The following is a 56,162-nucleotide window of genomic DNA, read 5'->3' as shown; positions in this document are numbered from 1 at the left end:
CTGGAATCCTGCTACATCCGCCCGCTGGTCTGGATCGGCTCCGAGAAGCTCGGCGTCTCCGCCCGCGGCAACACGATCCACGTGGCCATCGCCGCATGGCCCTGGGGCGCGTACCTCGGCGAAGAAGGCATGGAGCGCGGCATCCGCGTGAAGACCTCGTCGTTCACGCGCCACCACGTCAACGTGTCGCTCGTGCGCGCCAAGGCGAGCGGTTACTACATCAACTCGATCCTGGCCAACCAGGAAGCGACGGGCCTCGGCTACGACGAAGCCCTGCTGCTCGACACCGACGGCTATGTCAGCGAAGGCTCGGGCGAGAACGTGTTCATCGTGCGCAACGGCGTGATTTACACGCCGGACCTGGCCTCGTGCCTGGACGGCATCACGCGCGACGCCACGCTGACGATCGCGCGCGACCTCGGCATCGAGGTGCGCGAAAAGCGCATCACGCGCGACGAGATGTACTGCGCCGACGAAGCGTTCTTCACGGGCACGGCCGCCGAAGTCACGCCGATCCGCGAACTCGATGACCGCGTCATCGGCGAAGGCCGCCGCGGCCCGGTCACGCAGCGCATCCAGGAAGCGTTCTTCGCCGCCGTCGGCGGCACCGATGAAAAGTACAAGAAGTGGCTGACGCTGGTCTGAGACCCGCGCGCCGCCCCGATTGCTAACACCCCTGCAACTGGCAACACCATGACCCAAACCGCCACCGTCGTCGAAATCGGCGCGGAAGACATTCCGCTGCACTGCCCCACCGGCAATACGCCCGCCTGGAACTACCACCCGCGTGTGTTCCTCGATGTGGCCGATACCGGCGAGGTCAAGTGCCCGTATTGCGGTACCGTGTACAAGCTCAAGCCCGGTACCGTGCTGAAGGGTCACCACTGAACCGCGGCCGCCTCGTCGCGCAACCCGCATCCATGGCTGGCAACCGGCACGCCCGGTTAGCCGGCCGTTGCCGCTGGCGCCGCCGTCATTCATGAAGAAAGCTCTCGTCATCGCCCCCAACTGGATCGGCGACGCGTTGATGGCCCAGCCGTTGTTCTCGCTGATCAAGGCCCGTCATCCGCGTCTCGAAATCGACGCGCTCGCGCCCAAGTGGGTGGCGCCGGTCCTGACGCGCATGCCCGAGATCGGCCGCGTGTTCCCGAGCGACCTCGCGCACGGCAAGCTGCAGCTGTCGGCACGCCTGATGTTCGCCCAGCAGCTCAAGAACGAAGGCTACGACATCGCCTACGTGCTGCCGAACTCGCTGAAGTCCGCGCTGATTCCATGGCTCGCCGGCATTCCGCTGCGTATCGGCTACCGCGGGGAGGCGCGCTTCGGCATGCTCAACGTGCGGCATGCCAACCCGCCGCGCGACCACCGCCCGCCGATGGTGGAGCACTACGCCCGCCTGGCGCTCAAGCCCGGCGCGCGCCTGCCCGAAGATCTGCCCGAGCCGCGCCTGCGCACCGACCCCGCGCGAATGGCGGCCACCGCGGCGCGCTTCGACATTGCGCCGCACACCCGCGTCATCGCGTTCTGCCCGGGCGCCGAATTCGGTCCGGCCAAGCGCTGGCCCGCCGCCCACTTCGCGGAGCTCGCGCAGATGCTGCGCCGCTCGTTCCCCTACGCGCAGATCATCGCGCTCGGGTCGGGCAAGGACGCCGAGATCGCCGACGAGATCGTCGCGGGCGCGCCGTTCGTGCGCAACCTCTGCGGCCAGACCTCGCTCGACGACGCGGTGGACCTGCTCGCGCTGTCGGAGGCCGCGGTCTGCAACGATTCGGGCCTGATGCACGTGACCGCGGCACTGAATCGCCCGCAGGTGGCCGTGTACGGCTCCAGCGATCCCCGCCATACGCCCCCGCTGTCACAGGCAGCGAGTATCATGTGGCTTCAGCTCGAGTGTAGTCCCTGCTTCAAGCGCGAGTGCCCGTTAGGACACCTGCGTTGCCTGAAAGATATCGGACCCGAGATGGTGTTCGTCGAGCTTCGCAAGCTGTTGCAACGGTCCCTGCGTCCGTGACAGCGGTCCGTGACGACGCTCCCGAAGCCAGCGCCCTGAATCCCTGACACGCCACCATGCCACGTTTCGCCCGCCTGTTCGATTCCGCCGAAGACATCGTCGAAGCCTTTCGCGAAGCCATGAAGTTGCGCGATGCGGATGGCGCGCTGCGGCTATGGCTCGACGAGGACTCGGTGACCTGCGTGCTCCCGGACGGCCAGCGGCTGATCGGGCACGAGCATCTGCGCCAGGCCTTCACGACGCTGCTCGACTCCCAGCCGGTCCTGATCGACGCGATCGAGACCAGCAGCCATGCATCGCTCGGCGTGTCCATCTTCGACGTGACCGAGGCGCTGCGCTTCGGCGCGGATCGCGTCGAGGCGGACCTCTACGTGCACACCACGTACGTGCTGATGCAGAACCACGAGGGCTGGCGCCTCGCCCATATCCATTGCAGCCCCGCCAACGCGGTGCAGGTCGCCACCGTCGCAGCCGCACCGGGACAGGCGCTGCACTGACGCAGTCTTCCGCCATGTCGGCAATCCCCATGGCCGCCCCCGCGTTCGGCGACGACTTCCATACGCCATGGTGGCTGCGCGGCGGCCATGCACAGACGATTCTGGCGGCACGCTTCACGCGCCACGCGCGCCTGACGTTCCGGCGCGAACGCTGGAACACGCCGGACGGCGACTTCATCGACCTCGACTGGACCACGCACGCCACGCAGCCCGACGCGCCGCTCGTGGTCATGTTCCATGGCCTCGAGGGCGCCTCCGACAGCCACTACGCGCAGACGCTGATGGACGCGTTGCGCGCGCGCGGCTGGGCGGGCGTGATTCCGCATTTCCGCGGCTGCTCGGGCGAAATCAACCTGGCCCCGCGCTTCTATCATTCGGGCGATGCGGCCGAGATTCGCTGGGTCTTGCAGCGGCTGCATGCGATCGATCCCGCGCGGCGGCTGCTCGTGGTCGGTATCTCGCTCGGCGGCAACGCGCTGCTGCGCTATCTGGGCGAAGATGGCAACGCCGCGGGCTTCGTCTCGGCAGCCGCGTCGGTCTCGGCGCCGCTCGACCTCGCGGCCGGCGGCGCGGCGCTCTCGCGCGGGTTCAACCTCGTCTATACGCGGATGTTCCTGCAGACGCTCAAGCGCAAGTCGCTCGCGAAGCTCGGCCAGTACCCGGGTCTGTTCGATCGCGCCACGATGCTCGCGAGCCGCGACCTCTACGCGTTCGACAACGTGGTTACCGCGCCGCTGCACGGCTTTCGCGATACCGACGACTACTGGCACCGCGCCGCGAGCAAGCCGATACTCGGCGAGATTCGCGTGCCGACGCTCGTGCTCAACGCGCGCAACGATCCGTTCCTGCCCGGCCACCATCTGCCGGGCCCGGCGGACGTGAGCGACGACGTGGTGCTCGACCAGCCCGCCTATGGCGGCCACGTCGGCTTCATGACACCGCGCGGCGGACTGCTGGGGCAGCTGCCATTGCTGCCGGTGGCGGGACACCTCGACTATCTGCCCGCACGCATCCTGCGATTCTTCGACGGCGCGGCATAAAAAAGACAGGAGACAGCGGTTATGGATGAGATCGTCAAGGCGGCCATGGCGCGCTGGCCCAATGTGCCGAACTGCTACGGCTGGCTCGCGCTCGACCGGCGCGGCCAATGGCGCATGCGCAACGAGTACGCCCAGCAGCACGGGCTGTCCGGCGATCCGATTCGCCATGCGGCGCTGATCGCCTTTATCGAACGCAACTATCAGCGCGACGAAACGGGTGGCTGGTTCTTCCAGAACGGCCCCCAGCGCGTATTCGTGTCGCTTGGCTATACGCCGTGGATCGTGCGGCTGCACGACGGCGCATTGCGGACGACCAGCGATCTCGCGTTTTCGCCGAGTGCCTGCCTCGCGGACGAGCACGGCAACGTGCTGATGACGGGAACGGTGGACGGGGTCGATGGCGAGCAGGTCGCGCTGCTGCACGACCACGACCTCGACGCGTTTGCCAGCACGAGCACGTGGCATGGCGAGGCCTGTGGCGCGGCGCTCGGCGTGTTCCACTTCGGCGGCAGGGACTTCGAGATCGCGCCGATCGCGGAGGACGAGGTACCCCAGCGATTCGGCTTCCGGAAAACTCCCGCCCCACCGGCCACATAAAGCCGGTCACATAACGCGTGCCGGTCAGTTCGGCATCCCCTTGTTGTCCTGCTTTTCCTCGCGGAACTGGCGTTCGAGCTGGTGCAGGCGCGCATCGACCTCGGACAGCGTGTAGAAGTCGCCGTCGCCGGCCTTGCGCGCGATCTGCAACTGCTCGATGGCCGCCTGGTACGAGCCATCCATCGCATACTTCTCCGCCAGCGCCTGATGCTGCTGCAGCCGCTTGCCCTGCGCGGCGTACGCGCGCGCGAGCAGATCCCACCATTCACTACGTGACGATTCCTCGCGCGTGCGGGAGCGGATAAACGTCACCGCATCGTCGAGCCGCCCCGTGGCCAGCAGCGTGTCGGCGTAATTCAGCGCCACCGCATGCGAGAGCGGATAGGCGCGCAGCGAGGCGGTGGCCTGGTTCATCGCATCCTGGGGCCGCTTTTCCTGGAGCGCGAGCTGGATCGCCATCACGTCGAGCATCGGGCTACCCGATGCCGCACCCGGAATATTGCCGTAGAGGCGGCGCGCTTCCATCAGCGCCTCGTCGGCCTTCTGATAGCGCTGGAGCCGCTGTTCGACGAACGCCACGCCGTAATAGAGCGCGGGCAGCCGCACGGGCGACGCGGTAGCCATCTGGTTCTGGAATGTCGAGCGCGAGGCCACGAGGTCCGCGCGGTCCTTGTCCTGGATCACGCGGGCCCGCACGCGCGCGAACTCGTACTCGGGCGTGTTGCCGACCTTGCGGGCCGTCACGTGGCGCACACGGTCCTGCATGTCGGCAAGGCGCTCGGACGTCAGCGGGTGGGTACGCACGTAGGCGGGCACCGAGCTTTCGGAGATGCCCATCACACGCTGCAGCCGCGCGAAAAAATCGGGCATGCCCTGCGGATCGAAGCCGGCCGCGGTCATGATCTGAAAACCGACCCGATCGGCTTCGCGCTCGGCGCCGCGCGAGAACGACAGCTGGTTCGCGATGGCGGCACCCTGCCCGCCCATCGCGAGCGCCGCGGCCGCGTCGCCGCTCTTGGTCGCGGCCAGGCCCGCCAGCACCATCGCCGCGAGCGCGATCCACATCGACTGGTCCTGGCTCGTGATGCCGCGCGCGATATGGCGCTGAAGCACGTGGCCGATTTCGTGGCCCAGGACCGAGGCGAGTTCCGACTCGGTTTCCGACTGCACGAGCAGGCCCGTATGCACGCCGATATAGCCGCCGGGCAGCGCGAATGCATTGATCGTGCGATCGCGCACGCCAAACAGCTCGAACCCCGTGGTGAACGTACCGCCGCCGGCCGAGCCCGAGATGTTCTGTTTGCGCGCGGCCTGCACGAGGCGGTAGCCGAGCGCGTTCAGGTAGTCGGACATCAGCGGGTCGCTGATGTAGTCGGGGTCGCGGCGGATATCGCGCATGATGCGGTCGCCGAGCCGCTTCTCCATGTCGGGCGACAGGCTCGCGCTGGACGGGTCGCCGAGGTCGGGCAGCTGGATGCCGCCGCTTTCCACGACCGGATTGTTCGTGCGCAGCCCGAACTCGGACTTCTGGCCCGCGCGGACGCTGCGGTTCAGGTTGTCGTAGACCTGATCGCTGGCATCGCCGTCGTTCGGCGAGGCCATGCCGAACGGGGCCTGCGATCCCGCGCCGCTCCCTGTGCCCGCGGGAGCGGCCAGCGACGGCAGCGAGGCCTGCGTCGGCCGCGCCGGCGGCGGTGCGCCCATCGGCGCCTGCGGCCACGCCGGCGCCGACATCGTCAACACGAGCGCCGCCGCCAGCACGCGAACGCGCAGACGCGGCGCCGCGCGCATGGCAGGCGCGGCGGTGGAGGCAGGGCGACCGGGGCGGCGGATGGGGCTCCCGGACCATGGGAAATCGGGCATGTTGCTATGATAGCGGCCTGCGCTGCCCGTTCCCATCGGGCAAGCCCTTCCCGCGCTTTTTCACACCAGACCTTCACACCTTTCCCGTCATGAGCGAGCTCACACACTTCGACAAGGCCGGCCAGGCACATATGGTGGACGTCGGCAACAAGGCCAGCACGCACCGCGTCGCGGTGGCTACCGGCACCATCACGATGGAACCGGAAACCTTCGCGCTGGTGCGCGACGGCAACGCGCGCAAGGGCGACGTGCTAGGCATCGCGCGCGTGGCGGCCATCATGGCGACCAAGCGCACATCGGACCTGATCCCGCTCTGCCACCCGATCGGCCTGACCAAGGTCGCCGTGGACTTCGCCCTGGACCCGCCCAGCTCGACCATCGCCTGCATCGTCCGCACCGAAACCCACGGCCAGACCGGCGTCGAGATGGAAGCGCTCACGGGCGTGCAGGTCGCCCTGCTGACGATCTACGACATGTGCAAGGCCGTGGACCGGGGGATGGTTATCGGCAATGTGCGGTTGCTGGAGAAGCACGGCGGCAAGTCGGGAGACTGGGTGGCGAACCCTTGATCCCGACCGACTTGGTTCGGTGATGACATAAGGGCACCCTGCCCCAAGGTAACCTATCGGGAAAACATACTCGTACACCACTGAGACTCACAGGGGGTCCCATCGCCATCACCGTCCATTTCGGTGTTTGGACAGTTCTTCAGGAAGTACTTGGCCTCTTTGCAAGAAGTCATCTGGGAACAGTATTTCCGTCCATCACACTGAAAGGGGCTAGCCGCCTCCGAGGTTGGCGCTTGGATCGAATCGGAGGCCAGTGTTTCGGACGGGCCGAATTTCGGGGCAACGTACTTGTACCCAACAGCGACGAGGACGGCGGCAGCGATGAATCCAAGCAGACGGTGGCCGATGGACCGTCCTTTGCTGGCTGGCGATTGCGCACGACCTCGAGGTGACCCTGTCGGATTGACGCCGGGCCGTTGAACAAAGATGGCCTTCTTCTTGCCATCCTTGTTGAGCATGACAAGGAACGTTAGTGACTCACCAACCTTCGGCTGACCACCCTGCTTGGGGTAATCCGAGATATGCACGAAGATGTCCTGACCACCTTTCGACGGCGCGATAAACCCGAACCCTTTGTCGTTCCACGCTTTGAGGGTCCCGTCGATTCTTGTATTCATGGGCTCCGTCGATTCAGCCGTCATCACGCGGTATCAGTCAGTAGTTTCCGATGCGATCGGCAAGCTCAGTCGCTTCTTTTCCTGGGGCGTCTTGAACTTGCCGTCCCGCAGACGAAGCGGTACGAAGTCTTCGCCCGACTCTTCACAATTCTCTGGATCCATTTGGCGGCCTCGGGCTTTTCACGTAAGTTCCGAACAAAACTACCAAAAATATCAGCGGGCCGCTGCGAGCGCGAAGAGGGGTGTGGCGCTTGCGAGACGAGTGCATGGCACGCCGTCGCCAGACGCACGGAGGCGCTCAGGGAGGGATTCGGAAAGCTGTACCGTGCGATCAGCGGCTGCGGCATACAAGCCCGTCTGGCAGCCGTGTCGTTTAAGCTGCGTGACGACAGCAGTACAAATCCGTCACGGCCGTTGTCTGCCCCGTAATAAAGGTAACGTCACATTTCCAACGTGCCTTCCGGTCAGCCGCGTGAGGCAAATTGGCGTTAAATAGAAGGAACACCTTTGGGGTATCGATCATGAACGGGCGCAAGATTGGCCTTATCGTATTGGCGGTGGCGGCGGCGGTGGCGACCATCGCCAGCGGCACCGCGGAAGCGCGCACGCGTGTTGGCGTGGGCGTGTATGTCGGGCCGGGCTGGGGCCCGGGATGGGGTCCCGGATGGGGGCCGGGCTGGGGCTATCCGGCCTATGGTCCCTATTACTACCCCGGTTACTATCCGCCGCCGGCCGTCGTCGCCGTGCCGGCGCAGCCGCCGCAGTACATCGAGCAGGGCGCCGACGGGAATCCGGTCGAGGCGCCTGCCGATCCCGGCCAATATGGCGGGCAGAACTATGGCGGACAGTCCTATGGCGGCTCCGGTGGCGGCGCGCCGCAGGCCGGACAGGATTCGAATGCGAACCAGTACTGGTACCACTGCGCGCGGCCGGAAGGCTACTACCCGTATGTCAAGACCTGCCCAGGCGGCTGGGAGCAGGTGCCCGCGCATCCTCCGGCCGGATCCTGAGACATGGGAAACACGATCATGCAAACCCGTTCCATCGTTATCCTGCTGGCCGCGACGCTCGCGCTGGGCGCCTGTGCAGTGCTGCCGTCGGGCCCGAGCGTGATGGCGCTGCCGGGCACCGGCAAGAACTTCGACCAGTTCCGCGCGGACGACTATAGCTGCCGTCAGTACGCATTCGGGCAGGTGGGCGGCACCACGGCCCAGCAGAATGCCAACGCCAGCGCGGTCGGCAGCGCGGCCATCGGCACGGCGCTTGGCGCGGCCGCCGGCGCGGCGTTCGGTGGCGGATCCGGTGCGGCGGTCGGCGCTGGCGTCGGCCTGCTCACGGGTGCCGCGGTCGGGGCGGGCAATTCGTACGAGTCGGGCTACGGCACGCAACAGCGCTACGACTCCGCTTACACACAGTGCATGTACGCGAGCGGCAATCGTGTGCCCGTGTATGGCACGATGGCCACGCAGATGGCACCGCGCCGCGCGGCCGCCGCACCGCCGCCGAATTACCAGCCGTACTATCCGCCGCCTCCGCCGCCCGGATACGTGCGGTGACGTAAAAAAGAGCGCACCCCGGTGCGCTCTTTTTTGTTCCGCCCTCTCCCTTCAGCCGCCCGACCATCGGCGGGACTTCGCGCGAACCCACGCGCAGAATTCGCGGGGCTGCTCCGCGGCCTCCCGCGTGCCCGCTTCCGCCATCTCGTCGCAGGCGCTCGCCAGCGATGCAAACTGCGCGCGTTCGTCGCCCTGATAGTAGTAGCGCAGACGATCCATCCACAGCCTTGCGCGATCCTGCTCGCCTGTCAGCGCGAAGAGCCACGCGGTGCGGGCGATGGTCGCCGGCATCGGCAGCAGATGGAGCGATGCGATATGCGCGGGCAGCAGCGCGCGCGCATTGTCCGCGGTGATGATCGCGTCCTCGGCCGTCTGCGCGCGGGCGTAGGCGTCGAACCAGAACGCGGGCCGCGGCATCGTATCGCGCGATCCCTCGGCGGCGTACTCGCGCGCTTCCACGCGGCGATAGTCGCGCCACGTGGTGGCCAGCACCACCAGCCCCACCGCACCGACGACGATCGCGAGCGGCTTCACCCATCGCGCGTCGCCGGTACCGCCCGTCTCCAGCCAGCCGAGCAGGAAACAGCACGGCAGCAGGAAATAGAGGTAATGCAGCGGGTATTCGAGCATCGAATGCATGCCGAACATCGCGAGCCAGACGAGCAGCATCACGGTCTGCGCGCGTTCCTCGGCGCCCGCGCGCAGCAGGCGGTCACGGACCACGCGCCACACCCAGGCGAGCAGAACCGCCACGACGCCGGCCGTACCGATCAGGCCGGTCTTGGCGAGCATGTCGAGCACCGCGTTGTGCGCGTGCAGCGCCATCTCCGGGCGCGCGCCCACCTCCGCTAGCTGCTGGAACTCGACCCAGCCGAACTCGCCGTAGCCGATACCGAGCCACGGATGCGCATGGAACATCGCGAGCGCGTGCGCCCACAGTGCATTGCGCCCGCTGAGCTGGCCGCCGCCCTTGATCAGCGCGATGGTGTCGAACAGCTGCCAGCCGAACGTCTGCCCCGCCGCGCGGATCAGCGGCTGCAGGATCACGAGCAGCCCGACCATCACGATCGCGGTGACGACGAGCGCGGCCGGGCGCTGCATCACGTTCGCGGGGCCCGTCCCCTGTGTGCGGTGCCGCGCCATGGCCGCCGCGATCAGCGCATAGATCGCCGCGATGCCGACGTGAACCACGCCCGTGCGCGAGCCCGACAGCACGATGCCCGTCTCGAGCAGCAGCACGGCGATCAGCCATGCGGGAAACCGCAATCCGCCGCGCGCGGCGAGCCACACGGATGCCACGAGCGCGAGGCCCTGCACGGTGGCCTGGTGATTGGGCTGATTGAGGTTGCCCCATAAGCGGCGGTTGGCCGGGTGAAAGTATTCCGAAACGAGGCCGAACATCTCGCGCTCGAGGCGGAACACCTGGATCCACTGGGCGAGGGCGCCGAGCAGGCCGGCGACGAGAAACGCGACGGCCAGCGCATCGACGATCGCGGCGCGCTGGTCCACGGTCTGGCGCTGGCTCATCCACGAGGCGGCCATGATCATGGCGGCGGCGAGGGCGAGCATCACCTGCGTCATGGCGCGCGTACCGGTGATATCGGCCATACCGCTCGCGGCCTGCAATAGCGTGGTGGCGATCAACCACAACGGCATGGCCGCAATCCATGGGAAAAATCTGATTCTCTGCGGGAGGCCCGATTTCGTCGCCGAGACGGTCAGAACGAGGATCAGGACGAGACCGAGCACGCCGGCAGCCCATTCGCCATAGAAGGTGGCGAGGGGGAGCGTGTGGCGGGAAACCAGCAGGGGGAAGGCGAAGGCAACGACGATCGCCGCTGCGGGGAGAGAGGCCCGGGATGGCGGCATGAGGCGGCCGGTGGAGGAAAAGGCACCATGATAGCGTGGCACCAAAAGAAATAGCGCCCGGAGGCGCTATTTGTCAGCTTGGGCGAGGGAAAGGCTCGCTGTGGGCTCGTGTAGCTAATTATCAGGGAGCTGCGCAACCCGGGGGGATGTACGATGCGCTCCAACCGTCACCGGCGCCGGTGATTAGGCAAGCCCACGTACCTTGGTTGTTCCGGTTCCAGCTGATCTTAGTACCAGCGATTTTGGTCGAGGCATTGCCACCAAGCGTACCAGTAAGCGTGTCGACTTCTGCATCCAGCGCCGCAGTCGGGTACCCGTCGCCAGTGAGGAGGCTGGACTTCGTCGCGCCCCATGCGCATTGCGCGGCCGTCGGCGCTGCACCGCCTGCCGGGACCTGAATCTTGTTGTCGGTAATGCACAGCTCAGCAGCCGTACGCAGCGCCGACAGTTCACCCACCACACGCGAAACCTGCGACTTCGCGATGTAGTTCTGGTACTGCGGAATCGCGATAGCGGCCAGGATACCGATGATCGCCACGACGATCATCAGTTCGATCAGCGTGAAGCCTTTCTGAGCTTGGCGGCCCAGTTTTTTAAGTTGTACCCGTTGCATAGGAATTGACCCCTCAAAGAGAATTTCGTTACAGGACGATACATCCTGTTTCATGTGATGCATTCCCTATAATGCAGGGAGCGTGCCAGCTCGAAACTCCCCGATTTCACGGGTCAAGGTGACAAACTTTGACAGACCAACGCGCGTATACCGCTGCCGTGAAACAGGATTTGTCACATGACGGTGACGAACCCCGGCAAATTTTCGGCACCCGCACCCTCCGAAGGGTCGATCGAACCCGGAGCGCCTCAATACATTTAAAGCGCTCCGTACATCACTTAACCATAATCGCTCAACGGACATCGCCAGACGCCGTCGTCGTGCATACACGCGGCAGATATTTCGCCGCGACCGACGAGCGGCATTCCCATTTCACCGAGCCCTTGTCCGCGTCGAGCATCGTCAGCGTCACGTCCTTCCCGGCCAGTCCCGAAGACACGCCCGAATCCTTGAACGCCGCGATGATCGTGCAGCCGCCTGACGCCCCGGCCGTGCCGCCGACCTTCACGCTCTTGACGTAGTTGCCCGTGATATCGGTGAACAGCGGAATGCCATCCGCCGCGGCCGTCGAGTTGTCGGGGCAACTGCCGCCCGACGAGTAGGACTCGGTCACGCCCACCTTCTGCCCCGACGCAAGGCTCATGCCCTCCGCGAACTGCGAGCGCGCGATGTAGTTCTGATACTGCGGAATCGCGATGCCCGCCAGAATGGCGATGATCGCGACCACGATCATCAGTTCTATCAGCGTAAAGCCTTGCTGGCGCGTTCGCGCTCCGCGCGCGCGCCGGTGGCGGATTGACTGCCGGATGGTCCCGTCGACATGAAGTGGATATTGCATGGTTGACCCTTTCAGAAATGTTGTTGGAAACACGTCTCACCAGGCACGGTGAAACGTGACACATCATCCCCATCGGATCGGTCCGACCCGTTTGACCCAGCGCAAGGGCCATGAAACGGTCACACTCTGTCGCACTCCGCTGCGTACCCGCATCAATCCACCATCAATCCGGATCCACAAAAGGAAAGAGGCGGTCCCAAGACCGCCCCTTTCGAGCTTTTGGCAATCATGCAATGCGACGAATCTGAATTCGCTTCAGACTCCCGTTGAAGCGCTCAAACCCGCCGCACCGACTGGCGTCGTCAGGCCGCCTGACGCTGGCCGCGTTTCTGCAGCAGCTTGCCCAGCAGCACCACAAAGGCCGCGCCCGCGATACCGAACACCAGATGGGCGTGCGGCACATTGGCTTCGAACCACAGGTGATCCACCGGATCGCTCACGAGCATTTCGCCGGCGAGGTAGCCCAGCAGCGCGGCGCCCAGCACGATGATGATCGGGAAGCGCTCCATCACCTTGAGCAGGATGGTGCTGCCAAACACGATCAGCGGAATCGACAGACCCAGGCCCAGCACCAGCAGCATCAGCTGGCTGCCTTCAGGACCCTTCTGCGCGGCGGCGGCCACGGCCACCACGTTGTCCAGCGACATCACGAGGTCGGCAATCAGAATCGTGCGGATGGCGGCCCAGATGTTCTCCTTGCCTTCGTGGCCTTCCTCGTCGTCGTCACCGGTCAGCAGTTGCACGCCGATGTAGACCAGCAGGATGGCGCCCACGATCTTCAGGTACGGCAAGGTCAGCAGCTTGACGGCTGCCACGGTCAGCACCACGCGCATGATGATGGCGGCGGCACTGCCCCAGAAAATGGCTTTCTTCTGCTGCGCGGGCGGCAGGTTGCGCGAAGCGAGCGCGATCACGACCGCGTTGTCGCCCGACAGGACGATATTGGTCAGGATGATCGAACCCAGCGCGATCCAAAACGCACTGCTGGACAACAATTCCACGGCAAAGCTCCTCGTATTCTCGGTAATGACTCATCGCCCGCTTTACGGCTGACTGCGGGCTTTCGGATGTCTGAAACTACAGACATGCAGGTTTATCGTACGAACCTTTCGATTCGGTTTCAAACCCGCGATGCACGCCTCCGGACATACCCTGAGATGCGGTGCACCAGAATGACATTGCCCCCGCGCGCGGGGGCAATGACGACAACAAATACCACGTCTGCGGCGATCGTGCTGGCATGCGCGGCAGCTCACACTCGAGCATGCCGCCCACGTCACGGCAACGGCATCACCGCATGACGCGCGATCCCGAAGGCAATTACAGGATCGACTTCAGCAGACGGCCCATTTCGGACGGGTTCTTGGTGACCTTGATACCGCAGGCTTCCATGATTTCCAGCTTGGCTTGCGCCGTGTCGGCACCGCCCGAGATCAGCGCGCCAGCGTGGCCCATGCGCTTGCCCGGAGGCGCCGTCACGCCGGCGATAAAGCCAACCACCGGCTTCGTCATGTTGTCCTTGATCCACTGCGCGGCGTTCGCCTCGTCCGGACCACCGATTTCACCGATCATCACCACGGCGTCCGTTTCCGGATCGTCGTTGAACATCTTCATCACGTCGATGTGCTTCAGACCGTTGATCGGATCGCCACCGATACCGACGGCCGACGACTGGCCCAGACCCAGCGCGGTCAGCTGGCCCACGGCTTCGTACGTCAGCGTGCCCGAGCGCGACACCACGCCGATGCGGCCCTTGCGGTGGATGTGACCGGGCATGATGCCGATCTTGATTTCGTCCGGCGTGATCAGGCCCGGGCAGTTCGGTCCCAGCAGCAGGGTCTTCTTGCCTTGCTTGCGCATCTTGTCCTTGACTTCCATCATGTCGCGGACGGGAATGCCTTCGGTGATGCAGACCACGAGGTCCAGATCGGCGTCAACGGCTTCCCAGATCGCGGCAGCGGCGCCTGCGGGCGGCACGTAGATGACGGACACGGTCGCGCCGGTCTGCGCCTTGGCATCCTTCACGCTCGCGTAGATAGGAATGCCTTCGAAGTCTTCGCCTGCCTTCTTCGGGTTCACGCCGGCCACGAATGCGTTCTTGCCGTTCGCGTAGTCGCGGCAGCCACGGGTGTGGAACTGACCGGTCTTGCCGGTGATGCCCTGGGTGATGACCTTGGTATCTTTATTGATCAGAATCGACATGCTGTAATCCTTTGCTAGTTGGGCGGACCGGCTTACTTGCCAGCGGCGGCGGCCACGACCTTCTGCGCGGCATCTTCCATCGCGTCGGCCGAGATGATGGGCAGACCCGAGTCGGCCAGCATCTTCTTGCCGATCTCTTCGTTGGTGCCCTTCATGCGGACCACCAGCGGCACGGACAGCGACACGGCCTTCGAGGCAGCGATCACGCCTTCGGCGATCACGTCGCAACGCATGATGCCGCCGAAGATGTTGACCAGGATGGCCTTCAGGTTCGGGTTCTTCAGCATCAGCTTGAACGCTTCGGTCACCTTCTCGGTGGTGGCACCGCCGCCCACGTCGAGGAAGTTGGCCGGCTCGCCGCCGAACAGCTTGATGGTGTCCATGGTGGCCATGGCCAGGCCGGCGCCGTTCACCAGGCAACCGATGTTGCCGTCCAGCGAGATGTACGCGAGGTCGAACTTCGAGGCCTCGATTTCGGCGGCGTCTTCTTCATCCAGATCGCGGTAGGCCACGATTTCCGGGTGACGGAACAGCGCGTTCGAGTCGAAGTTGAACTTGGCGTCCAGTGCGATCACCTTGCCGTCGCCGGTCAGGATCAGCGGGTTGATTTCGGCCAGCGAAGCGTCGGTTTCCCAGAACGCCTTGTACAGACCTTGCAGGGCCTGGCGGGCTTGCGGAATGCTCGCGTCGGGCACGCCGATCTTGCGGGCGATGTCGTCGGCGTCGGCATCCTTCAGGCCTTCGGCCGGATCGACGATCAGCGTGTGGATCTTCTCGGGGGTGTGGGCTGCCACTTCCTCGATGTCCATGCCGCCTTCGCTCGAGGCCATCAGCGCAACCTTCTGCGACACGCGGTCCACGACCAGGCTGACGTACAGTTCCTTCTTGATGTCCGCGCCTTCTTCGATCAGCAGGCGGTTGACCTTCTTGCCTTCCGGGCCGGTCTGGTGCGTGACCAGTTGCATGCCGAGGATGTTGCTGGCGTAGGTCTTGACGTCATCGATGCTCTTGGCCACCTTCACGCCACCGCCCTTGCCGCGGCCACCAGCGTGGATCTGCGCCTTGACGACCCACACCGGGCCGCCCAGCTGCTCAGCAGCCTTCAGGGCTTCGTCAACCGAGAACGCGGGAATGCCGCGCGGAACCGGCACGTTGTATTTGCGCAGGATTTCCTTGCCTTGATACTCATGGATATTCATGCGTGTTTCCTTTCGGGTAGGCGTAAAAGGGGGAAGAAGGAGAAATTCGTGGGAGACGAACAGCTCTCGCCTGTGGGCCGACCGTGACGGTCAGCCTGAGGTCCGGGGTTTCGGCTGGTAACCATACCAGCGCGGGTAAAACTGCCGAACCACCTCGCCTTCGAAATGCAGCGCGTGGCAGCCGTGAAGCTGGTAAGGCGGTTCGGGGTTGGAATCGTTCGCGCCGTCGTCGCGCGTCTTGAAGACGTCGCCGGCAAAGGCCTGGATGGCCGTGGTCGGCAGCACGCCGGCCAGTTCGGTCAGATGGGTACAGCCTTCCACGCTGCCGAGCAGCTCGCGCACGGACTTGCGGAAGCCGCGCATCAGGTTCAGGCCGATCAGCTTGCGGTAAGCGGGCCCGATCGTGTCGCAGTGGGTCGGGTACGGCACCCAGTCCGAGCAGGCCTCGGCGTCCACGATGTTCATGCGCAGGTCGATCGTCACGCGCAGCCACAGGTCGTGGAGCGGTTCGCCCTCGGGCCGCACACCGCCGCCCGCCAGCGGGATGTCCCGCGGCTTGGTGTCCGTGAGCCGCGCCTCGATATCCCACAGGCCATCCTCGCGCAGATACGCCTCGGCCGTGATGGCTCGACGGTGACGCAGGGCGCGGTTGACGGGCGGGGAGAGGGGCATGCTGCGAACGGATGCAGGGACCGGCAAGGATCGTGAATCGGGGCGTTACGGCGCTATGGGGTCAAGACGGCCATGGCGCTGGCGGCTTGAAGCCGCGCGGCCGCCGGGGGCCGAAAAAACCCAAGGAGTTTAACATGCCGCGACGCTCCCACCGGGAACATCCTGCCGAACGCATTGTCCGGTGCCGATTGTTGCACCTTCATCGCCGTGAAACCCAACTGTGACAACGGTTTGCGGGTCGGTGTGGTTTTTGGCGCTGCAGTGCGCCACGACAAAATTGCGGGCGAATACACCTGCTGTGCGCGCAGGTATACAACGGCGTCATGCGCGTTCCCGGCCGCACATCAGACGTCAGTCATCCGTGTCCGGATGGTCCTCGAAGCCCTCTTCCGCGCCGCGAATGACCTTGCCGATCGTGGCCCGCGAGAAGCCGCGCGCCATCATGAAGCGGATCTGCTTCGCACGCGCTTCGGCGGAATCCGGCGCTTCACCGAAGCGCTTGCGCCAGACCTCGCGCGCGCGGTCGAGTTCGGTCTCGCGCAGGCGCTCCTGCAGATCCTGGAGCTGGTCGCTGCCGAGCTTGTGGGTCTTGGCTTCCTGCAGCACGCGGGCCGTGCCATAACGGCTGGCGCGACGGTGCACGAGGCTATCGACAAAGCGGGTATTGGAAAGCCAGTTCTCGCGCTCGAGGGCGTCGAGCAGGGCATCGACTTCCTCGGGGGATTCGGCATGCGGGGCCAGCTTGCGCGCGAGTTCCACGCGGCTGTGCTCGCGCCGCGACAGATAGCCGATCGCGCGGGCCTTGAGGGAAAGCGGGGGGCGGGTAATCATGAAGCGCCCTCCCCCAGCATGGGAGAGGGCAATCGCGTGTCAGTCGTTGCGACCGATCAGTTGTCGGCGTCAGCCGTCGCGGCCGCCTTGGTGACGTTGGGGTTGGTCGGCACCACACCCAGCGCGGCGCGCACCTTGTTCTCGATTTCCTCGGCGATATCGGGATTCTCGCGCAGGTATTCGCGCGCGTTGTCCTTGCCCTGGCCGATCTTCTCGCCGTTGTAGCTGTACCACGCACCCGACTTCTCGACGATCTTTGCGTCCACGCCGAGGTCGATGATCTCGCCCTGACGCGAAATGCCCTGGCCGTAAAGGATATCGAAGAAGGCCTCGCGGAACGGCGGCGATACCTTGTTCTTCACGACCTTGACCTTGGTCTCGTTGCCGATCACGTCGTCGCCCTTCTTGATCGAGCCGATCCGGCGGATATCGAGACGCACCGATGCGTAGAACTTGAGCGCGTTACCGCCCGTGGTCGTTTCCGGCGAGCCGAACATCACGCCGATCTTCATACGGATCTGGTTGATGAAGATCACGAGGCAGTTCGTGCGCTTGATCGTGCCGGTCAGCTTGCGCAGCGCCTGGCTCATCAGGCGGGCCTGCAGGCCCGGCAGCGAATCGCCCATTTCGCCTTCGATTTCGGCCTTCGGCACCAGTGCCGCGACCGAGTCGATCACGATCATGTCGATCGAGCCCGAGCGCACCAGCGCGTCGGCGATTTCCAGCGCCTGCTCGCCCGTGTCCGGCTGCGAGATCAGCAGGTCGTTGATGTTCACGCCAAGCTTGCTGGCATAGCTGACGTCCAGCGCATGCTCCGCGTCGATAAACGCGCAGGTGCCGCCCGTCTTCTGCATTTCGGCCACGGCCTGCAGCGTCAGCGTGGTCTTGCCCGACGATTCCGGACCGTAGATTTCCACCACGCGGCCGCGCGGCAGGCCGCCAACGCCGAGGGCGATGTCCAGACCCAGCGAGCCGGTGGAGACGACCTGGATGTCCTGTTCGACATCGCCGTCGCCGAGCCGCATGATCGAGCCCTTGCCGAACTGCTTCTCGATCTGCGAAAGCGCGGCAGCAAGCGCCTTTTGCTTCTCCGCGCTCACGCCGGCGCCCGCCTTCTTGTCGTCCATGGTCGTCCTTCAGTCAATGGTGTATAAATAGGCCGAATGTGGCGCACGCCCCGATAGATATCGATATATAGATGGGATCGGCCCCGGTATTCGGCCCCTGCGCATCGCACCAATGGCACTGCGCGCGGAATGTCGGATACTGTATAAAAAAACAGTATGCTTGGCAAGCCCCACCGCATGCCGGCACGAGGGTGGAGACAAATCATGCGCATTCTGATCGCCGAAGATGACGATGTTCTGGCAGACGGCCTGACCCGGTCGCTGCGCCAGTCCGGCTATGCCGTCGACCACGTCAGCCATGGCGTGGAGGCCGATTCCGCGCTGTCCACCCAGCATTTCGACCTGCTGATCCTCGATCTGGGCCTGCCCCGGATGTCGGGGCTCGAGGTGCTCAAGCGCCTGCGCGCGCGCGGGGCCATGCTGCCGGTGCTGATCCTGACCGCGGCGGACAGCGTCGATGAACGCGTCAAGGGCCTCGATCTCGGCGCCGACGACTATATGGCCAAGCCGTTCGCGCTCTCGGAACTGGAGGCGCGCGTGCGTGCGCTCGTGCGCCGCGGCGCGGGCGGCGGCGCCACCCTCATGCGGCACGGTCCGCTCGCATTCGACCAGGTGGGCCGCATCGCCTATCTCAACGAGCAGTTGCTCGACCTGTCCGCGCGCGAGATCGGCCTGCTGGAGATCCTGCTCACGCGCAGCGGGCGGCTGGTATCGAAGGAGCAGCTCGTCGACCATCTGTGCGAATGGGGCGAAGAGGTGAGCAACAACGCGATCGAGGTCTACGTGCACCGGCTGCGCAAGAAGATCGAGGTGGGCGGCATCCGCATCGCCACGGTCCGCGGCCTCGGCTACTGCCTCGAGAAATTCCAGCCCGCGATGGCCGCGCACGGCTGAGCGCGCGGCACCCATCCTCCGGAGATCCGTCGCGATGAGTCTGTTGTGGTTGCCATTGCGACGCGCGTCCCGACCTGCCGCCGAGACCGCTGCGGAGACTGCTGCCGAGGCTGTCGATACGGCCGTCACCGACGAAGCGCTCGCCGACGCCCTGCCCCATCTCGAAGAGAGCACCGCCCACCCTGCCCCGCGCTCGCTGTTCGGCGAGATCCTCGACTGGATGCTCGCGCCGCTGCTGTTGCTCTGGCCGATGAGCATCGCGGTGACGTACCTCGTCGCCAAGTCGATCGCCAACGGGCCCTTCGATCGCTCGCTCGAGGCAAGCGCCATCGTGTTGTCGCAGCAGGTACGCGAGGTCAATGGCCGCGTCACGCTGCAATTGCCGCTCTCCGCGCGCGAGATCCTGCGCGCCGACGAGACCGACAACATCTACTACCAGGTGGTCGGCAAGCGCGGCGAGTACGTGGCCGGCGACCACGACCTGCCGCTGCCGCCCGAGGACGACCAGGCCCATGCGGGACTCGTCTCGCTGCGCGACGACCACGTCGGCGGCAACGACGTGCGCGTGGCCTATACCTACGTCGACCTCAAGAATGCGAGCGGCACGCAGCCCGTGCTCGTGCAGGTGGCGGAGACGCTGGACAAGCGCGCGCGGCTCGCCAACGAAATCATCAAGGGCGTGATCCTGCCCCAGTTCGTGATCCTGCCGCTCGCGGTGGTGCTCGTGTGGTTCGGCCTCACGCGCGGCCTTGCGCCGCTTACCGCCATCCAGCAGCGCATTCGCGCGCGCAACCCCGGCGACACGAGTCCGATCGACGAGAGCGCGGCGCCGCAGGAGATCACCCCGCTCGTCGCGTCGTTCAACGATCTGCTCGCGCGGCTCGACCAGTCGGTGCAGACGCAGAAGCGCTTTATCGCCGATGCCGCGCATCAGATGAAGACACCGCTCGCCGGACTTCGCATGCAGGCCGAACTCGCGCAGCGCGAGCAGTCGCCCGAGGAACTGCGCCGCTCGCTCGCGCAGATCGCCGGCAGCTCGGAACGCACCGCGCATCTGGTCACGCAGCTGCTGTCGCTCGCGCGCATGGAGAACCTCGCGGGCGTCGGCGGCATGGCGCCGCTCGACCTCGCCTCCCTCGCGCGCGACGTGGTCAAGGACTGGCTGCCGCAGGCATGGGCCCGGCGCATCGACCTCGGGCTCGAGGCCGACGATCACCCCGTGATGATCGTCGGCAACCGCCTCATGCTGACGGAGATGCTCAACAACCTGCTCGACAACGCCATCCGCTATACGCCGGCCGAAGGGCATGCCACGGTGCGCGTGAGCGCCGATGCGTTCGAACCGTTCGTCTATCTCGACGTGGAGGACACGGGCCCCGGCATTCCACCGGGCGAAAGGGAACGCGTGATGGAGCGCTTCTACCGCGTGCTGGGCACGAACACCGAAGGCAGCGGGCTGGGCCTGGCGATCGTGCGCGAGATCGTCCAGCAACACGGCGGCGAGGTGTCGATCGGCGACCATGTCTGGCAGGCCGAACCGCGCCGCGCGGGCGCGCGCTTCCGCATCACGCTGCGCCGCCCCGCCGACCACGACGCGGGCGCCGGCTTCGGGGGCCTGCCCGGCGGAGGCGGCATCGCATGAAACGCGCGTTTCCGCCCGCCACCGCGGCCGAACGCCGCGCGTGGCGCCGCAACCTGCGCTGGATCGCAAGCCTGCTCGCCATCTGGTTCGTGGTCACGTTCGTCGTTGCCTGGTATGCGCGCGAGCTGCGCTTTGCCTTCTTCGGCTGGCCGTTCTCGTTCTGGGTGGGCGCGCAGGGCGCGCTGATCGTTTACGTACTGATGGCCGCGCTGTACGCCTGGCGCATGAACCGCGCGGACCGGACCGCCGAGCCCGGCGATGCCCACGGCACCGATCCGCACCCCGTCGCGCCCGAGGCGGGCGGGCAGGGCAAATCCGCCCGGGATGCTGCATAGCACGATGTGGCACGCGTCATACCACGCGCGGCAGGCAGCCCCGACATCACCTTCAGGACCCTCTGAAACGCCGCACCGCAGCGCGCCGGCCGCGCGCCGCAATGTGGCGAATCGCTAGCGTATACCCCGACCATTCCGGTCGATTCCTGTCAGAACTCAGTAAGTTTCGCCTCCCACAATCGATTTCAACTTCGGTGCGGGAGTCCGCACGCGCGCGCATTGCGCCGGGCGGAGGGGACCGGAGATCCCAACGTAGAGGAGACAACAACATGGCAAACGGGCAGAACGTAGCGATGCCGGGGGGCAGCGCAAGCAGCGCGCCGATGACGCGCGAGGAGAAAAAGGTCATTCTGGCCTCCTCGCTCGGCACGGTGTTCGAGTGGTATGACTTCTATCTGTACGGTTCGCTGGCCGCCGTCATCGCGAAGCAGTTCTTCGCGGGCCTCGATCCGACTTCCGCCTTCATCTTCGCGCTCCTCGCGTTTGCGGCCGGCTTTATCGTACGGCCGTTTGGCGCCCTGGTATTCGGCCGCCTCGGCGACATGATCGGCCGCAAGTACACATTCCTGGTCACCATCCTGATCATGGGCGTGTCCACGTTCATCGTGGGCCTGCTGCCCAGCTACGCGACCATCGGCTGGGCCGCGCCGATCATCCTGATCCTGCTCCGCATGCTGCAGGGCCTCGCGCTCGGCGGCGAGTACGGCGGTGCCGCCACGTACGTGGCCGAGCATGCGCCGCACGGCAAGCGCGGCGCGTACACGGCATGGATCCAGACCACGGCGACGCTGGGCCTGTTCCTGTCGCTGATCGTGATTCTGCTGTGCCGCGAGATCACGGGCCCGAACTTCGAAGTCTGGGGCTGGCGTATCCCGTTCCTGCTCTCGATCCTGCTGCTGGCCATGTCGGTGTACATCCGCCTGTCGATGAGCGAGTCGCCGGCGTTCCAGCGCATGAAGGCCGAGGGCAAGACCTCCAAGGCACCGCTGACCGAATCGTTCGGCCAGTGGCGCAACCTGAAGATCGTGATCCTGGCACTGATCGGCCTGACCGCCGGCCAGGCCGTGGTCTGGTACTCGGGCCAGTTCTACTCGCTGTTCTTCCTGACGCAGGTGCTGAAGGTCGATGCGAAGACCGCCAACCTGCTGATCGCGGGCGCGCTCGTCATCGGCACGCCGTTCTTCATCTTCTTCGGCTCGCTGTCGGACAAGATCGGGCGCAAGTGGATCATCATGACGGGCTGCGCGCTGGCCGTGCTGACGTACTTCCCGATCTTCAAGGGCCTGACGCACTACGCCAACCCGGCGCTCGAGCGCGCGCAGCAGACCGCGCAGATCGTCGTGTCGGCCGACCCGAAGACCTGCTCGTTCCAGGGCAGCCCGATCGCCCGCGAGATCGACTTCCGCAGTTCGTGCGATATCGTCAAGCGTACGCTGGCGCAAGCCTCGGCCAGCTATGACGTGGTGCAGGCCCCGGCCGGCACGGTCGCGACGGTGAAGATCGGCGACAAGGAGATCAAGGCGTTCGACGCCAGCGTCGTGGGCGGCCACAGCTTCGACGACGCCAGCAAGAAGCAGATCGCCGCGTTCAAGAAGGAAGTCGCCGACTCGATGGCCGCCGCCGGTTACCCGACCAAGGCCGATCCCGCGCAGATGAACACGATCATGGTGCTCGTGCTGCTGGTGATCCTGGTGATCTACGTGACGATGGTGTACGGCCCGATCGCGGCGATGCTGGTGGAAATGTTCCCGACCCGCATCCGCTACACGTCGATGTCGCTGCCCTACCATATCGGCAACGGCTGGTTCGGCGGCCTGCTGCCGACGATCTCGTTCGCGCTGGTGGCCCAGAACGGCAACATCTACTACGGCCTCTGGTACCCGATCATCATCGCCGCGATGACGTTCGTGATCGGCGCGCTGTTCATCCGGGAGACCAAGGACGTCGATATCTACGCCCACGACTGATTTGAGAAAAGGGTGTTGACAGCCCCGAAACCGTAGGTATAATTGCGGTCTTCGTCGGCGAATTAGCTCAGTCGGTTAGAGCGACGGAATCATAATCCGCAGGTCCGGGGTTCGAGTCCCTGATTCGCCACCAGTATTTGAGAAGGGGTTAGCGCAAGCTAACCCCTTTTTCATTTTCCGCATCAGTTTCTCTGCGCACGTTGCTGGGCCCTGGGCCGGGTTTCCTAACCCGGAAACTCTCGCGCGAACACGTCCGCGATAAAGTCCATCACCGCGCGGATCGCGGTCTGCCGTCGCATATCGGCGTGCACGACCAGATAGAAGTCGCGCGCAAGCATTCGCGCTTCGCCCGGCACGGCGGCCACGCCGTCTCCCGCATCGACGCCCGCCGTCATCCCCGCCAGATAGCGCGGTAACGCCGCGACGCCCATCCCGCCCCTTGCCGCCGCGAGCTGGCTCATCAGGTCGTTGCTGCGAAACCCGATGCGCCGGCCCGCGGCCATCTCGTAGATCCATTTCTGCTCGGGCAAATAGTCGAACGACAGGTCGTAGGCGATGAACTGCCACTGATCCGCCGGCAGCGCCGCATAACCGGGCGCCGCATACAGGCCGTAGGAGATCTGGCCGATGCGGCGGGCCACATAGTCGAGCTCCGTCGGCCGGCCGATGCGGATGGCGATATCGGCTTCCTGCCGGTGCAGCGAAGCCAGCGCCTGCGTGCCGTGCAGCGTGAGGTCGATCTCGGGGTGCCGCGCGCCGAACACCGCGAGGCGCGGTGCGAGGAAGATGCTCGCGAATGCGGGCGGCGCGCTGACGGTGACGCGCGCGGAACGTCCCTGCCGGCGCGCGAGCACCGCGCGCTCGAGCGCATGGGCCTGCGTCTGCATGCCCTCGGCCGCCCCCGCGATGTCGCGGCCGGCCTCGGTCAGATGCCAGCGGCGCGCGGACCGGTTGACGAGCACGATGCCGATTGCCTGCTCCAGCGCCGCCACGCGCCGGGCCACGGTGGCGTGCTCCACCTCCATGCGGCGCGCCGCGCCCGACAACGTGCCCGCTTCCGCCAGCGCAATGAAGTGCCGCATGTCATTCCAGTCGAACATTGGTGCGAAATCTCACAAGCGATGTGAAGTCCGGCGCAGTTCCCGGCCCGGACCCACGGTGCTATTTTTCATGATGGTTGACATCTTAACGCGCGGCATCCGATCTCGCAGGCGGGTGCATGCGAACCTCCTCTTCTGTCATGAAAGCTATCCAGTACCGCACTTTTGGCGGGCCCGAAGTCCTCGAGTATGTCGAGCTGCCCGACCCCACGCCCGGTCCCGATGAAGTGCTGATCGACACGACCGCGATCGGCGTGAACTTTCCCGATATCCGCGAACGCCTCGGCGTCTACAACCGCGCAAATACGCGCGTGGGCGGCGTCACGCTGCCGCAGGTCGGTGGTCTGCAGGTAGTCGGTCATGTCGTGCGCAGCGGCAGCGCCGCGCATGCTTACCTCGTGGGCCGCAAGGTCATGGCGCTGATGGCCAAGGGCGCCTATGCGCAGCGTGCCGTCGCGCGCGCCGACATGCTCGTCGAACTCGCGGACGATGCGGACGACGTGGCGATGGCGGGCGTGCCGTGCCAGGGTGTCACCGCGTATCTCGCCCTGCGTGTCTGCACGACGCTGCGGCGCGGCGAGAGCGTGCTCGTCCATGGCGCCGCGGGCGGCGTGGGGAGCCTCGCGGTGCAGATCGCGCGCATGCTCGGCGCCGGCATGATCATCGGCACCGCGAGCAGCGAGGACAAGCGCGCGTTCGCGCGCAGCCTCGGCGCGGACCATGCCATCGGCTACGACTACCCGCGCTGGCCGGAGACGGTGCTCCACTACACCGAGGGCAAGGGTGTCGATGTCATTCTGGAGACGATCGGCGGCGAAGTCTTCGATCAGAACTTCAACTGCCTCGGCATGCTCGGGCGATGCATCGTCATCGGGTCCACGCAGGGCCCCGGCGCACCGCTCGCCCCGCGACGGCTGATGGCCCGCGCCCAGACGCTCACCGGGGTTTATCTGCCCACGTTTTTCCAGCGGCCGGACCTGATCCAGCGCGGACTGCATTTTCTGCGCGACGGCGTCGCGCAGGGCATGATCCGGCCGACCGTCGCCGCCACGCTGCCGCTCTCGCGCGCGGCCGAGGCCCACGCGATGCTCGAGCGGCGCGAGGCGCGCGGCGTGATCGTGCTGGACCCTCGCGGCTGACTGGCGGCTGTATTACGCCACCGCAATACGCGGCGGCACCACGCGATCGAACTGCCCGCCCGCCGCGCTCTGGCGCAGCGCGGGCGCGTCGATCATCGAGCGCGGGAAGATCGCCGGGGCCTGACTCACCGCGTCCAGCCGGGCCACCTGCTCCGGCGACAGCGCGAAGTCGGCCGCGCCGAGGTACGCATCGAGGTGCGCGAGCGAGCGCGGACCGATGATCGGCAACGCGCCCTTCCGGAGCACCCATGCCACGGCCACCTGCGCGGGCGCGACATCGAGCTCGCCGGCGATGGCCAGCGTGGTATCCACGATCGCGGTACGCTGCGCCGAATTCTCCTGCTGGAACACGGCACCGCCGAGCGCCTCGAGGCGGCCCTGCTCGCCGCGTCGATACTTGCCAGTCAGCACGCCGCCACCGAGCGGCGACCACGCGACCATGCCGAGCCCGAGCGCTTCTCCCGCCGGCATCAGTTCATGCTCGCTGGTTCGCTCGACCAGGCTGTGTTCGAACTGCAGCCCGGCCAGCGGCGCCCACCCGCGCAATTCCGCGAGCGTCGCGGCGCGCGCCACACGCCAGGCCGGGAAATCGGAAAGACCGATGTACAGCACCTTGCCGCTGCGGACGAGGTCGTCGAGGCCGCGCATGATCTCGTCGGTCGGCGTCACGCCATCGGCATAATGCACCCAGTACAGATCGATACGATCGGTCTTCAGGCGGCGGAGGCTCGCCTCGACGGACATCCGCATCGCAAGCCGGCTATTGCCGGTGGCGAGCACACCGGCCTCGGGACGCGCAGCCTGTGTGTACTTGGTGGCGATCACGAAGTCGTCGCGCCGCCCCTGCAGCAGCGTACCCAGAAACTCTTCCGACTGGCCGAACTGATAGACGTCCGCGCTATCGATGAAGTTGCCCCCCGCCGCCGCATAACGGTCCAGCATCGCCCGCGATGCATCGAGGTCCGCGCCATGCCCCCAGCCGAGGCCGAAGTTGGCCGCGCCGAGCACGAGCTCGGACACACGCAGCCCCGTGTGTTCACCAAACAGTCGATATCGCATGATCGTTCCTTTTATATGTGTAATTACACATGTAATGACCAGAAAATGGCCGCGTGCGGCGGCCACCGTTTTCAACCGAACACCGCTCCCAACAAGTCGCTGCGCAATGCCACGGCTTCCTTGCGTCCCATTTTGGTCTCGAACTCCGCCTGCGCCGCGCGCCAGTACGGCTCGGCTTCGGCCAGCCTGGCCATGCCCGCCGCGGACACGGTGAACGACAACGCGGCGCGCGCGCCCTCCGTGCTGGCCGTCAGCAGTCCCGCGTCCCGCAGCGGCTTGAGCGCGCGCATGAGCGTGGTGCGCTCCATGACCATCCGCTCGGCGAGATCGCCCACCACGATGCCCGGCTGCGCCTGCACGAGCGCAAGGATCGAGAACTGGGAGATGGACAGCCCCACGGCGGAAAGATGACCGTCGTAGATACGCGAGGTGAACCGGGCCGCGCGGCGCGCGGCCAGGCAATGGCAGAGATCGGGTCCGGTAATGCGGTTCATGGTCGAAAGTTTGGTGTGCAATTGCACAGAAGTCAAGCGGCAGGATGCGCAATACGGCGTTGCGGAAATATCAGCCTGATCTCTCGGACGCTTCCGCATGCAATTCCAGACGCTTCGGCGAGGCAATTCGCGCGCCGAAGCCTATGCTCACCGGACCACCTGCACATGAGGAGCATATCGATGCCCGTAGCCTTGATCGTTGATGACCATCCCGCCGTCCGTGTTGCCGTCGCCGCGCAATTGTCGCAGCAGCTCGGGTACCAGACCTACGAAGCCGCGACCGCCGCCGACGCCATGCAGCTGATCGGCGAGGTGACGCCAGACCTCGTGATCGTCGATCTCGACCTGCCCTCGGTGCCGGGCGAAGTGGTCATCGAGGCCGTCGAGGAACGCCACCCTGCGGCCCGCCTCGTCGTCCTGTCGGCGGTATCGAGCGCGTCACTGCGCGCGCTTCAGGCGGGCGCGCACGGCCAGGTCGCCAAGGACTCGGGCCTCGATGAACTCGGAAAGATCGTGGACGCCGTCATGGCCGGCTACGTCGTGTTCCCCGCGGCACTGCTGGAGTCGCTGCATCGAATGGCCGGCGGCCAGAACGATCCGATGGCCGAACTCAGCCGCCGCGAAGTGACCGTCCTCCGTTTTCTCGCGGGAGGCCAGTCCAACAAGGCGATTGCCGAAACCCTGCATATCAGCAACAAGACGGTGAGCTCGCACAAGACCAGCATTATGACCAAGCTCGGCCTGAAATCGATGATCGACCTTGCCGAGTTCGCGCGCAAGCACCGGCTGATCGGCACGGACTGACATGCCGATGGCATCGATCACGGCGCGGGACGCGCCGGGATAAAGCGCGGCGCGGGCGCCGCCTGCACGACCTCGCGCCCGGCGTGCGCATAGACGCGGTACGTCTCGCGCGCGACGTTGTGCGGATGCCGCGCGGCCTCGTCGATCGTCAGCACCGGCGCGAAGCACGCATCGGTGCCTTCGAAGCGCTCGCGCCAGTATGCGAGCGGCGCCCCGGCAATCGCCGCGGCAAGGCGCGCCTTCAGCGCGGGCCACTGCGCGCGATCGTATTGCGCGGCCGGATCGACGTCGTCGAACCCGAGCCGCGCAAGCAGCTGCCGATAGAACGGCGGCTCGAGCGCGCCGAAGGTCAGCGCGCGCCCATCGGCACAGCGGTAGACATCGTAGAACGGCGAGTCGTGAAACGGACTCGGCGAAGGACCATCGACCGAGCCCGCAGCGCGTGCGACATTCAGCAACCCGCCGAGCATCGCGACGATATCGGTGATCGCCGCATCGACGACAGAGCCCTGCCCCGTCGCGCGCGCATGCAGGATCGCACTCGTGATGCCGAACGCGAGCCCGAGCGCGCCCGTCGCATCGCCCATCACCGTCGGTGGCGTTCTCGGCAGCGCGCCCTCGCCCGCGGCGCCGTGCAATAGCCCGGACAGCGCGAGGTAGTTGATATCGTGACCCGCCTGCTGCGCGAGCGGCCCCGTCTGGCCCCAGCCCGTCATGCGCCCGTACACGAGCCGTGCATTGCGTGCATGACAGTCCGCGGGACCGAGGCCCAGGCGCTCCATCGCGCCGGGACGCAGCCCTTCTATCAACGCGTCGGCCTGCGCCACGAGATCGAGCGCGGCCGCACGTCCGGCGTCGGTCTTGAGGTCGAGCGACATGACATTCTTGTCATGATCGAGCGCTACCTCGGGGGGCATGTCACCATCGAGCAACAGGCGCCGCGCTTCGGGCGCGACCGGACGCGTGACCAGCGTCACGTCGGCGCCGAGACCGGCCAGCATCGCGCCGCACAACGGGCCGGGCCCGATGCCTTCGAACTCGACGACCCGGATACCTTCCAGCGGACGCAAACCCGCCGGTCTTTCTTGCTGCGATGGATCCATCGGAAATGCCTCCCCTCGCGGAACGGTGATGTGGAACGAATCTGCGATGCGTTTGATCCAAATCGTGACATCGTAAATTAGCGACTGTCATGATGCACATGGGCACTGGCCCTAGTCGTAGGGCTCACTCTTCAAGGAGATCCAGTCATGACCCAGATCGTGCTTGCCACCGATGGCTCCCCGTTCAGCGACGCCGCGGCGCGCTTCCTTACCCGCGGCGACCTGCTGCAGCCCGGCTACACCGTGCATGTATTGCATGTCACCCCGGACGTCACCGGCCAGGTCCGCGCGTTCGTCAGCAAGGAGGCGGTCGAAGACTGGCATCGCGAGGAAAGCGAGAAGGCGATGCAATCGGTCTGCGACATCCTCGCCGCGGCCGATATCGCGTTCGAACGCCACCCGTTGCATGGCTTTGCGCCGGACAAGATCCTTGGCTATGCGAAGTCGGTGAATGCCAGCGCAATCGTGATGGGCACGCACGGCCGGGGCACGTTCTTCGACGCGGTGCTCGGCTCGGTGGCCGGACGCGTGCTCGCCCAGGCAAGTTGCCCGGTGATCATGATCAAGGCGGAGAAGGACAGGAAATAACCTGTCGCGGGCTCACCCCCAGAGCGGGGGTTCGTCCATCAGCGCGATCTGCTCGCGCAATTCGAGGATGCGGTCCTGCCAGTAGCGCGCCCTGCCGAACCATGGGAATGCGGCCGGAAACGCGGGGTCGCGCCAGCGGCTCGCGAGCCATGCGCTGTAGTGGATCAGGCGCAGCGTGCGCAACGCCTCCACGAGCCACAGTTCGCGGGTCTCGAACTCGGCGAAGTCCTCGTAGCCCGCGACGATGTCGGCAAGCTGGTCCTGCATCGCCGCGCGGTCGCCTTCGAGCAGCATCCAGAGGTCCTGCACCGCGGGACCCATGCGGCTGTCGTCGAAATCGACGAAGTGAGGCCCCGGCACGCCACGGCCGCGCGCATCGTCGGCGTCGATCCACAACACGTTGCCGCGATGGCAATCGCCATGCAGACGCAGCATGCGCACATCGCCGGCGCGTTCATAGCAGCGGCGCACACCGTCGAGCGCGAGGTCCACGGCCGCGCGCCACGGCGCAAGCAGGTCCCCCGGCACGCAGTCGTGCGCGAGCAGCCAGTCGCGCGGCGCCACACCGAAGGTCTCGATATCGATCGCCGGGCGCGACGCAAACGGCTGGCGAGCGCCCACCGCATGGATGCGTCCGATAAACCGGCCGAGCCATTCGCGCGTCTCCGCGACGTCGAGCGCAGGCTCGCGGCCGCCGCAACGCGGGAAGACCGCGAAGCGAAAGCCGTCATGCACATGCAGCGTGGAAGGCGGGGTGCCCGCCTCGGCGGCCAGCGCGAGCGGCGGCACCGCGGGAATCTCCGTATCGGCGAGCTCGCGCACGAATGCGTGCTCCTCGACGATCGCCGCGTCGGTCCAGCGGCCCGGACGATAGAACTTGGCGATAACGGGCGCGGCATCCTCGATGCCGATCTGCCACACGCGATTCTCGTAGCTGTTGAGCGCCAGCAGGCGTCCGTCGGAACGCAGTCCCGTGGACTCCAGCGCATCGAGGATCCGCTCGGGCGTCAGGCCGGCATACGGTACGTCGCTGTCGGCGTTCGGCGCGAGCGGAGCGGTCATGGCGGTCAGCCCTTGCGCTGGCCGCCGAGCAGCGCGGCCTGCGGCGCCGGGCGGCGCTTCTGCTGGGACTGCGGCTGCGGGTGGGACTGGGACTGCGGCTGGGCTTGCGCCGGCGACCGCGCCGGGCGCTGCGAACCTTGCGGCTGCGCGGGTCGCTGCCCGCCCTGCGGCTGGCCGCCGCGGGGTTGCGCGCCATTGCGCGCGGGCGCACCCCCTGCGTGCGTGCCTGGCTGCCCGCCACGCTGACCGCCTGCCGGCGCACCCTGCTGTCCGCGGGGCTTGGCCGGCGCGGGCTTCTGGCCCTGCGCCTGGCGCGGAGCGGGCGCGGCTTGCGCGGCCGGCGCACGGGCGGGTTCCCGGCGCTGGCCCTGCTGCGCGCGTTGTGCGCCACCCTGTGCGCCCTGGCCACGGCCCTGTCCGCCACCGCTGCCGCCACGACCCTGGCGGGTCTTCTGGATCGGCTCGGCCGCGATGGTCGGATCGACCTCGAAGCCCGGCAGCACGGTCTGCTCGAGCTGGCGCTTGATCAGCCGCTCGATATCGCGCAGCAGGCCATGCTCGTCCACGCAGACCAGCGAGATCGCCTCGCCTTCGGCCCCCGCGCGGCCGGTCCGGCCGATGCGGTGCACATAGTCCTCGGGCACGTTCGGCAGGTCGAAGTTGACCACGTGCGGCAGCTGGTCGATATCGATGCCGCGCGCGGCGATATCGGTCGCGACAAGCAGGCGCAGCGTGCCGGCCTTGAACTCGGACAGCGCGCGCGTGCGCGCCGACTGGCTCTTGTTGCCGTGAATCGCCAGCGCGGACAGCCCGTCCTTGGTCAGTTGCTCGGCCAGACGGTTGGCGCCATGCTTGGTGCGCGTGAACACGAGCACCTGGTGCCAGTCGTGCTCGCGCACCAGATGGGCCAGCAGCTCGCGCTTGCGGTCGCGGTCCACCGGGTAGACGCGCTGATCGACGGTCTCGGCCGTGGTGTTGCGGCGCGCGACCTCGATCGAGGCCGGGTTGTTCAGCAGACGGTCCGCGAGCGCGCGGATGTCGTCCGAGAACGTCGCCGAGAACAGCAGGTTCTGGCGCTTGGCCGGCAGGATGTTGAGGATCTTGCGGATGTCATGGATAAAGCCCATGTCGAGCATCCGGTCGGCCTCGTCGAGCACCAGCAGTTCGACCTGCGACAGATCGATCGTGCGCTGCGAAACGTGATCGAGCAAACGCCCCGGCGTCGCCACGACGATATCGACGCCGCGCTTGAGCGCATCGATCTGCGGGTTGATCCCCACACCGCCGAACATCACCATCGAGCGCAGCCGCAGGTACTTGCCGTAGTTGCGCACGCTCTCTTCGACCTGGGCCGCGAGTTCGCGCGTGGGCGTCAGCACGAGCGCGCGCACCGGACCACGCTGGCCGCGTGGCGTGGGATGGCGCTCGATCGATTCGTTGAGCAGCTGCAGCATCGGCAGCGTGAACCCCGCGGTCTTGCCGGTGCCGGTCTGGGCGCCGGCGAGCAGGTCGCCTCCCTTGAGAATCGCAGGGATGGCCTGCGCCTGAATCGGGGTCGGCGTGGTGTAGCCTTGTTCGGCCACGGCACGTACAAGCTTGTCGGACAAGCCTAGTTCGGAAAAAGACATGAAATGACGCTTGAGCCGCTCACCGCGCAAAGATTGCGGCAATCGTGGAGCGGCGTGACACAGGATGGCCGGTGACTTGCGCCCCGGGGGCGCTTGCCGGCGTGACGGGTCGATTGCAACCGTCGTCGGAACAGGAAAGGCCCGTAGTGTACCAGTCTGTCGCCAACTGCCTCGCCGGGTCGCCCGCCGAGTGGACGAACAGGTAGAATTGCGGGTTACCTTGCCTCGTCGGAGCCTGCAATGCCCGTTGCTTTCAGCCGTCGCCTTCCGCGCCAACCTGCCGGCGCAAGCCTGCGCCTTTCCCGTCACGTCCGGCGGACGTTGCCACGTCTGGCGCTGGCCCTGGCGCTGGTGCCGGCACTGGCGCCCATCCTCCCGGCGGCGCTGGCGCAGCAGGCCACGATCGTGTCCGACGGGCCGGGCATCACGGGCGGCCCGACGAACAACCCCGTCGGTGTCGGCGCGCCCGTCCGGGCGATTCCCGACGATGCCGGGCAGGCACGCCTCGTGATGGCCGCGCCGAGCGCGTCCGGCCCGCAGACGGCGAAGCTCGGCAGCAAGACCGTGAGCATGGCGCCCGGCCTGCGCGTGTTTTCGACGGACATGCAGCTGACGCCCGTGAGCGCGCTGATCGGACAGAAGCTCGAAGTGCGTTACCGGCTGGACGTGTATGGCCAGCTGCTGACCGCATGGATCATGACCGAGGCCGAATACAAGGCCTGGAAGGCCGCGCACTGAGCCTTCCGGCCAACCCGTAGTACCGTGGTCCCCACCGCGGATGATTTGTCGATGTCACCCGTTGCAAAAGCGGATGCCCCCAGGTTAAACCACTGAGACCGGCACCAACCATGAAGAAAGTTTTCGTCAAGACGTACGGCTGCCAGATGAACGAGTATGACTCGGACAAGATGGTGGACGTGCTCAACGCCACGCAGGGCCTCGAGCCCACCGATAACGTCGAGGAAGCCGACGTCATCCTGTTCAACACCTGCTCCGTGCGCGAGAAGGCCCAGGAGAAAGTGTTCTCCGAGCTGGGCCGCATGAAGGCGCTCAAGGCCGCCAAGCCCGACCTCGTGATCGGCGTGGGCGGCTGCGTCGCCAGCCAGGAAGGCGCGACCATCGTCAACCGCGCGCCGTATGTCGATGTCGTGTTCGGCCCGCAGACCCTGCATCGCCTGCCCGACCTCATCGCGCGCCGCCGCCAGACGGGTCTCTCGCAGGTCGATATCTCGTTCCCCGAGATCGAGAAGTTCGATCACCTGCCGCCCGCGCGCGTGGACGGTCCGAGCGCATTCGTCTCGATCATGGAAGGCTGCTCCAAGTACTGCAGCTATTGCGTAGTGCCCTACACGCGCGGCGAGGAAGTGTCGCGGCCGTTCGAGGACGTGCTCGCCGAAGTCGCCGGCCTGGCCGAGCAGGGCGTGCGCGAAGTGACGCTGCTGGGCCAGAACGTCAACGCCTACCGCGGCGCGATGGGCGGCACGAGCGAGATTGCCGACTTCGCGCTGCTGATCGAATACGTGGCGGAGATTCCGGGCATCGAGCGCATTCGCTATACGACGAGCCATCCGAAGGAGTTCACGTCGCGGCTGATCGAGCTCTATGGCCGCTGCGACAAGCTCGTCAACCACCTGCACCTGCCCGTCCAGCATGCATCGGACCGCATCCTGATGGCGATGAAGCGCGGCTACAGCGTGCTCGAGTACAAGAGCATCATCCGCAAGCTGCGCGTGCTGCGGCCCGAAATGTCGATGTCGTCGGACTTCATCATCGGCTTCCCCGGCGAGACCGATGCCGACTTCGACAAGCTCATGGCGATGGTCGAGGAAGTCGGCTACGACACGTCGTTCTCGTTTATCTTCAGCCCGCGCCCCGGCACGCCCGCCGCGAACCTCCACGACGACACGCCGCGCGAGGTCAAGCTGCGCCGCCTGCAGCGGCTGCAGGCGACCATCGAGGACAACGTGCAGCGCATCAGCCGGAACATGGTCGGCTCGGTGCAGCGCATCCTCGTGGAAGGTCCCGCGCGGAAGGACCCGACCGAGCTGCATGGCCGCACCGAGAACAACCGCGTGGTCAACTTCGCGCTGCCCGGTGTCCCGCAGTCGCAGCGCGATCGCATGATCGGCCAGATGGTCGATGTGAGCATCACCGAAGCGTTCCCGCACTCGCTGCGCGGCGAGATCGTGGTGCGGCAGTAAGCCCCCGTACGACACCGACGATGAAGAAATCCACCGCAGCGATTACCGCAGAATTCGTCGCCCCCCGCGACGACAACACCCGGCTGCAGAACCTGTGCGGCCCGCTCGACGAGAACCTCCGCCAGATCGAGCAGGCGCTCGACGTGACGATCCAGCGCCGCGGCCATCGCATGACCGTGCGGGGCAAGCTGGCGCAGGACGCCGCGCTCGCGCTCGAGCGCTTCTACAACGAGGCGCGCATGCCGCTATCGATCGACGACGTGCAGCTGGGTCTCGTGGAGTCCCGTCAGATCGGCGCCCATGGCAGCTATCTTCCCGATGACGCCGAGACCGAAACCGACGGCGGCACCTCGGTGGATGACGACTCCCCCGTGCTCCATACGCGCCGCGCGGGCCTGCAGGGCCGCACGGCCGCGCAGCGCGAGTATCTGCGCCATATCCTCTCGCACGACCTGACGCTGGGCATCGGGCCCGCGGGCACCGGCAAGACGTACCTCGCGGTGGCCTGCGCCGTCGATGCGCTCGAGCGCGACGCGGTCAAGCGCATCGTGCTGACGCGTCCCGCCGTCGAGGCCGGCGAGCGCCTTGGGTTCCTGCCCGGCGACCTCGCGCAGAAGGTCGATCCGTACCTGCGCCCGCTCTACGACGCGCTGTACGATCTGCTCGGCTTCGACCGCACGCAGAAGATGTTCGAGCGCCAGATGATCGAGATCGCGCCGCTGGCCTATATGCGCGGCCGCACGCTGAACCATGCGTTCATCATTCTCGACGAGGCGCAGAACACCACGCCCGAGCAGATGAAGATGTTCCTGACGCGGATCGGTTTCGGCTCCAAGGCCGTGATCACGGGCGACACCACGCAGATCGATCTGCCGCGCGGCCAGAAGAGCGGCCTCGTGGAAGCGCAGCATGTGCTGCGCGAGGTGCGCGGCGTTTCGTTCACACGCTTCACGAGTATCGACGTGGTCCGGCATCCGCTCGTGGCCCGCATCGTCGATGCCTACGACGAGTATCACGCCCAGCACAAGGACGCCTGATCCAGGCGCCACGGCACTCCCCCACAAAGGACGCAGTATCTTGAAGAAGTCATCCCCCACCACCGTCACCCTGTTCGACGCGGACGGCCGCGCGCGCAAGACCGCCGCGCATGCCCTGCGCGTGCAGCTGCCCGACGGCCGCAGCGTGACGATCGACCTGTCGCAGGCCGCCGACGGCGTGGTCGCGCTGCTCGCCGAGCACACGGACACCGCCCAGCAGGCGGGCCTGCTGGTCCGTCCCGACAATCACGACGCGCTGTCCGTCGGGGTGACGGCCACGCCGCTGACCACCACCACGGGCACGCCGGCCACGCCGCCCGCGCTGGAACTCGATCTCCAATATGGCGACGGCGTGCGCAACGGCGATGGCCTGCCCCGCCGCAAGCAGGTGGAGACGTGGGTCAAGTCCGCGCTGTATGCCGATGCCGCGCTGACCGTGCGCTTCGTGGGCGAAGACGAAGGCCGCGCGCTCAACCGCACCTATCGCGGCAAGGACTACGCCACCAACGTGCTGACCTTCGCCTACGCGGAGAACGCCGACGATCCGGTGACGGGCGATATCGTCCTGTGCTGCCCCGTGGTGGAATCCGAAGCGCGCGAACAGCACAAGCCGCTGCTCGCCCACTATGCGCACCTGATCGTCCACGGCGTGCTGCACGCGCAGGGCTACGAACACGAGGACGACGCCGAGGCCGAGGAAATGGAAGCGATCGAGACCGAGACGCTGCAGGCGCTGGGCTTCGACGACCCGTACCTGCCCGTGCGCGAACATTAAGGCACGTCTGTATTGAGGCACGTCTGTACGGCGGCGCGCGGGGTTCCGGCCCCTTTTGCGCCGCCTTCGGCACTCCAGCCCGGGTACGAGGGCGGGCCGTAAAGCTTTTAGTGTATGCTTCAGACGATCTCCACCACGCGCTAGCCGCGACATGAACGACCCCTATCCCAGTTCGAAAGCTGCCAATTTCAAGCAGTCGGATCGCCCCAGATCCCTTCTCGAACGCCTTTCGGATTTCATTTCTCCTGAGCCGGACACCCGCGCCGAATTGCTCGAAGTGCTGCAGGACGCGCACGGGCGCAATCTGATCGACGCCGATTCGCTCTCGATGATCGAGGGCGTGTTCCAGGTCTCCGAGCTCACCGCGCGCGACATCATGGTGCCGCGCGCCCAGATGGATGCGGTCAATATCGCCGACGCACCCGAGACTTTTATCCCGTACATGCAGCAGACCGCGCACTCGCGGTTTCCGGTCTACGAGGGCAGCCGGGACAACATCATCGGCATCCTTCTCGCGAAGGACCTGCTGCGCTACTACACCGACGAGACGTTCGACCTGCGCGAAACGCTGCGGCCGGCCGTGTTCATCCCGGAGTCGAAGCGACTGAACATCCTCCTGCGCGAGTTCCGCATCAACCGCAATCACATCGCGATCGTCGTCGATGAGTACGGCGGCGTGGCCGGGCTGGTGACCATCGAGGACGTGCTCGAGCAGATCGTGGGCGACATCGAGGACGAGTTCGACCTCGACGAGGATCAGGACAAGATCCTTCCGACGTCCGACGGCGCATGGCGCGTCCATGGGCTGACCGAGATCGGACAGTTCAACGAGGCGTTCGGCACCGCATTCTCCGACCACGACGTCGATACCGTGGGCGGGCTGCTCATCAACCATCTGGGGCATGTGCCGCACCGCGGCGAGATCATCACGCTGCCGCCGATCCGCTTCGAGGTCCTGCGCGCCGACGCGCGCCAGGTCCATCTGCTGCAGGTGCGCCGCGAGGCCACCAGCGACGCCCTGGCCGTAGCCGACGCATGAAGCGTTCCGACACCGGCGCGGCGGAAGCACGCCGCGGCGATGCCAATGCACGCGCCGGGGTTTCCCCCGAACCAACATTTTCACCACCGATGACCTCTGCTTCGGGCAGCCCCACGGGCGACCTTTCGCGCGCGACCGCGCCTGGCCCTCGACTGCGCCTGCTGCTCGCGGCGGTGCTCGGCGTCGCGCACACGCAGGCATTCGCGCCCCACGACTGGTGGTGGCTGCAACTGCTTGCGCTGGCCGGGCTCGTGGCGCTGATGGCCGACGCCGGCCGCGCGCGAATGGCCGCGGCCACCGGCTACGCGTTCGGCATGGGCTGGTTCCTCTCGGGCATCTGGTGGCTCTATATCAGCATGCACGTCTATGGCGAGATGCCGGCCTGGATGGCGGCACCCGCGGTAGTGCTGTTCTCCGCGTACCTGTCGCTGTGGCCGGCACTGGCCGGCGGCGTCTGGTACGGGCTGACGCAGGCGCGCGGCCGCGCGGCCGGTGTCACGGCGGCGGTGCTGTTCGGTGCCGCATGGGGCCTCTCGGAGTGGCTGCGCGGCGTGGTGTTCACGGGGTTCCCGTGGCTCGGCAGCGGCTATCCGCATACCGAAGGTCCGCTGGCGGGCTATGCGCCGCTGTTCGGCGTGTATGGCATCGCCACGCTGGCCGCGACACTCGCGGCGCTGATCGTGGTGGCCGTGCGCGCGGCCGGCCTGCGCCGCCGGGCCAGCGTGGGGGCCGCCCTTGCCTGCGCCGCCGCGATCGCGCTCGTCGGCGCGCTGCTGCGTCCCGTGGCCTGGACACAGCCGGCCGGCAATCCGATCTCGGTGCGGCTGCTGCAGGGCAACGTCGCGCAGGACATCAAGTTCGAGCCCGCCGGCATCCAGCGTTCGCTCGAGCTCTATCGCGATCTGATCACGGCCAAACCGGCGGACCTCGTGGTCACGCCGGAAACGGGTTTCCCGGTGATCCTGCAGGAATTGCCGCTCGATATCGCGCAGGACGTACGGCGCTTTATGGAAAGCTCCGGCAGCACGGTGCTGTTTGGCGCAGTCGGCGCCGACTCACCCGTGGATTTCACGAACAGCGCCTTCGCGATCGGTCCCGAGCATCCGACGCTGTACCGCTACGACAAGCACCATCTGGTGCCGTTCGGCGAGTTCATTCCGTTCGGCTTCCACTGGTTCGTGGACATGATGAAGATGCCGCTCGGCGACTTCCGCCGCGGCGGGCTCGATCAGCCGGCGGTGCCGGTGCGCGGCATTCGCGTGGCACCCAATATCTGCTACGAGGATTTGTTCGGCGAAGAGATCGCGCATACGCTGCGCCACCAGCAGGTGCCGGCCAACATGATGGCGAACATGACCAACCTCGCGTGGTTCGGCGACACGATCGCACTCGATCAGCATCTGCAGATCTCGCGGATGCGCGCGCTGGAAATGCGCCGGCCGATGCTGCGGGCGACGAATACGGGCATGACGGCGGTCGTGAAGCCTGACGGCTCCACGGAGCGGCTGCCGACGTTCGAGGTCGGCACGCTGGCCACGACGGTGCAGGGCATGCAGGGGCTGACGCCGTTCATCCGCTGGGGGAACGTGCCGTTCCTCGCGGCGAGCGGGCTGGTGCTGGCGGCCGCGCTGGTGGCGCGCGTGGTGGCGCGCCTGATCGCGCGCAGGCGGGGCTGAGGGCCGACTAGCGAAGTACCACCGAGACAGCGGCGGCGACGGCCATCACGGCGATGGCGACAAGGTAAGGCTTACGAGGCAACAACGACATGACCGGATCCCCTTATCAATGTGGATGGCAGTTCTGCACGACTGCGTTCTTTGCACTGTATACAAAAACTGTATCGGCACAAATCGTCCTTCTCTGAATATCGCGTCAGTGTTTTCCCGACCCGTTGCCCGAATCTGACACCGCGGCAACCCGCGAAAAATCCGGCATTCCACGCAAACGCCCCCCATCCATGGGGGGTGGCGGTCAAAAAACGATAGAATTCGGGGTTTGGCAAATCCGCCTGCCTGGATTGCCGCCGCATTCATTTCCGTCCTTTCTATGCTGACCTTCCAACAAATGATTCTGACCCTGCAGGCCTACTGGGACCGGCAGGGTTGCGCGTTGCTGCAACCGATCGATCTGGAGGTCGGCGCGGGCACGTCGCACGTGCATACGTTCCTGCGCGCGATCGGCCCCGAGCCGTGGCGTGCCGCGTACGTGCAGCCGTCGCGCCGGCCCAAGGACGGCCGCTACGGCGAGAACCCGAACCGCCTGCAGCATTACTACCAGTACCAGGTGGTGCTGAAGCCCGCGCCCGAGAACATCCTCGAGCTGTACCTCGGTTCGCTCGAGGCGCTCGGACTGGACCTCAAGCAGAACGACATCCGCTTCGTCGAGGACGACTGGGAGAATCCGACGCTGGGCGCATGGGGCCTGGGCTGGGAAGTCTGGCTCAACGGCATGGAAGTGACGCAGTTCACCTACTTCCAGCAAGTGGGCGGCATCGACTGCAAGCCCATCACGGGCGAGATCACGTACGGCATCGAACGCCTCGCGATGTACCTGCAGAAGGTCGAGAACGTCTATGACCTCGTATGGACCGAATGGGTCGAGAACGGCGAGACGCGCCGGCTGACCTACGGCGACGTGTACCACCAGAACGAAGTGGAACAGTCGACGTACAACTTCGAGCACAGCAATACCGACATCCTGTTCCGCCATTTCTCGGAACACGAGGGTGAGGCCAAGCGCCTCATGGGCGAGGTCAAGGAAGGCGAAGCGCCGAGCGGCACGCGCCTGGCCCTGCCCGCCTACGAACAGGTGCTCAAGGCCGCCCACACGTTCAACCTGCTGGACGCGCGCGGCGCGATCTCCGTGACCGAGCGCGCGGCGTATATCGGCCGCATCCGCAATCTGTCGCGTCAGGTTGCGCAGGCCTACTACGATTCGCGGGAGGCCCTCGGCTTTCCGATGTGCGGCAACGGGGCACGCGCATGACGTCCCGCGCGCGCGGCGCGCTGGCAACCCGCGTCACGGTCGCGGCGGCGATCGCGGCGGCCGGCGTGGCGATGGGGGCTTCGGGCAGCGCGCTGGCCGCGCGCACGAGCCCACCCACACCGCAGGCGCTGTACCTGCCGGAGAGTCTCGCCAACGTGTGCGAGGCCGACCAGCAGCAGCTGCAACAGGCGATCTCGCGCCACTGGCGGCCCGGGCTCAATGCCGTGGACCAGTGGACGCAGCTCGTCCGGTCGTTCTCGTGCGATCTGTCCGGATCGCGCGACCTCGGCTGGCATCGCGTGCCGTTGCGCGCTTATGAAAGCGCGATCCGCTACCCGCTGACCTGGGTCGAGTGGGAAGAGCGCAACGGCCACGCGCGGCGTACCGTGAAGATGTACCGCTCGGCCGCGCAGCTGCCCCAGAAGATCGATTTCTGGATCGGCGGGCGCATCGACGAGATTCGCTACGACCGCCGGCAGCAGCGGATCGATGCGCGTTTTCCCGCCGCGGGCAGCCGCGGCGCATCCGGCGTGGCCGCGCAATGCGCGTACACCACGCTGCAGTTCCGGCAACAGAACGGCCTGTGGCTGCTGTCCGGCGTAGAACCCAATCCCGCACCGCGCTGCTGAGCGCGGTGCCTGCCTCATACCCGTTGGATACGATTCATGTCGCAACTGATGACCGATTCGCTGCTGATCGAACTGTTCACCGAAGAGCTGCCGCCCAAGGCGCTGGCCCGACTCGGTGACGCGTTTGCACAAGGCCTGTTTGCCGGCCTGCGCGAGCGCGACCTGCTCGAGCCCGGTGCCGCCGTGACGCCGTTTGCCACGCCGCGCCGCCTGGCCGCGCTGGTCACGGGCGTACGCCGTGCCGCGCCGGACCGCGAGCAGCGCGAGAAGGTGCTGCCGCTGACCGTGGCGCTCGACGCCGCCGGCGCGCCCACCGCCCCGCTCGCCAAAAAACTCGCGGCGCTGGCCAAGTCCATCGGCGTGGAGTCGATCGACTGGCAGACGCTCGAGCGCGCTTCGGACGGCAAGGCCGACGCGTTTTTCCACCGCTACACCGCGCGCGGCGCCACGCTGGCCGGCGGCCTGCAGGCGGCGCTCGACGAGACGCTGGGCAAGCTGCCGATTCCGAAGGTGATGAGCTACCAGCGCCCGGACGGCACCACGGTGCATTTCGTGCGTCCCGCACATAGCCTCATCGCGCTGTTCGGCGCCGAGATCGTGCCCGTGTCGGTGCTCGGCCTCGATGCCAGCAACATCACGCAGGGCCACCGGTTCCTGTCGCACGGCATGATCGAGATTCCGCATGCCAACGATTACGCCGCGCTGCTCGAGTCGAAGGGCCGCGTGGTCGCGAGCTACGCCGATCGCCGCGAACGCATCCGCTCCTCGCTGCTGGCGGAAGCCGGCGCCGATCAGGTGATCATGCCCGACGCGCTGCTCGACGAAGTGAACTCGCTCGTGGAATGGCCCGTGGTCTACGCCTGCCACTTCGAGGAAACGTTCCTCTCGGTGCCGCAGGAGTGCCTGATCCTGACGATGCAGACCAACCAGAAGTACTTTGCGCTCACCGATGCCAGCGGGCATCTGCGCAACCGCTTCCTGATCGTCTCGAACCTCGCCACGGAAACGCCGCAGTCGATCATCACCGGCAACGAGCGCGTGGTGCGTCCGCGCCTGGCCGACGCCAAGTTCTTCTTCGACCAGGATCGCAAGAAGACGCTGGCCTCGCGCGTGCCGCAGCTTGCGAACGTCGTGTATCACAACAAGATCGGCTCGCAGCTGGACCGCGTGCAGCGCCTGCAGCAGATCGCCGGCCATATCGCCGAGACCATGAACGGCACCGGCGCGCCGGTAGACCAGGCTGCCGCGATGCGCGGCGCCGAGCTCGCGAAGGCCGACCTGCTGACCGACATGGTCGGCGAGTTCCCCGAACTGCAGGGCACGATGGGCACGTACTACGCGCGCCACGACCACGAGGACCATGACGTGGCGCTGGCCTGCTCGGAACACTACCGTCCCCGCTTTGCCGGCGACGCGCTGCCGGAAGGCAACGTGAGCACGGCCGTGGCGCTGGCCGACAAGCTCGAGACGCTGGTCGGCATCTGGGGCATCGGCCTGCAGCCGACGGGCGAGAAGGATCCGTTCGCGCTGCGCCGCCACGCGCTCGGCATCCTGCGCATGCTGATCGAGAAGCCGCTCGCGGTAAAGCTCGACACGCTGCTGGCGCTGACCGAGCAGTCGTTTGCCGGCATCGCCGCGGTAAAGCCCGCGCGCGAGGCGATTCTGGACTTCCTGTACGACCGCGTGCGCGGCTACCTGAAGGACAAGGGCTACACGACGAACGAAGTGGAAGCCGTGGTCAGCCTGCGTCCGCAGGCGCTGCACGACATCATGGGCCGTATGGAAGCGGTGCGCACGTTCGCGGCGCTGCCCGAGGCGGAAGCGCTCGCGGCCGCCAACAAGCGCATCACGAACATCCTGCGCAAGACCGACGAAGCCATCGGCACCGTCGATGCGGCACTGTTCCAGGAAGACGCCGAGCGCACGCTGCACACCGCCATCGAGCGCGTGCGCCCGGGCGTGGAAGCGGCGTTCGCCGGCGGCGATTTCACGGCCGCGCTGCGCGACCTCGCGCAATTGCGCGAGGCGGTGGACCAGTTCTTCAACGACGTGATGGTGATGGCCGACGATGCGCGCCTGCGCGCGAACCGGCTTGCCCTGCTGGCGTCGCTGCACGCGCTCGCCAACCGGGTAGCCGACATCTCCAAGCTCGCTGCCTGACGGCCCGGCAGTCACACACGGAAGCCACGCAAGATGCCACAGACACCGCCCCGCTTCGTCATCCTCGATCGCGATGGCGTCGTCAACCTCGACAGCGATCAGTTCATCAAGACGCCCGATGAATGGGTGCCGATTCCCGGCAGCCTCGAAGCGATCGCCGCGCTGAACCAGGCCGGCTTTCGCGTCGTGATCGCGAGCAACCAGTCGGGCATCGGCCGTGGCCTGTTCGAGATGAGCGCCCTCAACGCGATGCACGAGAAGATGTACAAGGCGTTGGCCAGCCTCGGCGGGCGCGTGGAGGCGGTATTCTTCTGCCCCCATACGGCCGCCGATGGCTGCGACTGCCGCAAGCCGAAGCCCGGCATGTTCGAGCAGATCGGCGAGCGTTTCGGCATCGAGCTGCGCGCGGTACCCGTGGTCGGCGACTCGCTGCGCGACCTCGAGGCCGGCGTGGCCGTTGGCTGCGTGCCGCACCTCGTGCTGACCGGCAAGGGCCGGAAGACGCAAGACAAGGGTGGCCTGCCTGCCGGCACGCGCATCCACGACGACCTGGCCGCCTTCGCGCGCTGGCTGGTCACCGGCGACGGTGCGCAATCGGCGCACAAGTCCCCGGCCCCCTCACACGAGCCTCCGAACGAGGCTCCCCGCGCGCAACCCCGATGATCTTCATTCGTTCCCTGCTGTTCGCCATCTACCTGGTGGTCCTGACGCCGCCGTACGCGTGCGCCTGCTTTATCGTCTTTCCGTTCATGAACGCCGCGAACCGGTTCCGCTTCGTGCAGGGCTGGACGCGGCTCGTGATCTGGGCCGCGCGCGGCATCTGCGGCATCAAGTACCGCATCGAGGGCATGGACCACATGCGCACGATGCTGGACAAGCCCGTGGTGCTGCTGTCGAAGCACCAGTCCGCGTGGGAGACCGTCGCCTACGTGGCGCTGATGCCGAAGCCGCTCTGCTTCGTGTTCAAGCGCGAGCTGCTGTTCGTGCCGTTCTTCGGCTGGGCGCTGGGCATGCTCAAGATGGTCCATATCAACCGCAAGGACGGCTCGCGCGCCTTCGCGCAGGCGGCCAACCAGGGCCGCGAGCGGCTTGCCGAGGGCGCATGGATCATCATGTTCCCCGAGGGCACGCGCACGCCTTCCGGCATGGCGAACCCGCGCTACAAGAGCGGCGGTGCGCGCCTCGCCGCGGAAACGGGCGCATGGATCCTGCCGATGGCGGTGAACTCCGGCCGCGTCTGGCCGCGCAATTCGTTCCGCAAGTATCCGGGCACGGTGACGATCTCGATCGGCCCGGCCATCAGCTCCGCGAACCGCACGGCCGACCAGCTCAACACCGAAGTGCAGACGTGGGTCGAGGCGGAGATGCGCCGCATCGACGCGGACAGCTACCGCGGCGAGCGCGGCGCGCAGGACAAGGCTCCCGCATGAAGCTGCTGCGGCCCGCCCCCGATACCACCGACGCGCAGCTCGAGCTGCTGTTCGGGACGACCGGCCATGCCGTCGAGACCGGCGAACGGTTCACGGCGGCGCCCGGCGACGCCGCGCTGGCGGCCGAGCCCGCGCCGCTCGTCGCGGAACCGCCCGCGTGGCCGCCGCTGCAACCCAACGCCCGTGTGCTCCATATCGGCGAGCGCGCGCTGCATTACACGCTCAAGCGGTCGGCGCGCCGGACCATCGGCTTCACGATCGACGATCGCGGCCTGTCCATCACGGCGCCGCGCTGGGTCACGCTCGTCGATATCGAATCGGCGATCCTCGAAAAGCAGCGCTGGATCTTTACCAAGCTCGGCGAGTGGCGCCATCGCGAAGCGCGCCGTGTGTTACCGACCGTGCAGTGGCGCGACGGCGCGAGCCTGCCGTTCCTCGGCAAGCCGATCACGCTGCAGCTTGACTCGCCGTTCGGCGCGCTGCAGTTCGATGCGGCCACGCGCGTGCTGCATCTCGCGTTACCGGCGCATGCCGACGAACAACAGATCAAGGATCGCGTGCAGGGCTGGCTCCAGCATCAGGCACGGCGCCTGCTGGCCGAGCGGCTCGATATCTACGCGGAGAAGCTCGGCGTGCGCCATACCGGTTTTGCGCTGACGTCCGCGGCCACGCGCTGGGGCAGCTGCACCGCCGACGGCAAGATCCGCCTGAACTGGCGCCTCATGCATTTTCCGCTGTCGATGATCGACTACGTGGCCGCGCATGAGCTCGCGCACCTCAAGGAAATGAACCACGGCCCGCGGTTCTGGGAAACGGTCGAATCGATCTTTCCCGAGTTTCGCGATGCCCGCGCACAGCTGCGCGCGCATCCCCCCGAGTTGTTACCGACGTTCTAGACAACCACAGAAGGACCCCACATGCGACTCCTCCACACCATGCTCCGCGTTGGCGATTACCAGCGCTCGATCGAGTTCTATACGCGCGTGCTCGGCATGCAGCTGCTGCGCGAAAGCGACAACCCCGAGTACAAGTACCGCCTGGCCTTCGTCGGCTACGGTCCCGAGAGCGAAGGCGCGGTGATCGAGCTGACCTACAACTACGGCGTGGACAAGTACGACCTCGGCACGGCCTACGGCCATATCGCGCTGGAGACCGACAATGCCGCCGCGGCCTGCGACCGCATCCGCGCGGCCGGTGGCAAGGTCACGCGCGAAGCGGGCCCGGTCAAGGGCGGCACGACCGTGATCGCGTTCGTGGAAGATCCGGACGGCTACAAGATCGAACTGATCGAGCGTCATTCGACGCGCGACGCGAACCGTCCGTAAGCACCGGCCCCGCGATGAGCGTTGCCGCGCAGGCCCTCGACCGCCGTCCGCTCGACGCCATTGCCGTGGGTCTCATGTTGTTGCTGTGCGCGTCATGGGGCCTGCAACAGGTGGTGATCAAGGTCACCGCACCGCTGATGGGTGCGGTGATGCAGGCCGGCGTGCGCTCGGCCATCGCGGCGCTGCTGGTCTACGGCTTCACGCTGTGGCGCCGCCAGCCGCTGTGGCAGCGTGACGGCACGCTGCCCGCGGGGTTGCTCGCCGGGCTGCTGTTCGGCGGCGAGTTCCTCTGCATCTTCGTCGGACTGGGCCATACCACGGCCTCGCGCATGGCGGTGTTTCTCTATACGGCGCCGGTGTTCACCGCGCTCGGCCTGCATTTCACGGTGCCGGGCGAGCGGCTGCGGCCCGCGCAATGGCTGGGCGTGATCGCCGCGTTCGCGGGCATCGTGATTGCGTTCGCCGATGGCATAGGGAACGGCATAGGGGGCGCGACTACGTCGCCCACGCAGGGTGGTTCCACATTGATCGGGGATGGGCTCGGCGTGCTTGCGGGCGCGCTATGGGCGGCCACCACGCTGCTCGTGCGTGCCAGCCCGCTGGCGAGCGCACCGGCCAGCAAGACGCTGCTGTATCAGCTGGCCGTCTCGGCCGTGGCATTGCTGGCGCTGGCGCTGATGGCGGGCCAGCATATCGATGTGCAATTCAACGGGCTCGTGTTCGCGAGCCTGTTCTACCAGTCCGTGCTGGTGGCGTTCGCGAGCTATCTGGCGTGGTTCTGGCTGCTGCGCCAGTACCTGACGTCCCGGCTCGCGGTGTTCTCGTTTCTCACCCCGTTGTTCGGCGTGACGTTCGGCGTGGTGCTGATGCACGACGTCGTCGGCGTGCGCTTCGCCATATCGGCGCTGCTGGTGCTCGGCGGCATCGTGCTCGTCAATCGCCGGGGCTGAGCCTCCGTCAGAACGAGAACATGCCCAGCGCGCTGCGCACTTCGTCCAGCGTCTGCTGGGTCAGTTCGCGCGCTTCGGCCGTGCCCTTCTTCAGGATATCGAATACATAGCCCGGATCCTTCGCGAGTTCTTCGCGACGCTCGCGGATCGGACGCAGCATCTCCTGCAGGATGCCTTCGATCCGGCGCTTGAGCACCATGTCGCCCAGACCGCCGCGGCGATAGTGTTCCTTCAGGGCTTCCACTTCCTCGACGTTCGGATCGAACGCGTCGAGGTAGGTGAACACCACGTTGCCCTCCACCTGCCCCGGATCCGACACCTTGAGGTGGTTCGGATCGGTGTACATGCGGTGCACGGCTTCCTTGATCTGCTCCGGCGACGCGCCGAGCGGAATCGCGTTGCCCTGCGACTTGCTCATCTTCGCCTTGCCATCGACGCCGGGCAGACGGCCGTGCTTCGGGATCAGCGCGGCGGCCTCCGGCAGCACCTCGCGGCCCACCTGATGGTTGATGCGGCGCACGATCTCGTTGGTCTGCTCGATCAGCGGCGCCTGGTCCTCGCCCACGGGCACGAGCACGGCCTTGAAGCCCGTGATGTCCGCGGCCTGCGAGGCGGGGTAGCACAGGAAGCCCGCCGGGATATCGCGGCCGAAACCGCGCGCCTGGATCTCTTCCTTGATCGTCGGGTTGCGCTCGAGGCGCGAGACCGTGACGAAGTTCAGGTACATCAGCGTCAGCTCGGCCAGCGCGGGCAGGTGCGACTGCACGGTGATCGTGGTCTTGGCCGGGTCGATGCCCACCGCGAGGTAGTCGAGCGCGACCTCGAGCACGTTGCGGCGGACCTTCTCCGGATCGTGCGCGTTGTCCGTCATGGCCTGCGTGTCGGCCAGCAGCAGATACTGCTTGTGCGAGTCCTGCAGCGACACGCGGCTCTTGAGCGAGCCGACGTAGTGGCCGAGGTGCAGCGGGCCGGTGGGACGGTCGCCGGTCAGGATGACGGGACGCGTATCGATGTTCGTTTGGGCTGTCATGGCGTCACAGATGAATCAAGACAAATACGGTAGGAATCAGGGGGCCGGCCGGGCCTGGGTGCCGGCGCTCACGAGCCGCGCCAGATCGACGTACTCGCCGACCGGCACCTCCTCGGCACGGCGGCCGAGATCGAAGCCGAGCGCGTCGAAATCGACCTGGTCGCGCAGGAAGGACAACGTGTTGCGCAGCACCTTGCGGCGCTGCGAGAACGCCGCGGCCACCACGTCGCCGAGCACGCTCGTGTCGCACGCGGCATACGGCGACTGAAGCTCGCCGGTGGGCAGGCGCGGCCACGGAATCATGCGCACGACGGCGGAATCCACCTTCGGCGGCGGATTGAACGAAGCCGGCGGCACGTCCAGCACGTGCTCCATGTGATAGCGCACCTGCAGCATGATGGACAGGCGGCCGAATGCCTTGCTGCCCGGCTCCGCGATCATGCGCTCGACCACTTCCTTCTGCAGCATGAAGTGCTGGTCGCGCACGAGATCCGCGAAGCTCATCAGATGGAACAGCAACGGGCTGGAAATGTTGTACGGCAGATTGCCGACGATGCGCAGCGAACGGTCCGGCTCCTGCAGGCGCGCGAAGTCGAAGGCCAGCGCATCGCCGGCGTGGACGTCGAGGCGCGTGCCGTAGCGGCGGTTGAGCCGTTCGACGAGGTCGCGGTCGAGCTCGACCACGTGCATGCGCGGCAGGCGCTCGAGCAGCGGATTGGTCAGCGCGCCGAGGCCCGGGCCGATTTCGACGAGCACGTCGTTCGGCTGCGGATCGATGGCGTTGATGATGCCGTGGATGACGCCGTCATCCACGAGGAAGTTCTGACCGAATCGCTTGCGGGCAATGTGGCCCTGATGAACGTTTGAACGCATGGTGTCTGTGGGCTGTCCGTCAGCGCGGCACGCGCCCGTTCGTGTGGCGGCCATTCGCGTGGTGGCCCTCGGCATGGCCCGACATTTCCACCGCGCAGCGAATGGCCTCGATCATGCTGCCGTGCTCGGCGAGGCCGCTCGCGGCCAGGTCGAGCGCGGTGCCATGGTCCACCGAAGTCCGAATGAATGGCAGGCCGAGGGTCACATTGATGCCGTGACCGAACGTGCCGTATTTCAGGGGCGCGAGGCCCTGGTCGTGATACATCGCGAGCACGCAGTCCGCGCCCTGAAGATGGCGAGGCTGGAACAGCGTGTCGGCGGGATACGGGCCGCGCGCGTCGATGCCCGCGTCCTGCGCCAGCGTCAGCGCGGGCCCGATGATGTCGATTTCCTCGCGGCCCATATGGCCGCTCTCGCCCGCGTGCGGGTTGAGGCCGGTGACGAGAATGCGCGGGCGCGCGATGCCGAAGCGCCGGCGCAGATCGCCGTCGACGATCGCAAGCGTTTCCATCAGCAGCGGCACGGACAGCGCGTCGGGCACCGCGCGCAGCGGCAGATGCGTGGTCGCCAGCGCCACGCGCAGCATCGCGTTGTCGTGCGCGGGCTGTGGTCCGGCCAGCATCATCACCACGCGCGACACGCCCGCGCGCTCGGCCAGATATTCGGTATGGCCCGTGAACGGCACGCCCGCGTCGTTGATCGTGCTTTTCTGCACGGGCGCGGTGACCATCGCGGCAAAGCGCGTGCTGTCCGACGCCCCGCCCGATCCCGGCAGCAGGCCATCGATGGCCGCATCGAGCAGCGACAGCACGTAGCGGCCGTTGCGCGCGTCCAGTTGCCCCGGCACGCAGTCCACGTCGAGCGGAATATCTTCGATGACCACGTCGCCGTCGGCGAGGCGGCGCGCCCAGGCGCGCCCGGCCCCGAGGGCCTCCGCGCGCGCGGCAAGCATGCGCGCATCGCCCAGTACGTGATAACGGATCTCGGGGTTCCCGCTTCTGCCACTCTCACCCCCATCCCGCGCGTCGCCGTGCGCCCCCGCGATCTGCAGCAGCGCGCGGATCGTGATGTCGGGGCCGATGCCGGCGGGTTCGCCGGTGGAGATGGCTAGCGCGAGAGGTTCGGGCATGGACGGGTTGGGCCGCGCCTCAGCGCTGGCGGTTGATCCGGTATTCGACGTAGGCCGCGCTGCGCAGCTGGCGGACCCAGTCGTCATACGCCACGCGCAGCTTCTGTTCGCGCACTTCGGCGCGCGCGAAGTCGCGCTGCTTCTCCGGCGAAACCTCGGACTCGCGACGGTTCAGCACCTGGATCAGGTGCACGCCGAACTGCGTGACCACGGGCTCGGAGATCTCGTTCGGGCGCAGACGATTCATGGCCTGCTCGAACTCGGGCACGAGCTCGCCGGGCGACACCCAGCCGAGATCGCCGCCGTTCGACGCGGAACCGTCCTGCGAGTAGCGCTTGGCCACATCGGCGAAATCGCCGCCGTGCGTGATGCGGTCGCGCAGGCCCTGCAACTGGCGCTTCGCTTCGGCCTCGGGCATGTTCGGACCCGTGCGGATCAGGATATGGCGCACCTGCGTCTGCGTGATGCGGTCCGCCGCCTGCGGGGACGACGCGCTCGGCGCGGTCCGCTTGGCCGTGAGCTTGATCACGTGGAAGCCGTTGGCGCTTTCCACGACCTGCGGCGCCACCGCGCCAGGCTGCAGATCCACCACCGCGTTCGCGAACAGTGCCGGGAGGCGGCCGATCTCGCGGAAGCCGAGGCTACCGCCCTGCGACGCTTCGGGCGCCTCCGAGTTCGACTTGGCCAGTTCGGCGAAGTCGCCGCCGTCCATGGCCTGCTTGAGCAGCCCTTCGGCCTTCTTCTTCAGCTCGGCCTTCTGCGCTTCCGACGCATCCTCGGGCACGCGCACGAGGATCTGCGAGACGTTGAATTCGGCCGGGCCCGATGCCGCGTTAGGCTGGCCGCTGCGGGCCGCGATGTAGTTGTCGATCTCGCCGTCGTAGACCTGCACCTTGGAGTCGACCTCGCGCTCGCGCAGGCGAATCACCTGCACCTGCTTGCGCAGCTCGTCGCGATACTTGGTCCAGCTCATGCCCGTGGCTTCCACGCGGCTGCGCAGTTCGGTGGCGCTCATGCGGTTCTGCTGGGCCACCGACTCGATCGCGCGGTCCACTTCCTGATCCGTGACGCGAATGCCGGCGTCCTGCGCGGCCTGCGTCTGCACGCGATCCATCACCAGGCGCTCGAGCACTTCGCCGAGCAGGTCCGCGCGCGGCGGCACCTCGCGCTGCTGGGCGCGCAGCTGGCTTTCGATCTCGTCGGCGCGGTCGAGCAGTTCACGTCGCGTGATCACGCTGTTGTTCACGATGGCCACCACTTCGTCCACGAGCTGCGAGCGCTTCTGGCCCGACTGCGGCTGGGGAATGCCCATCTGCGGCTGGCTCGGCGCCACCGCGCTCTCCTGCCCCGCCTGCGGCAGGAAGATACCCGTCGCGCGCGACGAGGACCCCGGGGCGCGCAACTGTGCCGCGGCCGGCAGCGCGATCGTTGCGATCACGGCGGCGAGCAGCACGCGCTGCCACGATTGACGCTGGAAAGTGAACATGGAAAACACGGAAAAAACTCGACGTTTCATCTTGGTCCGTCATTCATAGTGATCGTACTGGGATGTCGGCACCGGCCGTGCGGTAACGGGCTCGTAGCCCGGCACGTTCAGGCGCAGCATATCCAGCGGATTGGAGCCGATCTTCGACAGCCCGCGGAACTCCACCTGCAGGAAGAACCGGCCGGTGTAGCCATCCGAGGTGTTGCGGAACCGCTGGTAAACCACCCGGCCCACCCAGCAGTCCGCGGCGTATTCGATACCGGCGAGCGCATCCACGAGCTGGTTGGCTTCCTTGTCGAACGCCACGCGGCCGATCCCGTAGGTCCGGCGCGTGAGCGGCCACTGGCTCGACAGCTCGATCTGGTCGATCGCGGTATTGTCCGTCACGGAAGTCGGCCGGCGGTAGCGGTAGCCAAAGTTGACCAGCTTCCGCGATTCCGGACGCCACGAGAACGCCACGTTGGAATAATTTACGCGGTTGTCTTCGGGACTGTACTGGATTCCGGCATCGAGGTAGTAGCCCCGGAACAGCTGGACGGTCGTCGCGGCCAGCAGGTCCGAATAGCTCGGCTTGGTGTCCTGCACGGTGCCGGAGATCTGGACGCGCTGGCCCGTGAAATCGAAACGCTGCGCAATCGTGCCGCGGAAGCGCTCGATACCGGTGTCGGACTCGATCAGGCGCGTGGTAACGCCGGCCGTCAGCTTGTTGTTGTCGGCGATCCGGTCGTAACCGGTAAACGAGTTCTCGGTAAAGATCTGTCCATAGCCAAAGTCTGACTGCGCGGTATCGAACAGCGGAAACTGGCTCTGGTCGCGGAACGGCGTGTAGACATAGAACAGCCGCGGCTCGAGGGTCTGCGTGTACTTGGTCCCGAACAGGCGGCTCACCCCTGGCGCGTCCCGGTCGAACTGCATGCCCGAGTCGATGCTGAACGTGGGCACCGTCCGGTTCAGCGTGTTCGACGCCCCCACGGTGTTCGTGCCCGCATCCATGTTGTACTGCGCGGCGTTGAATATCACCTTCGGCGTGACGTACCAGCCCGCGCGGACGATCGGGTAGCTGATCGACGGCTGGATGAATACCCGTTCGCCCTCGGGCTGCTGGAATCCGGTCGTCGACAGCGGAATGCGGAAGCGCGTGTAATCGGCTTCGACCGCGATGTCGAAACCGCCGAAGTTGTACTTGTTGTACCGCGCGTTGATCTGCGGCTCGCGCTCGTACGACGGTTCGCTCGGCGACAGCGTCTGGAACTTCTGCACGCGCGCCAGCACCGTGAAATCCTGCCAGTTGTAGACGACCCCGCCTTCCTGCGTGTACTGGCGCAGCGTCGACTGCGCAACGGTCCGCGTCAGATCGTCCGGGAACTGGTCGTCCGAGACCTTGCTGACATTGGCGTAGGCGCTCAACCCCGGCGCAAGCCGCTGCGTATGCTGGATCGAGTACGACCACCGGTTGCGGTCGGCCTTCTGGTCGTCCGGCAGGATATCGGCCCGGATACGGCCGCTATAGCCGTCGCCGAGGTAGCGGAAGTCTCCGCCCAGCTGCACGCCACGCGACGACAGGATACGCGGGTACAGCGTCAGGTCCCGGTTCGGCGCGAGGTTGAAGTAATACGGCGCGGTCAGGTCGAAGCCCGAGCGCGAGCTGTAGCCGAACAGCGGCGGCAGGAAGCCGCTGCGGCGCTCGTCGTTCAGCGGAAACGAGAACGCGGGCGCGCCCGCGATCGGCACGCCGAAGAAATGCAGGATGCCGCCATACGCCACCCCCACCTCGCGGTCGCTGTCGAGGTCGATCTTGCTCGCGCTGAAGTACCAGTCGGCGTTGTCGGGCGAGCAGGTCGTGTAGGTGGCGTGCTTGATCGTGCTGCGGTCCGGGTCGAGGAAGTCGATCCGCTCGGCCTGGCCCCCGCCGCCGGTCTGCTGGAAATAGTAGTCGGGCGAGAGCATGTAGCCCTCGTTGGCCTCGATGCGCATTTTCGCTTCGGGACCGACGGCCACCGTGCCGTTCTTCGACAGCCGCGCGTTGCCCTGCACGTGCGCCTCGTCGGTGTCCTGGTCGTAGGTCAGCTTGTCGCCCTTGACCACGGCGCCGTCACGGCGCAGCTCGGCGTTGCCTTCGAGCGTGACGCCCTTCTCGCTGTAGCCCGTCATGCGGTCGCCCGAGACGAACGCCGGGGCGTTCGGGTTGGGCGGTACCTTGGCCTGCGGCGTAAAGCCGAGCCCGCTCTGCTTCTGGGCGCCCGTGGGCGCGGCCGTGGACACGGCGGGCTCCGAGAGGCGCGGCACCAGTTCGCCCGCCTGCGGCGGCGGTGGCGGCGGCAGCGGCGTCTGCGTGACGCTTTCCGCGGGCAGCACGTCCGGAATCGTCGAGGCGGCACCGTACTGGGCATGCACGTTCACCGACAGCCCGGCCATGGCCAGCACGAGCGGGCGCAGCGCGATGGCGGGCACCCCCCGGCGCGGATGCTGGCGCGGGTGGTGTGGCTCGCCGGCAAGGCGCGGGCGCGTTCGAGTGGCCGTCTGGTTCGGTGTTCGTCGTTGTTCGGTCATGCGAGCGGTGGTCGTTCAACCGGGCGGCGGGCAGCACTGCGGTCCGCCAGAAGGAGGCCACAACGCCCGCCAACCCTTGCCGGAGCAGGCTGCCAGGCAACGGTGGCCCCTCCCGGAGGCCACCCGGCACCCGGGTTTGGTCGGGTATTATACGGGCCAACCTATTCACCCTTTCCGGCATGGCAGCACTTTCTCATGAGCCGGGCCACGATCCGCGTCTCGCCCAACTGAAATCCTGGGTGGCCGGACTCGGCGCCGCCTGGCAGATCGACCCCGATTCCTGCGCCCCCGCGTCCGCCGACGCCAGCTTCCGGCGCTATTTCCGCGTGCGCACCGCGCACCCGGACCACCCGACCACGATCGTCATGGACGCGCCGCCCGCGCACGAGGACTGCCGGCCGTTCATCCACGTGGCCGCGCTATTCGGCGACGCGGGCGTGACCGTGCCGACCGTGCTCGCGCAGGATCTCGGCCAGGGCTTCCTGCTGCTGGCCGACCTCGGCAGCCAGACCTACCTGTCGAAGCTCGACGACGCGACGGCGCCCGGCCTGTACGGCGACGCCGCGGCCGCGCTCGTGAAGATCCAGGCCGCCACGCGCGCCGGCGAACTGCCGGCCTACGACCGCGCGCTGCTGCAGCGCGAGCTCGACCTGTTCCCGGAGTGGTACGTGGCGCGCCACCTCGGCGCGACGCTGACCGACGCGCAACAGGCGGATCTGCGCGAGGTCACGGATGCGATCATCGCGAACAACCTCGCGCAGCCGCAGGTGTACGTGCATCGCGACTATCACTCGCGAAACCTGATGGTGATGCCCGAGGGCGCCAATCCGGGCATCCTGGACTTCCAGGACGCCGTGATCGGGCCGATCACCTACGACGCCGTCTCGCTCTGGCGCGACGCCTATATCGAGTGGGAAGAAGAGCGGCAGCTGGACTGGCTGATCCGCTACTGGGAACGCGCGCGCGCGGCAGGACTGCCCGTGAACCCCGATTTCGGCGCGTTCTACCGCGACTTCGAGTGGATGGGCCTGCAGCGCCATCTGAAGGTGCTCGGCATCTTCGCGCGCCTGTACCACCGCGACGGCAAGGACGGCTACCTCGCCAACCTGCCGCTGGTGCTCAAGTACACGCGCAGCGTCGCCGGCCGCTACACCGAACTGCGCAAGCTGCTGCGCCTGCTCGACGCGCTGGAAGGCACCGAGCGGCCCGCGGGCTATACGTTCTGAGCGCCGTGCCAGCGTCTCCGACACCGGCCGCGCCGCCATTGCGTCCCCGCGACGAGTGGTGGGCCGGCGTGCGCGCGCTGCTGCCGATGCTGCTCGGCGTGGCGCCGTTCGGCCTGATCTACGGCGTGCTCGCCGTCAACGCGGGCATGCCGGCGTGGCTCGCCTGCGCGATGAGCGCCACCGTGTTCGGCGGCGCCTCGCAGATGATCCTCACGCAGCTGTGGTCGGCCGGCACGCCGGCGCTGATCGTGGTCTTCACGGTCGCGATGGTGAACCTGCGCCACGCGCTCTATTCCGCCACCATGGCCCCCGCGCTCGCGCATCTGCCGCGCCGCTGGAAGGCGCTGATCGCGTACCTGCTCACCGATGAAGCGTTCGCGGCGATGACACGGCGCCTGACCGATACCGGCGAGCGCATGCGCAACCGCCACTGGTTCTTCTTCGGCGCCGGCGTTTCGCTGTGGAGCTGCTGGCAGGTCTCGACGCTGGCCGGCGTGCTCGTGGGCGCGCAGATCCCGCGCGACTGGCCACTCGATTTCTTCCTGCCGCTGACGTTTATCGCGATCATCGTGCCGAACCTCAAGCATCGCGCGCAGCTGGCCGCGGCGGTCGTGGCGAGCGGTCTCGCGGTGGCGTGCTACGGCATGCCGCACAAGCTCGGCATCATGGTCGCGGCGCTCGGGGGCATTGCCGCGGGCATGGTGTTGTTGCATCGCTCGCGCCATCGCGAGCAGGAGACCGCGGCATGAGCGCCGCCACGATGAGCCCCCTCACCCTGTTCGCGGTCTTTCTCGCGGCGGGCGCCGCCACCTTCCTGATCCGCCTCTCGTTCATCGCGGTCGAGGGCCGCGTGCGGCTGCCCGCGTGGTTCCGCACGGCGCTGCAGTTCGTGCCGGCCGCGATGCTGTCCGCGCTGATCGCCCCCGATCTGCTGATGCGCGACGGCCAGCTGTTCCTGAGCCCGCAGAACGCGCGGCTGGTCGCGGGCATCGTGGCCGTGGTCGTGGCCGCCCGCACCCGTAGCGTCGCCTGGACGATCGTGGCCGGGATGGCCGCGCTGATCGGGCTGGAAATGCTGCGGTAACCCATCCAGGCAGGGTCCCAACCAGGATTCCAACAAGGATTCCAAGATGAAAGCCATGATTTTCGCAGCCGGCCGCGGCGACCGCATGCGGCCGCTGACCGATACCTGCCCCAAGCCGCTGCTGCCCGCGGGCGGCAAGCCGCTGATCGTCTGGCAGATCGAGGCGCTCGCGCGCGCCGGCCTCACGGACATCGTCATCAACCACGCCTGGCTCGGCGAGCGGATCGAAGCGGCGCTGGGCGACGGTTCGCGCTACGGCGTGCGGCTCGCCTACTCGGCCGAAGGCACGGCCCTGGAGACGGCCGGGGGGGGGGGGGGGGGGGGGGGGGGGGGGGGG

The 56,162-nt window shown here is 66.8% G+C and carries 56 protein-coding genes and 1 tRNA gene (1 of these 57 running past the window's edge); 35 read left to right on the top strand and 22 right to left on the bottom strand.

Annotated elements, in window-relative coordinates:
- The 6 genes from AAHB16_RS25115 to AAHB16_RS25090 all read left to right on the top strand — a co-directional run.
- Positions 1–645: the 3' portion of a branched-chain amino acid transaminase gene (locus AAHB16_RS25115; protein ID WP_109582010.1), read on the top strand. Its footprint begins 276 nt before the window's first position; 645 of the gene's 921 nt are visible here — the last part of the coding sequence; its start codon lies beyond the left edge, outside the window; it ends in the stop codon at positions 643–645.
- Between the two features lie 48 nt (positions 646–693).
- Positions 694–888 (top strand): zinc-finger domain-containing protein, encoded by a 195-nt coding sequence (locus tag AAHB16_RS25110; protein WP_061954896.1) that lies wholly within the window; start codon positions 694–696, stop codon positions 886–888.
- Between the two features lie 91 nt (positions 889–979).
- Entirely contained in the window at positions 980–2,011 is a 1,032-nt protein-coding gene (waaF, locus tag AAHB16_RS25105; RefSeq protein ID WP_150372731.1) for a lipopolysaccharide heptosyltransferase II, read from the top strand.
- A gap of 56 nt (positions 2,012–2,067) precedes the next feature.
- Positions 2,068–2,508: a YybH family protein gene (locus AAHB16_RS25100; protein WP_150372732.1), complete on the top strand. Its 441-nt coding sequence runs from the start codon at positions 2,068–2,070 to the stop codon at positions 2,506–2,508.
- A gap of 14 nt (positions 2,509–2,522) precedes the next feature.
- Complete coding sequence (locus AAHB16_RS25095; RefSeq protein ID WP_150372733.1) at positions 2,523–3,548, top strand: YheT family hydrolase; 1,026 nt, start codon at positions 2,523–2,525, stop codon at positions 3,546–3,548.
- Positions 3,549–3,569: 21 nt separating this feature from the next.
- The gene (locus AAHB16_RS25090) at positions 3,570–4,145 is read left to right on the top strand and encodes a DUF2946 family protein (protein WP_342052271.1); all 576 of its coding nucleotides are present in this window, start codon (positions 3,570–3,572) and stop codon (positions 4,143–4,145) included.
- Positions 4,146–4,169: 24 nt separating this feature from the next.
- Here AAHB16_RS25090 and AAHB16_RS25085 read toward each other — a convergent pair whose 3' ends face one another.
- The gene (locus AAHB16_RS25085; protein WP_342052286.1) at positions 4,170–5,936 is read right to left on the bottom strand and encodes a beta-barrel assembly-enhancing protease; all 1,767 of its coding nucleotides are present in this window, start codon (positions 5,934–5,936) and stop codon (positions 4,170–4,172) included.
- Positions 5,937–6,097: 161 nt separating this feature from the next.
- Here AAHB16_RS25085 and moaC point away from each other — a divergent pair, with 161 nt between their 5' ends.
- Entirely contained in the window at positions 6,098–6,577 is a 480-nt protein-coding gene (moaC, locus tag AAHB16_RS25080; protein ID WP_150372736.1) for a cyclic pyranopterin monophosphate synthase MoaC, read from the top strand.
- Positions 6,578–6,630: 53 nt separating this feature from the next.
- On the opposite strand, the gene AAHB16_RS25075 is transcribed toward moaC, so the two are convergent.
- On the bottom strand, positions 6,631–7,194 hold the full coding sequence (locus AAHB16_RS25075) for a cold shock domain-containing protein (protein WP_342052270.1): 564 nt from the start codon (positions 7,192–7,194) through the stop codon (positions 6,631–6,633).
- Between the two features lie 521 nt (positions 7,195–7,715).
- Here AAHB16_RS25075 and AAHB16_RS25070 point away from each other — a divergent pair.
- Positions 7,716–8,204, top strand: coding sequence for a hypothetical protein (locus AAHB16_RS25070; protein ID WP_342052269.1), 489 nt, complete (start codon positions 7,716–7,718; stop codon positions 8,202–8,204).
- 18 nt (positions 8,205–8,222) lie between these two features.
- Complete coding sequence (locus tag AAHB16_RS25065) at positions 8,223–8,750, top strand: YMGG-like glycine zipper-containing protein (protein WP_150372739.1); 528 nt, start codon at positions 8,223–8,225, stop codon at positions 8,748–8,750.
- 51 nt (positions 8,751–8,801) lie between these two features.
- Here the strand turns inward: AAHB16_RS25065 and AAHB16_RS25060 are convergent, their stop codons facing one another.
- From AAHB16_RS25060 to recA, 9 genes are all read right to left on the bottom strand, one after another.
- Entirely contained in the window at positions 8,802–10,406 is a 1,605-nt protein-coding gene (locus AAHB16_RS25060) for a PglL family O-oligosaccharyltransferase (protein WP_342052268.1), read from the bottom strand.
- 334 nt (positions 10,407–10,740) lie between these two features.
- Positions 10,741–11,232: a pilin gene (locus AAHB16_RS25055; protein ID WP_342052285.1), complete on the bottom strand. Its 492-nt coding sequence runs from the start codon at positions 11,230–11,232 to the stop codon at positions 10,741–10,743.
- 292 nt (positions 11,233–11,524) lie between these two features.
- Positions 11,525–12,070: a pilin gene (locus AAHB16_RS25050; protein WP_150372742.1), complete on the bottom strand. Its 546-nt coding sequence runs from the start codon at positions 12,068–12,070 to the stop codon at positions 11,525–11,527.
- Positions 12,071–12,372: 302 nt separating this feature from the next.
- Positions 12,373–13,071: a TerC family protein gene (locus AAHB16_RS25045; protein WP_150372743.1), complete on the bottom strand. Its 699-nt coding sequence runs from the start codon at positions 13,069–13,071 to the stop codon at positions 12,373–12,375.
- Between the two features lie 319 nt (positions 13,072–13,390).
- The gene (gene sucD / locus AAHB16_RS25040; RefSeq protein WP_150372744.1) at positions 13,391–14,272 is read right to left on the bottom strand and encodes a succinate--CoA ligase subunit alpha; all 882 of its coding nucleotides are present in this window, start codon (positions 14,270–14,272) and stop codon (positions 13,391–13,393) included.
- A gap of 32 nt (positions 14,273–14,304) precedes the next feature.
- Positions 14,305–15,471 (bottom strand): ADP-forming succinate--CoA ligase subunit beta, encoded by a 1,167-nt coding sequence (gene sucC / locus AAHB16_RS25035; RefSeq protein ID WP_150372745.1) that lies wholly within the window; start codon positions 15,469–15,471, stop codon positions 14,305–14,307.
- 90 nt (positions 15,472–15,561) lie between these two features.
- Positions 15,562–16,143 (bottom strand): DUF2889 domain-containing protein, encoded by a 582-nt coding sequence (locus AAHB16_RS25030; RefSeq protein ID WP_150372746.1) that lies wholly within the window; start codon positions 16,141–16,143, stop codon positions 15,562–15,564.
- A 351-nt stretch (positions 16,144–16,494) separates the two neighbouring features.
- A complete protein-coding gene (gene recX, locus AAHB16_RS25025; RefSeq protein WP_150372747.1) occupies positions 16,495–16,974 on the bottom strand; it encodes a recombination regulator RecX in 480 nt (159 codons plus the stop codon).
- Between the two features lie 56 nt (positions 16,975–17,030).
- Positions 17,031–18,101, bottom strand: a complete 1,071-nt coding sequence (gene recA / locus AAHB16_RS25020; protein WP_150372748.1) for a recombinase RecA — start codon at positions 18,099–18,101, stop codon at positions 17,031–17,033.
- Positions 18,102–18,305: 204 nt separating this feature from the next.
- Between recA and AAHB16_RS25015 the strand changes: the two genes are divergently transcribed.
- From AAHB16_RS25015 to AAHB16_RS24995, 5 genes are all read left to right on the top strand, one after another.
- The gene (locus tag AAHB16_RS25015) at positions 18,306–18,995 is read left to right on the top strand and encodes a response regulator (RefSeq protein ID WP_150372749.1); all 690 of its coding nucleotides are present in this window, start codon (positions 18,306–18,308) and stop codon (positions 18,993–18,995) included.
- A 34-nt stretch (positions 18,996–19,029) separates the two neighbouring features.
- The gene (locus AAHB16_RS25010) at positions 19,030–20,637 is read left to right on the top strand and encodes a sensor histidine kinase (RefSeq protein ID WP_150372750.1); all 1,608 of its coding nucleotides are present in this window, start codon (positions 19,030–19,032) and stop codon (positions 20,635–20,637) included.
- Positions 20,634–20,972, top strand: coding sequence for a DUF4212 domain-containing protein (locus AAHB16_RS25005; RefSeq protein WP_342052267.1), 339 nt, complete (start codon positions 20,634–20,636; stop codon positions 20,970–20,972). Before AAHB16_RS25010 ends, AAHB16_RS25005 begins: the two co-directional genes overlap by 4 nt.
- A 269-nt stretch (positions 20,973–21,241) precedes the next feature.
- Positions 21,242–22,939: an MFS transporter gene (locus tag AAHB16_RS25000; RefSeq protein WP_150372751.1), complete on the top strand. Its 1,698-nt coding sequence runs from the start codon at positions 21,242–21,244 to the stop codon at positions 22,937–22,939.
- Between the two features lie 56 nt (positions 22,940–22,995).
- Positions 22,996–23,072, top strand: a tRNA-Met gene (locus AAHB16_RS24995).
- Between the two features lie 91 nt (positions 23,073–23,163).
- Here the strand turns inward: AAHB16_RS24995 and AAHB16_RS24990 are convergent.
- Positions 23,164–24,021 carry a LysR family transcriptional regulator gene (locus tag AAHB16_RS24990; protein WP_342052266.1) on the bottom strand — a complete coding sequence of 286 codons (858 nt, stop codon included), beginning with the start codon at positions 24,019–24,021 and terminating at the stop codon, positions 23,164–23,166.
- A 158-nt stretch (positions 24,022–24,179) separates the two neighbouring features.
- On the opposite strand from AAHB16_RS24990, the gene AAHB16_RS24985 reads away from it, so the two are divergent.
- Positions 24,180–25,178, top strand: coding sequence for a quinone oxidoreductase family protein (locus AAHB16_RS24985; RefSeq protein WP_342052265.1), 999 nt, complete (start codon positions 24,180–24,182; stop codon positions 25,176–25,178).
- A 12-nt stretch (positions 25,179–25,190) separates the two neighbouring features.
- On the opposite strand, the gene AAHB16_RS24980 is transcribed toward AAHB16_RS24985, so the two are convergent.
- Together AAHB16_RS24980 and AAHB16_RS24975 are read right to left on the bottom strand one after the other, a co-directional pair.
- On the bottom strand, positions 25,191–26,237 hold the full coding sequence (locus AAHB16_RS24980; RefSeq protein ID WP_342052264.1) for an aldo/keto reductase: 1,047 nt from the start codon (positions 26,235–26,237) through the stop codon (positions 25,191–25,193).
- A gap of 71 nt (positions 26,238–26,308) precedes the next feature.
- Positions 26,309–26,731 (bottom strand): MarR family winged helix-turn-helix transcriptional regulator, encoded by a 423-nt coding sequence (locus tag AAHB16_RS24975; protein WP_150372755.1) that lies wholly within the window; start codon positions 26,729–26,731, stop codon positions 26,309–26,311.
- Between the two features lie 180 nt (positions 26,732–26,911).
- Here AAHB16_RS24975 and AAHB16_RS24970 point away from each other — a divergent pair, with 180 nt between their 5' ends.
- Positions 26,912–27,535, top strand: coding sequence for a response regulator transcription factor (locus AAHB16_RS24970; RefSeq protein ID WP_342052263.1), 624 nt, complete (start codon positions 26,912–26,914; stop codon positions 27,533–27,535).
- Between the two features lie 17 nt (positions 27,536–27,552).
- Here the strand turns inward: AAHB16_RS24970 and AAHB16_RS24965 are convergent, their stop codons facing one another.
- On the bottom strand, positions 27,553–28,638 hold the full coding sequence (locus AAHB16_RS24965; RefSeq protein ID WP_342052262.1) for a CaiB/BaiF CoA transferase family protein: 1,086 nt from the start codon (positions 28,636–28,638) through the stop codon (positions 27,553–27,555).
- A 147-nt stretch (positions 28,639–28,785) separates the two neighbouring features.
- Between AAHB16_RS24965 and AAHB16_RS24960 the strand changes: the two genes are divergently transcribed.
- On the top strand, positions 28,786–29,226 hold the full coding sequence (locus tag AAHB16_RS24960) for a universal stress protein (protein WP_150372758.1): 441 nt from the start codon (positions 28,786–28,788) through the stop codon (positions 29,224–29,226).
- Positions 29,227–29,238: 12 nt separating this feature from the next.
- Here the strand turns inward: AAHB16_RS24960 and AAHB16_RS24955 are convergent, their stop codons facing one another.
- Positions 29,239–30,288, bottom strand: a complete 1,050-nt coding sequence (locus AAHB16_RS24955; RefSeq protein ID WP_342052261.1) for a serine/threonine protein kinase — start codon at positions 30,286–30,288, stop codon at positions 29,239–29,241.
- A 5-nt stretch (positions 30,289–30,293) separates the two neighbouring features.
- Positions 30,294–31,916 (bottom strand): DEAD/DEAH box helicase, encoded by a 1,623-nt coding sequence (locus AAHB16_RS24950; protein ID WP_150372760.1) that lies wholly within the window; start codon positions 31,914–31,916, stop codon positions 30,294–30,296.
- A 240-nt stretch (positions 31,917–32,156) separates the two neighbouring features.
- On the opposite strand from AAHB16_RS24950, the gene AAHB16_RS24945 reads away from it, so the two are divergent.
- The 14 genes from AAHB16_RS24945 (at position 32,157) to AAHB16_RS24880 (ending at position 46,447) form a co-directional block, all read left to right on the top strand.
- Positions 32,157–32,654, top strand: coding sequence for a hypothetical protein (locus tag AAHB16_RS24945; RefSeq protein WP_342052260.1), 498 nt, complete (start codon positions 32,157–32,159; stop codon positions 32,652–32,654).
- Positions 32,655–32,764: 110 nt separating this feature from the next.
- Positions 32,765–34,117 carry a tRNA (N6-isopentenyl adenosine(37)-C2)-methylthiotransferase MiaB gene (gene miaB, locus AAHB16_RS24940; protein WP_150372761.1) on the top strand — a complete coding sequence of 451 codons (1,353 nt, stop codon included), beginning with the start codon at positions 32,765–32,767 and terminating at the stop codon, positions 34,115–34,117.
- Between the two features lie 20 nt (positions 34,118–34,137).
- Positions 34,138–35,154 (top strand): PhoH family protein, encoded by a 1,017-nt coding sequence (locus tag AAHB16_RS24935; RefSeq protein ID WP_150372762.1) that lies wholly within the window; start codon positions 34,138–34,140, stop codon positions 35,152–35,154.
- Between the two features lie 40 nt (positions 35,155–35,194).
- Positions 35,195–35,929, top strand: a complete 735-nt coding sequence (gene ybeY / locus AAHB16_RS24930; RefSeq protein ID WP_342052259.1) for an rRNA maturation RNase YbeY — start codon at positions 35,195–35,197, stop codon at positions 35,927–35,929.
- A gap of 151 nt (positions 35,930–36,080) precedes the next feature.
- A complete protein-coding gene (locus AAHB16_RS24925; protein WP_150372764.1) occupies positions 36,081–36,968 on the top strand; it encodes an HlyC/CorC family transporter in 888 nt (295 codons plus the stop codon).
- Between the two features lie 89 nt (positions 36,969–37,057).
- On the top strand, positions 37,058–38,644 hold the full coding sequence (lnt, locus tag AAHB16_RS24920) for an apolipoprotein N-acyltransferase (protein WP_446718134.1): 1,587 nt from the start codon (positions 37,058–37,060) through the stop codon (positions 38,642–38,644).
- Positions 38,645–39,014: 370 nt separating this feature from the next.
- Positions 39,015–39,953: a glycine--tRNA ligase subunit alpha gene (glyQ, locus tag AAHB16_RS24915; RefSeq protein ID WP_150372765.1), complete on the top strand. Its 939-nt coding sequence runs from the start codon at positions 39,015–39,017 to the stop codon at positions 39,951–39,953.
- Positions 39,950–40,582 (top strand): hypothetical protein, encoded by a 633-nt coding sequence (locus AAHB16_RS24910; RefSeq protein ID WP_150372766.1) that lies wholly within the window; start codon positions 39,950–39,952, stop codon positions 40,580–40,582. Before glyQ ends, AAHB16_RS24910 begins: the two co-directional genes overlap by 4 nt.
- 36 nt (positions 40,583–40,618) lie before the next feature.
- The gene (glyS, locus tag AAHB16_RS24905) at positions 40,619–42,742 is read left to right on the top strand and encodes a glycine--tRNA ligase subunit beta (RefSeq protein ID WP_150372767.1); all 2,124 of its coding nucleotides are present in this window, start codon (positions 40,619–40,621) and stop codon (positions 42,740–42,742) included.
- Positions 42,743–42,775: 33 nt separating this feature from the next.
- Positions 42,776–43,405, top strand: coding sequence for a D-glycero-beta-D-manno-heptose 1,7-bisphosphate 7-phosphatase (gene gmhB / locus AAHB16_RS24900; protein ID WP_342052257.1), 630 nt, complete (start codon positions 42,776–42,778; stop codon positions 43,403–43,405).
- On the top strand, positions 43,402–44,172 hold the full coding sequence (locus AAHB16_RS24895; RefSeq protein WP_150372769.1) for a lysophospholipid acyltransferase family protein: 771 nt from the start codon (positions 43,402–43,404) through the stop codon (positions 44,170–44,172). Before gmhB ends, AAHB16_RS24895 begins: the two co-directional genes overlap by 4 nt.
- On the top strand, positions 44,169–45,068 hold the full coding sequence (locus AAHB16_RS24890) for a M48 family metallopeptidase (protein ID WP_150372770.1): 900 nt from the start codon (positions 44,169–44,171) through the stop codon (positions 45,066–45,068). Before AAHB16_RS24895 ends, AAHB16_RS24890 begins: the two co-directional genes overlap by 4 nt.
- Positions 45,069–45,089: 21 nt before the next feature.
- The gene (gene gloA / locus AAHB16_RS24885) at positions 45,090–45,497 is read left to right on the top strand and encodes a lactoylglutathione lyase (RefSeq protein WP_150372771.1); all 408 of its coding nucleotides are present in this window, start codon (positions 45,090–45,092) and stop codon (positions 45,495–45,497) included.
- A gap of 14 nt (positions 45,498–45,511) precedes the next feature.
- Positions 45,512–46,447, top strand: a complete 936-nt coding sequence (locus tag AAHB16_RS24880; RefSeq protein ID WP_150372772.1) for a DMT family transporter — start codon at positions 45,512–45,514, stop codon at positions 46,445–46,447.
- A 7-nt stretch (positions 46,448–46,454) separates the two neighbouring features.
- On the opposite strand, the gene trpS is transcribed toward AAHB16_RS24880, so the two are convergent.
- The 5 genes from trpS to AAHB16_RS24855 are packed head-to-tail and all read right to left on the bottom strand — an operon-like array spanning position 46,455 to position 53,515.
- Entirely contained in the window at positions 46,455–47,477 is a 1,023-nt protein-coding gene (gene trpS / locus AAHB16_RS24875) for a tryptophan--tRNA ligase (RefSeq protein WP_150372773.1), read from the bottom strand.
- Positions 47,478–47,513: 36 nt separating this feature from the next.
- Entirely contained in the window at positions 47,514–48,350 is an 837-nt protein-coding gene (rsmA, locus tag AAHB16_RS24870; protein ID WP_342052256.1) for a 16S rRNA (adenine(1518)-N(6)/adenine(1519)-N(6))-dimethyltransferase RsmA, read from the bottom strand.
- A 19-nt stretch (positions 48,351–48,369) separates the two neighbouring features.
- Positions 48,370–49,479: a 4-hydroxythreonine-4-phosphate dehydrogenase PdxA gene (pdxA, locus tag AAHB16_RS24865; protein WP_342052255.1), complete on the bottom strand. Its 1,110-nt coding sequence runs from the start codon at positions 49,477–49,479 to the stop codon at positions 48,370–48,372.
- A gap of 19 nt (positions 49,480–49,498) precedes the next feature.
- Entirely contained in the window at positions 49,499–50,995 is a 1,497-nt protein-coding gene (locus AAHB16_RS24860; protein WP_342052254.1) for a peptidylprolyl isomerase, read from the bottom strand.
- A 9-nt stretch (positions 50,996–51,004) separates the two neighbouring features.
- Positions 51,005–53,515 (bottom strand): LPS-assembly protein LptD, encoded by a 2,511-nt coding sequence (locus AAHB16_RS24855; protein ID WP_150372777.1) that lies wholly within the window; start codon positions 53,513–53,515, stop codon positions 51,005–51,007.
- A gap of 179 nt (positions 53,516–53,694) precedes the next feature.
- On the opposite strand from AAHB16_RS24855, the gene AAHB16_RS24850 reads away from it, so the two are divergent.
- The 4 genes from AAHB16_RS24850 to AAHB16_RS24835 all read left to right on the top strand — a co-directional run.
- Positions 53,695–54,741 (top strand): aminoglycoside phosphotransferase family protein, encoded by a 1,047-nt coding sequence (locus AAHB16_RS24850; RefSeq protein WP_342052253.1) that lies wholly within the window; start codon positions 53,695–53,697, stop codon positions 54,739–54,741.
- 86 nt (positions 54,742–54,827) lie between these two features.
- Complete coding sequence (locus AAHB16_RS24845) at positions 54,828–55,490, top strand: AzlC family ABC transporter permease (protein ID WP_150373882.1); 663 nt, start codon at positions 54,828–54,830, stop codon at positions 55,488–55,490.
- Between the two features lie 11 nt (positions 55,491–55,501).
- Positions 55,502–55,825, top strand: coding sequence for an AzlD domain-containing protein (locus tag AAHB16_RS24840; protein WP_150373883.1), 324 nt, complete (start codon positions 55,502–55,504; stop codon positions 55,823–55,825).
- Positions 55,826–55,871: 46 nt separating this feature from the next.
- A partial coding sequence (locus AAHB16_RS24835; protein ID WP_342052252.1) for a nucleotidyltransferase family protein occupies positions 55,872–56,162 on the top strand: 291 nt, incomplete at its 3' end.

Origin of the sequence: Cupriavidus sp. OTU4054 (assembly GCF_038440175.1) — a bacterium.
In the GTDB taxonomy this organism is placed as follows: domain Bacteria; phylum Pseudomonadota; class Gammaproteobacteria; order Burkholderiales; family Burkholderiaceae; genus Cupriavidus; species Cupriavidus pauculus_D.
This window is presented reverse-complemented; position numbering and strand designations above follow the sequence as displayed.

Coding starts and splice junctions, on each gene's coding strand:
- AAHB16_RS24985 (WP_342052265.1), top strand. CDS start 24,180: ATGAAAGCTATCCAGTACCGCACTTTTGGCGGGCCCGAAGTCCTCGAG.
- AAHB16_RS24960 (WP_150372758.1), top strand. CDS start 28,786: ATGACCCAGATCGTGCTTGCCACCGATGGCTCCCCGTTCAGCGACGCC.
- AAHB16_RS24970 (WP_342052263.1), top strand. CDS start 26,912: ATGCCCGTAGCCTTGATCGTTGATGACCATCCCGCCGTCCGTGTTGCC.
- AAHB16_RS24990 (WP_342052266.1), bottom strand. CDS start 24,021: ATGCGGCACTTCATTGCGCTGGCGGAAGCGGGCACGTTGTCGGGCGCG.
- miaB (WP_150372761.1), top strand. CDS start 32,765: ATGAAGAAAGTTTTCGTCAAGACGTACGGCTGCCAGATGAACGAGTAT.
- AAHB16_RS25110 (WP_061954896.1), top strand. CDS start 694: ATGACCCAAACCGCCACCGTCGTCGAAATCGGCGCGGAAGACATTCCG.
- AAHB16_RS24950 (WP_150372760.1), bottom strand. CDS start 31,916: ATGTCTTTTTCCGAACTAGGCTTGTCCGACAAGCTTGTACGTGCCGTG.
- sucD (WP_150372744.1), bottom strand. CDS start 14,272: ATGTCGATTCTGATCAATAAAGATACCAAGGTCATCACCCAGGGCATC.
- AAHB16_RS24935 (WP_150372762.1), top strand. CDS start 34,138: ATGAAGAAATCCACCGCAGCGATTACCGCAGAATTCGTCGCCCCCCGC.
- AAHB16_RS24980 (WP_342052264.1), bottom strand. CDS start 26,237: ATGCGATATCGACTGTTTGGTGAACACACGGGGCTGCGTGTGTCCGAG.
- AAHB16_RS24840 (WP_150373883.1), top strand. CDS start 55,502: ATGAGCCCCCTCACCCTGTTCGCGGTCTTTCTCGCGGCGGGCGCCGCC.
- AAHB16_RS25055 (WP_342052285.1), bottom strand. CDS start 11,232: ATGCAACGGGTACAACTTAAAAAACTGGGCCGCCAAGCTCAGAAAGGC.
- recA (WP_150372748.1), bottom strand. CDS start 18,101: ATGGACGACAAGAAGGCGGGCGCCGGCGTGAGCGCGGAGAAGCAAAAG.
- AAHB16_RS25100 (WP_150372732.1), top strand. CDS start 2,068: ATGCCACGTTTCGCCCGCCTGTTCGATTCCGCCGAAGACATCGTCGAA.
- AAHB16_RS25015 (WP_150372749.1), top strand. CDS start 18,306: ATGCGCATTCTGATCGCCGAAGATGACGATGTTCTGGCAGACGGCCTG.
- recX (WP_150372747.1), bottom strand. CDS start 16,974: ATGATTACCCGCCCCCCGCTTTCCCTCAAGGCCCGCGCGATCGGCTAT.
- AAHB16_RS24975 (WP_150372755.1), bottom strand. CDS start 26,731: ATGAACCGCATTACCGGACCCGATCTCTGCCATTGCCTGGCCGCGCGC.
- AAHB16_RS25030 (WP_150372746.1), bottom strand. CDS start 16,143: ATGCCCCTCTCCCCGCCCGTCAACCGCGCCCTGCGTCACCGTCGAGCC.
- glyQ (WP_150372765.1), top strand. CDS start 39,015: ATGCTGACCTTCCAACAAATGATTCTGACCCTGCAGGCCTACTGGGAC.
- AAHB16_RS24895 (WP_150372769.1), top strand. CDS start 43,402: ATGATCTTCATTCGTTCCCTGCTGTTCGCCATCTACCTGGTGGTCCTG.
- AAHB16_RS25010 (WP_150372750.1), top strand. CDS start 19,030: ATGAGTCTGTTGTGGTTGCCATTGCGACGCGCGTCCCGACCTGCCGCC.
- trpS (WP_150372773.1), bottom strand. CDS start 47,477: ATGACAGCCCAAACGAACATCGATACGCGTCCCGTCATCCTGACCGGC.
- sucC (WP_150372745.1), bottom strand. CDS start 15,471: ATGAATATCCATGAGTATCAAGGCAAGGAAATCCTGCGCAAATACAAC.
- moaC (WP_150372736.1), top strand. CDS start 6,098: ATGAGCGAGCTCACACACTTCGACAAGGCCGGCCAGGCACATATGGTG.
- AAHB16_RS24965 (WP_342052262.1), bottom strand. CDS start 28,638: ATGGATCCATCGCAGCAAGAAAGACCGGCGGGTTTGCGTCCGCTGGAA.
- gmhB (WP_342052257.1), top strand. CDS start 42,776: ATGCCACAGACACCGCCCCGCTTCGTCATCCTCGATCGCGATGGCGTC.
- AAHB16_RS24845 (WP_150373882.1), top strand. CDS start 54,828: ATGCTGCTCGGCGTGGCGCCGTTCGGCCTGATCTACGGCGTGCTCGCC.
- waaF (WP_150372731.1), top strand. CDS start 980: ATGAAGAAAGCTCTCGTCATCGCCCCCAACTGGATCGGCGACGCGTTG.
- lnt (WP_446718134.1), top strand. CDS start 37,058: ATGACCTCTGCTTCGGGCAGCCCCACGGGCGACCTTTCGCGCGCGACC.
- AAHB16_RS25050 (WP_150372742.1), bottom strand. CDS start 12,070: ATGCAATATCCACTTCATGTCGACGGGACCATCCGGCAGTCAATCCGC.
- pdxA (WP_342052255.1), bottom strand. CDS start 49,479: ATGCCCGAACCTCTCGCGCTAGCCATCTCCACCGGCGAACCCGCCGGC.
- AAHB16_RS25090 (WP_342052271.1), top strand. CDS start 3,570: ATGGATGAGATCGTCAAGGCGGCCATGGCGCGCTGGCCCAATGTGCCG.
- glyS (WP_150372767.1), top strand. CDS start 40,619: ATGTCGCAACTGATGACCGATTCGCTGCTGATCGAACTGTTCACCGAA.
- AAHB16_RS24945 (WP_342052260.1), top strand. CDS start 32,157: ATGCCCGTTGCTTTCAGCCGTCGCCTTCCGCGCCAACCTGCCGGCGCA.
- AAHB16_RS25095 (WP_150372733.1), top strand. CDS start 2,523: ATGTCGGCAATCCCCATGGCCGCCCCCGCGTTCGGCGACGACTTCCAT.
- rsmA (WP_342052256.1), bottom strand. CDS start 48,350: ATGCGTTCAAACGTTCATCAGGGCCACATTGCCCGCAAGCGATTCGGT.
- AAHB16_RS24955 (WP_342052261.1), bottom strand. CDS start 30,288: ATGACCGCTCCGCTCGCGCCGAACGCCGACAGCGACGTACCGTATGCC.
- AAHB16_RS24910 (WP_150372766.1), top strand. CDS start 39,950: ATGACGTCCCGCGCGCGCGGCGCGCTGGCAACCCGCGTCACGGTCGCG.
- AAHB16_RS25075 (WP_342052270.1), bottom strand. CDS start 7,194: ATGAATACAAGAATCGACGGGACCCTCAAAGCGTGGAACGACAAAGGG.
- AAHB16_RS24880 (WP_150372772.1), top strand. CDS start 45,512: ATGAGCGTTGCCGCGCAGGCCCTCGACCGCCGTCCGCTCGACGCCATT.
- AAHB16_RS25065 (WP_150372739.1), top strand. CDS start 8,223: ATGCAAACCCGTTCCATCGTTATCCTGCTGGCCGCGACGCTCGCGCTG.
- AAHB16_RS24925 (WP_150372764.1), top strand. CDS start 36,081: ATGAACGACCCCTATCCCAGTTCGAAAGCTGCCAATTTCAAGCAGTCG.
- AAHB16_RS25005 (WP_342052267.1), top strand. CDS start 20,634: ATGAAACGCGCGTTTCCGCCCGCCACCGCGGCCGAACGCCGCGCGTGG.
- AAHB16_RS24860 (WP_342052254.1), bottom strand. CDS start 50,995: ATGAAACGTCGAGTTTTTTCCGTGTTTTCCATGTTCACTTTCCAGCGT.
- AAHB16_RS25070 (WP_342052269.1), top strand. CDS start 7,716: ATGAACGGGCGCAAGATTGGCCTTATCGTATTGGCGGTGGCGGCGGCG.
- gloA (WP_150372771.1), top strand. CDS start 45,090: ATGCGACTCCTCCACACCATGCTCCGCGTTGGCGATTACCAGCGCTCG.
- AAHB16_RS25060 (WP_342052268.1), bottom strand. CDS start 10,406: ATGCCGTTGTGGTTGATCGCCACCACGCTATTGCAGGCCGCGAGCGGT.
- AAHB16_RS24890 (WP_150372770.1), top strand. CDS start 44,169: ATGAAGCTGCTGCGGCCCGCCCCCGATACCACCGACGCGCAGCTCGAG.
- AAHB16_RS25000 (WP_150372751.1), top strand. CDS start 21,242: ATGGCAAACGGGCAGAACGTAGCGATGCCGGGGGGCAGCGCAAGCAGC.
- AAHB16_RS25085 (WP_342052286.1), bottom strand. CDS start 5,936: ATGCGCGCGGCGCCGCGTCTGCGCGTTCGCGTGCTGGCGGCGGCGCTC.
- AAHB16_RS24850 (WP_342052253.1), top strand. CDS start 53,695: ATGGCAGCACTTTCTCATGAGCCGGGCCACGATCCGCGTCTCGCCCAA.
- AAHB16_RS24855 (WP_150372777.1), bottom strand. CDS start 53,515: ATGACCGAACAACGACGAACACCGAACCAGACGGCCACTCGAACGCGC.